This is a genomic window from Streptomyces sp. NPDC050085 (genome assembly GCF_044460595.1).
Lineage (GTDB): Bacteria > Actinomycetota > Actinomycetes > Streptomycetales > Streptomycetaceae > Streptomyces.
The window spans coordinates 1614638-1671442 of sequence record NZ_JBITJZ010000001.1; the positions used below are offsets into that span (position 1 = coordinate 1614638).

Consider the following 56805-nt stretch of genomic DNA (forward strand, 5'->3'; position numbering starts at 1 on the left):
TGCGGACGTGCCGGCGGGGTCAGTCCCTGGCCGGTTCCATGGCGGGAGCCGATTCGCGCTCGTGACGGCCGTCCAGCTTCGCCACCAGGCCCGTGACCTGGCGGGCGATGTCGGGGGCCGTCAGGCCGATCTCCGTCATGACCTCCTTGCGGGAGGCGTGGTCGAGGAAGCGCGGGGGGATGCCGAAGTCGCGCAGCGGGACGTCCACGCCCGCGTCGCGCAGGGCCTGGGCGACGGCCGAACCGACGCCGCCCACGCGGGAGTTGTCCTCGACGGTGACGACGACGCGGTGGCGCTCGGCCAGCGGGGCCATCGCCTCGTCGACCGGCTTGACCCAGCGCGGGTCGACGACCGTGGTCGTGATGCCCTGCTTGTCGAGGAGGTCGGCGATCTCCAGGCACATCGGGGCGAGGGCGCCGACCGAGACGAGGAGGACGTCGGGCCTGGCGGCCGCGTCGGGGCCCGGCTCGCGCAGGACGTCCATGCCGCCGACCTTGCCGACCGCCTCGACGGCCGGGCCGACCGCGCCCTTGGAGTAGCGCACGACCGTCGGGGCGTCGGAGACCTGCACGGCCTCGCGCAGCTGGGCGCGGACCTGGTCGGCGTCGCGCGGGGCGGCGATCCTGAGGCCCGGGACGACCTGGAGGATCGACATGTCCCACATGCCGTTGTGCGAGGCGCCGTCGGTGCCCGTGACGCCGGCCCGGTCCAGGACGAAGGTGACGCCGCACTTGTGCAGGGCCACGTCCATCAGGAGCTGGTCGAAGGCGCGGTTGAGGAAGGTCGCGTAGACGGCGAAGACCGGGTGCAGGCCGCCCGTCGCCAGGCCCGCCGCGCTGACCGCGCCGTGCTGCTCGGCGATGCCGACGTCGTAGACCCGCTCGGGGAACGCCTTGGCGAACTTGTCGAGGCCGACCGGCTGCAGCATGGCCGCGGTGATCGCGACGATGTCCTCGCGCTCCCGGCCGAGCCCGAGCATCTCGTCGCCGAAGACGGAGGTCCAGTCGGCGCCCGCGGCCTTGATCGGCAGGCCGGTGTCCGGGTGGATCGGGCCGATGCCGTGGAAGCGGTCGGCCTCGTCCTCCAGGGCGGGCCGGTAGCCGCGGCCCTTCTCGGTCAGGCAGTGCACGATGACCGGGCCGCCGAAGCGCTTGGCCCGGGTCAGCGCCGACTCCAGGGCCTCGATGTCGTGGCCGTCGATCGGGCCGACGTACTTCAGACCGAGGTCCTCGAACATGCCCTGCGGCGCGATGAAGTCCTTGAGGCCCTTCTTGGCGCCGTGCAGGGTCTCGTAGAGGGGGCGGCCGACGACGGGCGTGCGCTCCAGCAGGTCCTTGCCGCGCGCCAGGAAGCGCTCGTAGCCGTCGGTGGTGCGCAGGGTCGCCAGGTGGTTGGCGAGGCCGCCGATCGTGGGCGCGTACGAGCGCTCGTTGTCGTTGACCACGATGACGAGGGGGCGGTCCTTGGCGGCGGCGATGTTGTTCAGCGCCTCCCAGGCCATACCGCCCGTGAGCGCGCCGTCACCGATCACGGCGACGACGTGGTCGTCCTTCTTGCGCAGCTCGTTCGCCTTCGCCAGACCGTCCGCCCAGCCGAGGACCGTCGAGGCGTGGCTGTTCTCGATCACGTCGTGGTCGGACTCGGCCTGCGAGGGGTAGCCGGACAGGCCGCCCTTCATCTTCAGCTTGGAGAAGTCCTGGCGGCCGGTGAGCAGCTTGTGCACGTACGACTGGTGACCGGTGTCCCACAGGACCTTGTCCTTGGGGGACTCGAAGACCCGGTGCAGGGCGAGGGTCAGCTCGACGACGCCGAGGTTGGGGCCGAGGTGGCCGCCGGTCTTGGATACCGCGTCGACGAGGAAGGTCCGGATCTCTCCTGCCAGCTGGTCCAGCTGCTCCAGGCTGAGCCGGTCCAGATCGCGCGGTCCCGTGATGCGGGTCAGCAGCGGCACCCGTGCCTCCTTGCGATAGAGCTGTTAGAGCTGTGAGTAGCTGGTTGAGCTGTTCGAGCTTGCCGGGCTTGTCGAGTCTAATGTTCCGCCACCGGGAGCGGCGGTCGGGCTGTGCGTTCGGAGCATGACTGTGCCCGGCGTCACCGTTGACGCCGGGCACAGTCAGTCATGGCCAGAAGTCGTTACGCGCGACCTGCGGACTTCTGGGTCTTACGGGTGATCGAGTCGATGATGACGGTGGCGAGGAGCACAGCACCCGTGATCATCTGCTGGATCGCGGTCGCGATGCCCTCAAGGGCGAGGCCGGACTGGATCGAGGTGATGACCAGCACACCGATCAGGGCGTTCCAGCTGCGGCCCCGGCCGCCGAAGAGGCTCGTACCACCGATGACGGCTGCGGCGATGACGTTCATCAGCAGGTCACCGGCGCCGGCGCTCTGGTTCGCCGCCGCGATCTTGGAGGCGAAGAAGAGGCCGCCCAGCGCGGCGAAGAAGCCGGCGATGGCGAAGACCGAGACACGGATCGCGGCCACGTTGATACCGGCGCGACGGGATGCCTCGACGCTGCCGCCGAGTGCGAAGACCTTACGGCCGTACGAGGTCCGGCGCAGCAGGAAGTCGGTGGCGACGAGGGCGATCGCGAACAGCAGCACCGCCAGCGGCAGGCCCTTGTACTGGTTGAACACCGCGGCGGCGGCGAACATCGCGACCGCGAGGAGCACCGTGCGCAGCAGGATGTCGCTCAGCGGACGCGACGGGATGCCGGCGGCCTCGCGTCGGCGCGCACCGAAGAACGCGGACAGGAAGTAGCCCGCGACGACGACCACGGCGAGTCCGTAGGCGGCGGCCACGTCCGAGAAGAAGTAGCCGGTGAGGTGCCCCACCACGCCGCCGTCGTCCAGGTTGATCGTGCCGTTGTCGCCCAGGATCTGGAGCATGAAGCCGTTCCAGAACAGCAGGCCGGCCAGGGTCACGGCGAAGGCCGGAGCGCCGAGGCGCGCGAAGATGAAGCCGTGGAAGGCGCCGATCACCGCGCCGCCCGCGAGCGACACCAGGATGGCCAGCCATTCGTTCACGCCGTGCGTGACGCTGAGGACGGCCAGTGCGGCGGAGGAGACGCCCGAGACGGAGCCGACCGAGAGGTCGATCTCACCAAGCAGCAGCACGAAGATGATGCCGATCGACATCATGCCGGTGGCGACCATCTGGACGGAGAGGTTGGTGAGGTTCTGCGCGCCCAGGAACCGCGAGTCCATGCTCTGGAAGATCGCGCAGATGACGATCAGGCCGATGACGACCGGGACGGCGCCGAGGTCGCCGCCCTTCATCTTGCGCTTGAACTCGCCTATGTAGCCCGCGAATCCCTGCTCGCGCACGAGCAGTCGGGGGTCCACGGCGGACACGGAGGCACCGGCCGCGGCGGCGGGCGCCTCCACGGTGGTGTCCTTGGCCTTGTCGATGCTGCTCACTTCTGAGCCTCCGCGTTGGTGCGCGCCGCACGACGGGTCACGGCGTTGTCCGTGGCGCCGGTGATGGCGGAGATGATCTCTTCCTGCGAGGTCGTCTTGACCTCGAACACGCCGTTGTTGCGGCCGAGCCGGAGCACGGCGACCTTGTCGGCGACGGCCTTCACATCGGCCATGTTGTGGCTGATGAGGATGACCGCGTGGCCGCGCTGGCGCAGCCGCTCGACGAGGTCGAGGACCTGGGCGGTCTGCTCGACGCCGAGGGCCGCGGTGGGCTCGTCGAGGATGACCAGCTTGGGCTCGCCGAGCATGGAGCGGGCGATGGCCACGACCTGGCGCTGACCGCCGGAGAGCGAGGCGATCGGGATGCGCACGCTGGGGATGCGGATGGAGAGCGTGTCCAGCAGCTCGCGCGAGCGGCGCTCCATCTCGATCTCGTCGAGCACGCCACGGCGCTTGATCTCGCGGCCCAGGAACAGGTTGCCGACGACGTCGATGTTGTCGCACAGCGCGAGGTCCTGGTAGACCGTCGCGATGCCCAGGTTCTGGGCGTCGTGCGGCTTGTTGACCGTGACGGCCTTGCCGTTCCACTCGATGACGCCCTCATCGATGGGGTGCACGCCGGCGATCGTCTTGACAAGGGTTGACTTACCGGCGCCGTTGTCGCCGACCAGGGCGACCACCTCACCGGCGTGGACCTCAAGCTCTACGTCGGTGAGCGCCTGGACGGCACCGAACCGCTTGGAGACCCCGCGCAACGCCAGAACAGGCGTAGCGGACACGTGAACCATCTCCTTCGCCGCCAAAGGCCTGACCCGGCGGGAGGTTGAACAGAAGTGAAGACTGAGGGGGGTGACTTCCGTCCGGCGCCCCGCCGTTGAGCTTGCGGGGCTGTCGGCGGCGGGGCGCCGGACGTGCTTACACAGGAGCGCTACCGGAACGGGTGCGCAAGTCCCGTGCAGGACAAGGGATTTACTTCAGACCGATCTTGTCGCAGGCAGCCTTGAACTTGGCCGTGCAGATCTCGTCGAGGGTGTAGTAACCCTCCTTGATGACCGTGTCCTTGATGTTCGCCTGGGTCAGCGAGACGACCGGGACGATGACGGCCGGGATGCCCTTGTCGGTGTCGCTGTCGACGGTGCCGGTGGCAATCGAGCTGTCGAGCTTGCCGTCCTTGGCGATCGAGACGGCCATCTTGGCGACGGTCTCGGCCTCCTGCGGGTACGACTTGAAGACGCTCATGTACTGCTCGCCGGCGATGATGCGCTGCACACCGGCAAGCTCGGCGTCCTGGCCGGTGACCGGCGGGAGCTTGGTGACGCCGTTGGACTTGAGCGACTGGATGATGCCGCCGGCCATGCCGTCGTTGGCGGAGTAGACGCCCTTGATGTTGTCCTTGCCGATCGCGGAGACGGCGCCGTCCATGTTGGTGTTGGCGTTCTCCGGCTTCCACTCCTTGGTGTCGTAGGACTTGGCGATGTCCACCTTGCCCTTGAGCACCGAGAGCGCGCCGTCCTTGAAGTCCTTGGCGTTCGGGTCGGTGATCGCGCCGTTCATCATGACGATCTTGCTGCTGGGCTTGGCGTCCGCGCCCATGGCCTTCAGCAGGGCCTCGCCCTGGGTCTTGCCGACCTCCTTGTTGTCGAAGGAGGTGTACGCGGCGATCGGACCCTGCGCCAGACGGTCGTAGGCGACGACCGGGATGCCGGCGTCCTTGGCCTTCTTCACGCCGGAGGCGACGGCCTTGAAGTCGACCGCGTCGAGGATCAGCACGTCGACCTTCTTGGTGATCATCGTGTCGATCTGCTGGGCCTGCGTGTCGGCGTTCTGCTTGGCGTTGAGGTACTCGACCTTGCCCTTGCCATTGGTCAGCGTGGATATCTGCTTCTCAATGATCGGCTTGTCGAACTTCTCGTAGCGAGCGGTCTGGTTCTCCGGAAGGAGCAGACCGACGGTGATGTCGTCGCCCTTCTTACCGGCGGACTTCGAGCTGTCGGCCTTGTCGCCGGACTCCTTGGCGGAGCCACAGGCGGCCAGCGAGACCGCCATGGCGGTGGCACAGAAAGCAACGGCGGCACGACGCGTACGCGTGTTCACTTCAGAAACCTCCCTGACGAGGCCGCGACGTTGCGGCCGAGGTAGCTGGGAGTCAACTCGGCCGCAACACAAGCGTCAAGGAGTAAATACTTAACGAGATGGCAACGGTGTCATGCGTTCTCTAAGTGAAGGCAGGTGTCACCGTGGGGACGGAACCGTCCAAAAGGGTCGAATCGCCCATCTCGCTGAGGGCGAGGGCGAGGGCCCCGAGGACCTCCGCGCGGCCGCCCAACGCCCCTGGAAGGACGGAGAGTTGACGGGCTGCGCTGGGGATCGCGTAGCGGCTCACGGACTCCCTGATGGGCCCCAGGACCAGCTCACCGGCCTCCGCGAGGTCGCCGCCGAGGACGACCCTGCTGGGGTTGAGCAGGTTGCACAGGTTCGCGACGCCGGAGCCGATGTGACGGCCCACGTCGCCGATCACGCGGCGGCAGCCCGGGTCGCCGTCGCGCGCGAGGCGGACGACGCCCTCCATGGTCAGATCGGTGCCGTGGCTGGACTGGAGCAGCGGCAGCACGTACCGGGCGGCCGTGAACGTCTCGAGGCAGCCGCGGTTGCCGCAGCGGCAGACCGGGCCCGACTCGTCCAGCGTGATGTGCCCGATCTCCCCCGCGGTGCCGCCCGGGCCCCGGTAGATCTTGCCCTCGATCACGAGGCCCGCGCCGACGCCGCTCGCGACCTTGATGTACGCGAGGTCCTTGACGCCACGGCCGCTGCCCCACACCAGCTCGCCGAGGGCGCCCAGGTTGGCGTCGTTGTCGACGTGCACCGGCACGCCCAGGCGGCGGCTGAGCTCCTCCGCGGGCTTGGTGCCGGTCCAGCCCGGCAGGATCGCGGTGGAGCCGAGCGTGCCGCTCTCCACGTCGATGGGGCCCGGTACGCCGAGCCCGACGCCCGCCACCTTCGAGCGGTCCACGCCGGTCGCCGCGACCAGGCGCTCGACCAGCTCCTCCGCGCGGTCGAAGCCCTGCGCCGCGCTCGCGTCCACGTCCAGCGGCTCGGACTCCTCGGCGAGCACCTGGTGGGCCAGATTGCCGATGGCGACCCGCAGGTGGGTGTGCCCGAAGTCGACGCCGATCACGATGCCCGCGTCGCCGCTGAGCGACACGCTGCGGGCCCTGCGTCCCCCCGCCGAGGTGGGCGTGACCTCGACGGTTCCCCCGTCCTTGAGCTCCCGGACGATGTTGGAGACGGTGGCCGCGGACAGCCCCGTCGTCCGCGCGATCTCCGCCTGCGTGAGCGAACCGGCGAGGCGCACGGCGCGTACGACCCGCTCCAGATTGGCCCGGTGCAGCGACGACTGCGACCCCGGAGTCTCCATTGACTCACTCCACCCTTACCCCGATGACGAACGCCCCCGACCTGCCGAGCCGTCCGTGGCCCGCGTCACACAGAGAGTGACCGGGCCTTGTACAAGTTATGAACTCCAAGCTCCGCTGAAGTGGTCTCCGCCGTCAAGCCCTTGACGGAAATCGGTTCCAGCAAACGGGGCGGCGCTCCACTCTCCCGGGCATGAGCGGACCGGTGTTGGTGATCGAGCTGCCGAAAAGGCCCTCCCCCTCCGTCGTGGAGCAGCTTCGGGCGATCGCGGAGCGCGTGTCAACGCGGTGCGAGCAGACACGAATCGGCGCGTACGACTTGTGTGTGCGGGCCGGAAGTCTCGGGATCGTGGGCGCCGGGGACGGAAGCGGACCGCGGCCCGTGCTCGTCTCGCTCTTGGGGCCGGGTGTCGGCGACGAGGCCACCTTCGCCTCCGAACACGCGGACGTCCCCGGCCTGCGGGAGGTCATCGGCTTCCGCCCGACGCATGCGATCGACGTCATCGCCTTCTGCGGCAGGCCTGTCGATCACGTCGTCGTCGCCCTGCCGGCGGCCGCGCTCATGGATGTCACCGGCGGTGTGGCACACGCCGAGTTGGACGAGGCCCAGTGGCCGCTCGTGGCCGGCCTGCCCGGGCTGCGTGCGACCACCCTCGTGCCGTGGCCCGCCGTGTTCGGCTCCGCCGCGTTCCTCAGGGCCTGGGCGCAAGCGCCCGGGTTTCGGCTCCTGAAGTGAGGCGGCCGAACTCGGCGCATGAAGGTGGCCCACCCGGACCGGAGTCCGGGTGGGCCATCCTCGTACGCGCACGGGTGTTGCGGACGCTACTTGAGCGCCCCCGCCGTAAGACCCGCCTGGACCTGGCGCTGGAAGATGAAGTAGACGACCAGGACCGGGAGCATGGCGATCATCATGCCTGCCATCAGGGCGCCCCAGTCGTTCTCGTAGCCCTGTTGCAGGGCGATCATCGCGAGGCCCTGGGTGAGGACGTACTTCTTCTCGTCCTGGTTGAGCACCATCGGGAGCAGGTACTGGTTCCACTGCCCCAGGAAGTTGAAGATGCCGATGCTGATCAGGCCGGGCTTGGCCATCGGGAGCATCACCTGGAAGAAGGTGCGGGTGTGCGAGGCGCCGTCGATGAGGGCGGCCTCGGCGACCGAGGTCGGCAGCGTACGGAAGAACGCGGTCATGAAGAAGACCGTGAACGGGAGCGAGTACGCGATGTAGACCAGGATCAGGCCCTGGTACGTGGCGAGCAGCGAGGTGCCCGGGAAGTCCCGCAGGACGAAGAAGAGCGGGATCACCAGCATGAAGACCGGGAAGGACATGCCGGCCACGAACATGTAGTAGATGAGGCGGTTGCCCGGGAAGGTGAAGCGGGCGAGCACGTACGCGGCCATGGAGCCCAGCACCATCGTGCCGATCACCGAACCGCCCACCACGATGATGGTGTTGAGGAAGTACTGGCCCATGTTCGCGTTGTTCCACGCGTGGGACCAGTTCTCGAAGTGGAACGAGGTGGGCAGGCTCCACGGGTCGGTCAGGATCGCGTTGGTGTCCTTGAAGGAGCTCCACAGCACCCACAGGAGCGGTACGCCGACCATGAGTGCCCACACGATCAGCATGCCGTGCGAGAAGACGTTGAGGACGCTGCCCTCGGAGCTCTTGCCGTCGGTCGGGCCTAGCTTCTTGGTGATGCCTCCGCCGCCGTCACGCTGGCCGGGAACCTTGGAGGGCGCCTCGTCCGACTTGCTGACCTGGCCGGATCCACCGGTTTCGATCGTCATCTTCTGGTGCCCGCCCTTTAGAACTCGATGCGCTCACGGCGCGCGAAGCGCATCGTGAGAACGGCGAAAAGCATGGTGACGATGAGCATCGCGACGCCCATCGCGGAGGCATAGCCGAACTGGCTGTTGGTGAAGGCCGTGACGTACAGGCGCAGCGGCATGACGTCCGTCGCCCCGTTCGGACCGCCCATGTTGACCGACATGATCTGGACGAGTGCGAAGGCGTCCATCGCGATGATGCCCATATAGACCCAGCCGGTCTGCACCGTGTCCCACAGCAGCGGCAGGGTGATGCGGAAGAAGGTCTGGATGCGGTTGGTGCCGTCGAGCAGCGCCGCCTCGTAGATCTCGTTCGGGATCGAGGCCATGGCCGCGGAGAACAGGACGACGTAGAAGCCGACATTCGACCAGACCATGACGGCCATGATGCAGAGCAGGGCGATCGACTTCTCGCCCAGCCAGGCATTGGTCAGGTTGTCCAGACCCACGCCCGAGAGCAGCGCGTTGAGCATGCCGTCGCTGGGATCGGGGTTGTAGATGTTCCACCAGATCACCGCGATGATGGTGATCGAGATGACCTGCGGGAAGAAGAAGATGAAGCGGTACGCCTTCGATCCGCGGACACCGGTGATGACTTCGTTCTTGCGGCGCTTTCCGCCGACGTTCAGCATGAACGCGAAGAACAGGCCGAGCGCGAGCGTCACGATCGGAACGGCGATCAACATATAGATGTTGTGCTTCAGCGCGTTCCAGAACTCGTCGTCGTGCCAGAGGTCCTTGAAGTTGTCGAACCCGACGAACTTCGCGGTGCCCGCCAGGCCCGACCAGTCCGTCAGGGAAATCTGGAACGCCTGGACGAACGGCGAGATCACGAAGATCGCATAGACGATCACTGGTAGGGCCAGGAAGCCCACGATGAATCGGTACTTGCCGTGTTGCATGGAGCTCCCCGGCCCTTCCCCTTTTGTGAAGCAGCTTGTGAAGCAGCTTTGTGACGCGGCTTTGTGACGCGGCTTTGTGACGCGGCTATGTGACGCGGCTTTGTGACGCAGCGGTCTCACTGCGGTACCACGACCGGCCCGGCAGTCTGGTCAACTGCCGGGCCGTCCGGGTCACTTGGTGCGCTTGAACTTCTGGATCTTGGAGTCCTTGGCGACGTCGTCGGCGTACTTCTGGGCCTTCTTGATCCAGTCGGCCGCGGACAGGTCACCGGTGAGCAGGTCGCCGGTCAGACCGCCGAGCTTGGCGTCGGTGAGGTCCGGGTACCACTCCTGCAGCTGGCAGGAGATCAGGTTGTTGCCGGCGGCCTTGAAGACCTTGTCGGCCGAGGCGAGGCCCGGAGACAGCGTCATGCCGTCGGTGGCGCCCTGGACACAGGTCAGGGACTTCACCAACTTGGCGAAGTTCTGCGCCTGCTTCTTCGACGCCATGATGCGCAGCATCTCCATGCCGCCCGCGGAGTTCTTGCCCTTGCTGGCGACGATGTACGGCTCCGAGGGCTCGGCGCGCAGCGTGCCCGTGGGCATCTTGTCGCCGGAGCCGCCGTCGAAGAGCGGGCCGACGGACATCTGGAAGCCCTCGGGCGTGGTGGGCGCGGACTCGTTCTCCACCCACGAACCGTTCGGGATGAAGACGGCCTTGCCCTTGTTCCACTGGGTCTGCGACTGGATGTGGGTCAGGCCCTGGCTGCCCTTGAGGAAGTAGCCCTTCTTGGCCAGCTCCTCGTAGTGCTCGACGACCTGCTTGACGGCGTCGTTGCCGGTCCAGGCGTTGGGCTCGAGGTTGTCGATCTTGATCCAGTTGTCCATGCCGCCGATCTTGGCGATCTGGGCGAACATGTTGAAGTGCACGTAGTACGGGTACTTGCCCGCGTACGTCCAGGGCGCGATGCCCTTCTTCTTGATCTCGCCGCAGAGCTTGACCATGTCGTCGAGCGTCGTCGGGTACTTCCACCCGTTGTCGTCGAGGGTCTTCTGCGAGAACCAGGTGCCGTAGATCGTGAAGGCGTAGTACAGGACGTCGAAGGTGTCGCCGTGCAGACCCTTCTCGTACGTCATCGGGTGGATGGTGTCCTTGACCGTCTTGGACTTGTCGTCCAGGGACGGGGCGTCCATCAGGGCCTTGAGGTCCTGCAGCTGACCCTGGCTGGACAGGCGGTTCATGTCCAGGTGGTCGGCGCCGGAGTTGTCGATGATGTCCGGCGGGTTGCCGCCCGAGAAGCGCGGGGTCAGCTTCGGGCCGACCTGCTGCGTGCCCGTGTGCTTGACCGAGCCGCCCCACATCTTGGTGTACTCGGCCTCGGCGTCCTTGGCGTACTGGTCGCCCAGGCCGCCCTTGAAGATGAACGCCTCCAGCGCGGCGCCCTTCTTGACGCCCAGCGGGTTGGTCGCGGACGTCTTGCCCGTGGCCTTGTCGGTGGGTTTGTCGTCGCTGCCGCCGCCGGTGGCACACGCCGACAGGAAGCCCATCGACGGTACGGCGATCAGGCCGAGCGCCGCGGACCGCTTGATCAGGTCGCGGCGGTTCGTGCCCTCGCCGGTGTTCGCGCCCTCACCGGTGTTGTTCAGGTCGGAAGTCGATCCCATGCTCAAGTCCTCGCCTTCTCCAGGACTCAGGCGGTGAACCGGATCCTCCCCGGCACCGCGGTGATGTGCTGTGTTGTGCCGGGATCGAATCCCGGGTCCCGGGCCGGAAAGGCATGTCCGAAACGCTGTCCGGAAATGCTCCGTCCCGAGGGAACGCAGTTGGAGCTGGGTGGTGCTGGAAGTCCGGGATCGATAGAGAAGTACGGCCGTCGGTGCCCTTGCACGTCCCGCCGATTCCCCCTTGTCCCCCCGGGTCCGCCCGCGGCCTGAACACGGGCCGGGCCGGACGCCGACAGGTATAGTCCACTCCCTGTGAGCTGGGCAAGATCGAATGCAGGTTTGGGCGTCGGTCTTTTCCGAGTTGAGACCTCCCGGAAATAAGCCGCAGCGAGGACGATGCCGATCTTCCCAACTCCGTTGACTACAAAGGGTGTAGTGGAAGACCGCGGGAGAGAAGCCGCCGAGCCGTCCAGGTGGGGACGAGCGGCGTGAAGTCCGTGTTGTCGGACATCTCGGGGCAGTGCGCGTTCGGATGTTGAACGCGGGGTGGGGTGGCGAGGTATGCATTCCGGCCACGGAGTGCGGCTCGAACGGGCTCTTCTCCCGCTTGTTCGTCGCGGGCCACGGTGATAGCGGAGGTCTCGGTCCGGGCCGCCCGCGGCCCGACCGTCCAACTGGCGGTCGCCGCCGCCCGATTGGGGCTTCGGATCAGCTCCCGGTGGCCGTGCCGCGGCTGAACGCGCCGGTCTCCGCGTGACCGGGGATGCCAGCGGGCAGGGGGTGCCGTCCCGGGCGGCGAGGGCCGTACCGACGGTGGCATGCCGGCAGTGGCATGCCGGCAGTGGCATGCCGACGGGTGGCGTGCCGACGGGTGGCGTGCAGGGCGGCGCGGAAGAGCAGCGAGCCGGTACTGACCGCCGGGCAGGCGGCGCGGTCCAGCGTCGTGGCGACCGAGGCGTCGAGGTGTCGAGGCGACCAAGGCGTCGAGGCCCAACCAGTACGTATCCCTACGGGCGTTGAGGAAGACGGAACTGCTCAGCGAGGCGCGGCGTTCACTGCTCCGGGGAGGCCGGGGAGGCCATGGACGTACGCACCTCGGCGAGGGAGCGGCGCTGGATCCCCTGGGCGTCGAAGTTGTCCGGCGCGAGCCAGGCCTCGAATGCCTTCTCGACCGTGGGCCACTCGCCGTCGACGACGGAGAACCAGGCGGTGTCGCGACTGCGGTTCTTGTACACCACGGCCTGCCGGAAGACGCCCTCGAAGGTGAAGCCGAGGCGCTGGGCCGTCGTGCGCGAGGGCGAGTTGAGGCTGTCGCACTTCCACTCGTAGCGGCGGTAACCGAGGTCCTCGAAGACGTACCGCATGGCCAGGAACTGTGCCTCGGTCGAGATCGGGCTGCGCTTCATCAGTGGCGAGAACATCACGTTCCCGACCTCGACGACGCCGTTCGCAGGGTCCTGCCGCATCAGCGAGAGCGTGCCGACCGCGGTGCCCCGGCCGAGGTCGATCACCGCGTAGTGCCGGGGGTCGGTGCCGACCGCGGCCGCCTCGGCGAAGCGGCGGTACTCCTGCGCGTCGCCGAACGGGCCCACGGACAGGTACGTCCAGTCCCGGCCGTCCGCCCCCGAGCTGTACGCCGCGTAGAGGTCGGCGGCGTGCCGGGCCGCGTCCAGCGGTTCGAGGCGGCAGAAGGCACCGGTCAGCGTGACCGCGGCGGGCGGCTGCCGAGGCGACCAGTCGGGCAGCGGTTCACCCACGGGCTGGTCGTACTCGTTGAGGCGGAAAGGCATGTTTGCTCCAGGATTGTGCCGGGCCGGGTGCTGTTAGCGTACGAAGTGTGTGGACCCATGGAAAGGTCCACAAGGTGCGTCGTCGATGGGGCCACGAGGTAGGGCCACGAAACGAAGGCGACTTGGAGAGAGGGGCCGTGCGTCCATGAGCGCAGAGGACGGGCGGCCCGGGCCGCAGCTGGACTTCCTGCTCCAGGAGCCGCTGGACCGCGGCCGTGGCGCCGAACCGCTGCAGCGCCAGCTCGCCCGGCGGCTGCGCGAGGCCGTCCTGGACGGGCGGCTGCCCTCCGGGTGCCGGTTGCCGGGATCCCGGGCACTGGCCGCGGCGCTCGGGATCTCCCGCAACAGCGTCACCGCCGTGTACGACCTGCTCGGCGCCGAGGGCTACGTCGACCCGAGCAGGCAGGGCACCCGCGTGGCCGCCCTGGCCCGCGCCCCGCGACGCGGCGGGCCGACGGCCGCAGCGCATCCGGCGCCCGAACCGGCCCGGCGTGCCGGTCGCATCCCCGCGCGCCCCCGCGACGCCGGCGTCCGGCACGCGCTGAGCCCGGGGGTCCCCGCGCTGCCCCGGTTCCCGCACGACGCCTGGCGGCGCTGCGTCGACCTCGCCCACCGGCGGGCGGACACCGCGACGCTCGACTACGGGCCGCCGTGCGGCGAACCGGCCCTGCGTACGGCCATCGTGCGGCATCTGGCCCTGGCCCGGGGCGTGCACTGCGCACCGGAGCAAGTGGTCATCACCGAGGGCGCACAGGAGGCCCTCCGGCTGTGCGTGGGCCTGGTGACCGATCCCGGTGACACCGCGTGGATCGAGGACCCCGGTTATCGAGGGGCGCAGACGGCGATGGCGTACGGCGATCTGGACGTCGTGCCGATGCGCGTGGACGACGGCGGGCTGCGGGTGCCCGAGTCGGCCTGGCGCACGCACCCGCCGCGGCTGATCTACACCACCCCGTCGCACCAGTACCCGACCGGTGCGGTCATGACCGCGGGCCGGCGCCTCGAGCTGATCGAGAAGGCGCGCGCACACGGCGCCTGGATCGTCGAGGACGACTACGACAGCGAGTTCCGGCACACCGGCGCACCCATCGGCGCGATGCAGTCCCTCGTGCCGGATGCGCCCGTGCTGTACGTCGGCACCTTCAGCAAGACCCTCTTCCCCGCCCTGCGCATCGGCTTCCTGGTCCTGCCCGAGCCTCTCGTCGCACCGGCGCGGCCGCTGCTCGACCAGGTGCTGCGCGGAGGTCACCGGCACGAGCAGCTCGCCCTCGCGGAATTCATCGAGAGCGGCCGGTTCGGCCGGCACATCGGCCGCATGCGCCGCCTCTACCGTGCGCGCAAGGACGCCCTGACGGCGGCGCTGGCCGCCCAACTGACCGTGCCGCACACGATCACCGGTGCGGAGAGCGGCATGCACCTGGTCGTGCACCTGCCTCGGAAGTACCCCGATCACCTGGTCGCGGCGGCCGCGCACGAGCGCGGGATCGCACCGCTGCCGCTCTCCCGGTCCTGCCTCGCGCCCGACCCCGAACCCAACGGGCTCGTCCTCGGCTACGGCAACACACCCGCTTCGGCGTACCCGGCGCTCTGCCGCACGCTCGACGAAGTGATCGAGGCGACGGCAACCACTACGGCTACGACCACCGCCACGCCCACGCCCTAGACCCCCGAAAAACCGGTGGAACGGCCCCGCGACGGCCCTCTACGGTGCTGCCGAGCCGATCCCCCAGGCAAGGACGTGCCGTTGTACACCGTGTGAGACCTCCCGAGTGCTGATTCGTCGCGCGACGCGCCTGTGCGCCCGCGCTGCTTTTTGCTGCGGACTTCTCACCGAAAAACGGGTGTACTCCTGTGCTCGAAAACTGGGTGGTCATACCCACCTGCCTGCCGATCGTTCTCCGGCGCTGTCCCACGTGCGCGTCCGGCCGCTTCCGGCCGAACGGCAAGTTCCGTGTCAACGCCCACCACAAGCTCCTCGACGCCTGGCTCCTGATCCTCTGCACGACGTGCGGGGGCACCGCGAAGCTCACGGTCCTGGAGCGGACGAACGTACGCTCCGTCCGGCCTGACCTCCTCGACCGCATGCACGCCAACGACCCTTCCCTGGCAGGGGAGTTGCTCCAGGATCCGGTCCTGCGGCGCCGCAACCGCATCGCCCTCGACTGGGCCGGCGCCTGGCGCCTCGACACCGGCGTCTCGGACCACCACCGGAACCAGGAGGAGGCGCTCGACGTCACGGTCCGTTTCGCGGCGCGGATCCCGGTCCGGCCGGTGCGGCTGATCGCCGAGGGGTGCGATCTGTCGCGGGCCGAGGTCGAGCGGCTCATCACGGACGGCAAACTCGTCTCGTCGATCCGCCTGACCGGCAGACTCACGGGCGACTTCACCTTCACACTCAAACGCTGAGCGCCTCCGACGGGGGCCGGCCCGGACCTCGGGCCGGCCCTGACCCGGGGGCCCTATCTGTTTGGTCAAGCTGGGTGAGGATGGTCGGCATGACGGATCGGGATCGATTGGGTCGGACCGCGGTGCACTATGCCGCTGCCGACGGGGACGTGGATGCGCTGAGGGTGCTGCTGGCTGAGGGCGCGGACCCGGGGGCTGCCGATGCAGCGGGTTGGACTCCGCTGCATTTTGCCGCTCAGGCGCAAGCCCCCTCGGTCGTCGAAGTGTTGCTGGCCGAGGGGGCGGGGGTCGATGTCGTGGACCGTCATGGCAATACGCCGTTGTCGAGGGCGGTGTTCTGTTCGCGGGGCGAAGGCGGGACGATTCGCCTCCTTCTGGAATCCGGTGCTGACCCTGACCGGGACAACGCATATGGCGTGAGCCCGAGGGCGCTGGCGGGGCGGATTGCCAACTACGACGTGGCTGTTCACCTTCCAGCCGGGGACGGGTCTTCCTCCTAGACTCCGTCGGCCGTGGCCGGCCGGGGTTCGTGGAAGGTGCCGTCGCGGAGCATGGCGCAGAGCACGTCGGCCCGTCTTCGGGCGAGGCAGAGCAGTGCCTGGGCGTGGTGCTTGCCCTGGGCGATCTTCTTGTCGCAGTAGGCCCTGGAGACCGGGTCACCCAGAGCTGCGAATGCGGAGAGGAAGAAGGCCCGTTTGAGCTGCTGGCTTCCTCGTCTGGAGGGCTGTTCGCCGCAGATTGATGAGCCCGAGCTCCGGGTCGCCGGGGCGAGACCCGCATAGGCGGCGAGGGGGCCCGCGGCCGGGAAGGTACTGCCGTCGCCGACCTCGATCAGGATCCGGGCTCCGATCCTGAAGCCGACCCCCTGCATCGACGTCAAGACCTTCGAAAGAGGGTGGTCCTCCAGCAGTTCCTCGATCCGCCCGGCCGACAGCGTGCGCTGGTCAAGCACGGCCGTCAATGAGGCGGCCAGGCTGGGGACGATCAGCGCGGCTGCGTCGGTCCCGGAACAGTGAGGTCTGCTCGTCTGACGCGGCGAAGATCTCGTCGACGAGCCGTTCGGCCATCCTCGGTGCCTTCGGCCGCAGTAGGGTGACCGGCCGCCGACAGCCGGCCTTGCGAATCTGGTCCGGAGATCCGAACCGTTCCAGCAGCGTGCGTCGACGCCTCCGGACCCGCTGACACCCCCCGGATCATCAACAACAGGAGGGGGAATTCATGCCGGACCAGAAGGCCGGAGGCCCCATTGCGGAGTCACGAAGACGGTAATGGGGGACCGGCGATCGCCCCTCACCGGTCCGACGGCCGGTCCAACACCGTCAACCTCACTGACCGGTTGCGGACCAAGCCGGCCCCTTCCTCGCCGGAGGCCAGCCCAACACCAGGCCCGCCCCCACCAGGACCCAGCCTCACACCAAACCCCACCCCCACCGAATCCCAGCCCCGCTCAGACCGACCCCCGGCCCACCCCTCACCCCCACCCTCTCCCTCAATCCCCCGACACGCTCCAACACCCTTGACACCACTACCCACTTGCCTCCCTACTGGACCTTGCGCAGCGAACTGACAACGTTGTCGACATCGCCGGGAGGGTGCACACCGATGCGGGGCAGATCCACGTACAGCAGATCCGTCCGATCCAGCCGAGGCAGACGCGGGCCCATGGTCACGGCCGCTCTGGGGGCCGCCGCTCTGGTGCTCGCCGCCGCGGGGCAGGGAGCCGCGGCCACGGGGCAGGCCCAAAAGCCGCGACCCGCCCAGGAGTTCAGCTCCTCCTTCGAGGAGGGGCAGCCCGCGCCCGACTGGCTGAACACGGTCGACACGGCCGCCGACGGCAGCAAGCGGTCGAGCGGCGTCGACGGCGGCTACAGCGGCGGCATCCCGGGCAACGTGAACGGGCACGTCACCGACGTCCGCGCCAGCGACGAGAACAGCGGCGGCGGCGAGACCAAGGAGAACCTGCTCGACGGCGAATCGAGCACCAAGTGGCTGGCGTTCACGCCGACCGCCTGGGTCGAGTACGACCTCGACGCACCCGCCAAGGTCACCAAGTACGCGCTCACGTCCGCCAACGACCACGACGAGCGCGACCCGAAGGACTGGGTCCTCAAGGGTTCGACGGACGGCACGGCGTGGACGACGCTCGACACCCGCTCCGGCGAGACGTTCGGCGAGCGCTTCCAGACGAAGACGTACGAGATCCGGACCCCGGCCGAATACGCCCACTTCCGGATCGAGTTCACGGCGAACAACGGCGCGACCGACGCCACCCAGCTCGCCGACCTCCAGCTCTCGACCGGTGACGAGCAGTCCCCCACCCCCGAGGACATGCTCTCCCTCGTCGACAAGGGCCCGAACGGCTCGCCGACGGCCAAGGCGGGCGCCGGCTTCACCGGCAAGCGGGCGCTGCGCTACGCCGGTACGCACAAGACCGACGGGCGCGCGTACTCGTACAACAAGGTCTTCGACGTGAACGTGGCGGTGCGCAAGGACACCGAACTCGCGTACAAGATCTTCCCGTCGATGGCGGACGGCGACCGCGACTACGACGCCACGAACGTCTCCGTCGATCTCACCTTCACCGACGGGACCCACCTGAGCGACCTGAAGGCCGTCGACTCCAACGGCGGGCTGCTGACCCCGCAGGGCCAGGGCGACGCCAAGCGGCTGTACGTGAACCAGTGGAACGCCGTGAAGTCGGGGATCGGCTCGGTCGCCGCGGGCAAGACGGTCGACCGGATCCTCGTCGCGTACGACTCCGCGAAGGGCCCCGCGAAGTTCCGCGGCTGGCTCGACGACATCAGCATCGACAAGGCCCAACAGGCCCGCCCCAAGGCCCACTTGAGCGACTACGCGTCGACGACCCGCGGCACGAACTCCAGCGGCGGCTTCTCGCGCGGCAACACGTTCCCGGCGACGGCCGTCCCGCACGGCTTCAACTTCTGGACGCCGGTGACGAACGCGGGCTCGCTGAGCTGGCTCTACGACTACGCGCGCGACAACAACGCGGACAACCTGCCGACGATGGAGGCCCTGGCCGCGAGCCACGAGCCGAGCCCGTGGATGGGTGACCGCCAGACGTTCCAGATCATGCCGTCCGCCAAGTCCGGTACGGCGGTGGACACTTCACGCACCGGGCGCGCGCTCCCGTTCAAGCACGAGAACGAGACGGCCCGCCCGTATTACTACGGCGTGAAGTTCGAGAACGGCGTACGGGCCGAGATGACGCCCACCGATCACGCCGCCGCGCTGCGCTTCAGCTACCCCGGCGACGACGCGAGCGTGGTCTTCGACAACGTCTCCGAGCAGGGCGGCCTGACCCTCGACCAGGACAACGGGGTCGTGACCGGCTACTCCGACGTGAAGTCCGGGCTTTCGACCGGCGCCACGCGCCTCTTCGTCTACGGCGTCTTCGACAAGCCGGTCGAGGAGGCCCAATCGGCGGGCGTGAGGGGGCACTTCACGTTCGACGCGGGCAAGGACCGCACGGTGACCCTGCGGCTCGCGACCTCCCTCATCAGCATCGACCAGGCGAAGGACAACCTGCGCCAGGAGCTGCCGCAGTCCCGGTCCTTCGACTCGGTGAAGAACGCGGCGCGCGCGCAGTGGGACGCGCTGATGAACAAGGTGGAGGTCGAGGGCGCCACGGAGGACCAGCGCACGACGCTGTACTCGTCGCTGTACCGCCTGTACCTGTACCCCAACTCCGGTTTCGAGAAGGTCGGTTCGAAGAACCTGTACGCGTCGCCGTTCACGGCGATGACGGGTCCCGACACGCCGACGCACACCGGCGCGAAGATCGTCGAGGGCAGGCCGTACGTCAACAACGGCTTCTGGGACACGTACCGGACGACCTGGCCCGCGTACTCGCTGCTGACGCCCACCAAGGCCGGTGAACTGGTCGACGGTTTCGTGCAGCAGTACAAGGACGGCGGCTGGATCTCCCGCTGGTCCTCGCCGGGTTACGCGGACCTGATGACCGGTACGTCGTCGGACGTGGCGTTCGCCGACGCGTACGTGAAGGGCGTCGACTTCGACGCCGAGGACGCGTACAAGGCGGCCGTGAAGAACGCGACGGTCGTGCCGCCGCAGTCGGGCGTGGGCAGGAAGGGCATGGAGACGTCGCCCTTCCTCGGCTACACCTCGACGGACACGCACGAGGGCCTGTCGTGGGCGCTCGAGGGCTACCTCAACGACTACGGCATCGCACAGATGGGCCAGGCGCTCTACAAGAAGACGGGCAAGAAGCAGTACGAGGAGGAGTCGGAGTACTTCCTCAACCGCGCCCGTGACTACGTCAACATGTTCGACGACAAGGCGGCGGGTCCGGGTGGGACGGGCTTCTTCCAGGGCAAGGACGCGCAGGGCAACTGGCGTGTGAAGTCAGGGGACTTCAACCCTGCCATCTGGGGCTACGACTACACGGAGACCAACGCCTGGGGCTACGCCTTCACCGCCCCGCAGGACAGCAAGGGTCTCGCGAACCTGTACGGCGGCCGGGACGGTCTGGCGAAGAAGCTCGACACGTTCTTCTCGACGCCGGAGACCGCGACGAACGACGTGGCGGGCTCGTACGGCGGTGTCATCCACGAGATGACCGAGGCGCGCGACGTCCGGATGGGCATGTACGGCCACTCGAACCAGGTGGCGCACCACATCACGTACATGTACGACGCGGCGGGCCGGCCGTACAAGACGCAGGAGAAGGTCCGCGAGGTGCTCTCCCGCCTCTACACCGGCAGCGAGATCGGCCAGGGCTACCACGGCGACGAGGACAACGGCGAGCAGTCCGCCTGGTACCTCTTCTCCTCGATGGGCTTCTACCCGCTGGTCATGGGCAGCGGTGAATACGCCATCGGCTCCCCGCAGTTCACGAAGATGACGCTGCACCTGGAGAACGGCAAGGACCTCGTCATCAAGGCGCCGAAGAACAGCGCGAAGAACATCTACGTGCAGGGCGTGAAGGTCAACGGCCGTACGTGGTCGAAGACTTCGCTGCCGCACTCGGTGGTCGCCAAGGGCGGCGTCATCGAGTTCGCGATGGGCTCGAAGCCGTCGGCGTGGGGCACGGGCGAGTCCGCGGCGCCCACGTCCCTCACGAAGGACGACAAGGTGCCGTCGCCGCGGTCCGACGCGATCACCGGATCGGGCCCGCTGTTCGACAACTCCTCGGCGACGTCGGCGAGTTCGGAGTCGACGGACCTGCCGGTCGGCGCGGACGGGACGAAGGCGGTGCAGTACACGCTGACGTCGGCCCAGGCGGCCAAGGCCCCGACGGGCTGGAAGCTGGAGGCGTCCACCGACGGCACGTCCTGGAAGACGCTCGACGAACGCTCCGGCGAGTCCTTCACGTGGGACAAGCAGACCCGGGCGTTCACGGTGCCGAAGCCGGGGACGTACCAGCACTATCGCCTGGTGTTCACGGGCGGGGCGGCGACGGTGGCGGAGGTGGAGCTGCTGTCGTGACCTCCGGCTGTTGTACGTGAAGTGACGGGCGGGCGTGGAGAGTTCACGCCCGCCCGTTGTCCGGTGGGTTCCTTTCCATCCACTGCCTCAGCTCCACGTGGCGGATCTGGTAGCGACCGGCCGCGTACCGGAGCAGGCCCGCGTGGTACGCCCAGACGAGGAAGGCCGCGCGACGCAGGGGCAGGCGTCCGCGCAGGAATCCGGCGAGCCGGAGGATCCGCTCGATCGCGAGCACCAGCAGGACGCACAGCGGCCACAACGCGGCGACCGCGACGGCGCCCGCGAAACCCAGCAGCCGTCCGGCGCCCAGGCCGAGGCCGCACATCCCCACGAGGAACACCGGGTCGGCCGCCCCGCCCGGCACGCGGCGCCCCAGTGCGGCGGCCCCGCTCCGCAGCCGCGCCAGACCGTGCCGGGTACGGTCCGCCGTCCGCGCCCCGAGCAGCACACACCCGAGCGCGTAGAACAGCAGCCCGCCCTCCAGGGCTCCGCCCCAGAAACCCGTCGACGGACCGACACCGGCGAAGAAGACCACGTGCCACAGGGCGAACGCGGTCCCCGCCATGGCGAACCCCGAGAACAGCCCGCGCCTGCGGCAGAGTTCGAGGACGCCCACGAGGAGCGCACCGCCCACGAGGCCGAGCAGCAGAGTGAGCACCGTCTGCTCGCCCAGCAGCGGAACGGAGACGGTCGGTGCACGAGTCGGCCCGGCCGGGGGCGGCTCCGGCAGCAGCTCGACCATGGCCCGGACGATCACCAGGAGGGGCGCCCCCAGACAGGCCACCGCCTGTCCCCGGCCGGTGTGCGCCACCAGGGTGCCGCCCTCCGCCCGCCCACCGGCACAGATGACGAGCCAGCCCAGGAACCCGATGACGAGGCCCGCCGGCCAGCCGGCGGCGGGCACGGCGGGCAGCCACCCCGCCTCGGCGGCGGCCGCGCCGAGAACGACAAGGCCCGCGGGCCACAGGCCGAAGCCCAAGGCGGCCAGGATCACCAGCCATACCGACAGCGGGGTGCGGCGCACGACTTCCGTAAACCGCCTGCGGCGCTGAGGGTCCTGGTCGGGCATCCAGGCCAGGCCCTCGTCGTCGGCCATCGCCCCCAGCACCCCGCCCAGAGGGGCGGCCAGCGCCGCCACGGCGACCGCCGACAGGGCCACGCCCCGGCGGTGCTCCCACCAGTGCGCGGGCACCAGCCCCGGGCCGAGCCACTCAAGGAGTGCCCATACGCCCAGGCCTGCGGTCGACAGGCTCAACGCACCCGCGCACGCCGCCCATCGGCGTCCGACCACGCTCCCGGTCGGCGCGAGGCCCCCTTCCGGATCCGTCAGGTGGTACAGCCATCGGTAGACGGTGTCGGGGTGGTACCAGCGGCGGCGGCTCCTGGACACCGGTTCGCCCGCGAGGCTCCACGCCGCCTTCAGCGCCGTCATGTTCGCCGTCTCGGTGGCGACCGGGACGAAGCGGGCGAGCAGGTACTCCCTCAGTTCGTCGGCCGAGGCGAAGTCCAGCTCGGGCCGCGCCCCGCCCCGCTCCCCGAACAGGGTGAAGGCGAGCCCCAGGTAGAACGGTGAACTCAGGGCCAGGGCCAGCGGGCTGTCCTGCGGAGCCGCGGCCAGGGCGTCCAGCATGTCGTCGAGTCCGCTGCCCCGCCCGTCGGTCCGCACGGCGACGTAGGCACGCGCCTGTCCGGCGTCCACGCCCCGCAGCCGGACCTGGGCCGCTTCGCTCAACCAGTAGAGCTCCTCGGACAGTTCGCTGTAGCGGCGTGTCCGGCACATGAGCACGAGCGGGGCGCTGCCGTCGACGGACTGGTACGTGTTCAGGGCCCACAGCGCCCAGGCCGCGCGGCCTTCGTCGACGCTGCTGTCCATCTCGTCGAGGCCGTCGAGGACGGGGATGACGCGTCGCCGTGCGACCAGTTCGGCGGCGGCCGCCGGGTCGGTGCCGTAGGCGGCGGCGAGCCGGTCCGCGAGCCAGCGCTCAAGTCCGTACGACCCGTTCCGTCCGCCCCGTCCCCACCACGTCTGGGGCGACAGGGACAGATCGCGGATCGACAACCGTACGGGAACCGGGTCGGTGGCGCCCCGGGTGGCCAGCAGCCGCACCACGAGGTGGACGGCCAGCACGCTCTTGCCCGCCCCCGGCTCGCCGGTGACGACGAGCCTGCCGGGCTTCGCGCAGTACCACTCCACGATGCGGGACAGGCTCTCCCGCCCCGCGGGGTGCTCCTCACCGTGCCGGGGCACCGCGTCGACGGCGAGGTCGATCAGATGCGACCCCGATCCCAACAGGTGCCCGCGTTCGGCAAGTTCGGCCCGCAGCACGTTCTCGGCGAGCCGGTCGAGCGCCACTCCGAGACCGTCGCTCGCCCTCTGCAACCGCAGCGCCTTCAGGCTCAGGGACGTCCCGATCAGCATGCCGAGGATCCCCAGAGGCACCCCCAACAGCCCTGCGGTGTCCTGCGGTTCGAGATCACCCCGCGCCACGGCGAGGACGGCCCACCCCGTTCCGAGAAGAAGGCTCAGCACACCACCGACGAAAAGCAGCCTCGGGATCGCCAGGCCCCCGTTTCCCGACCTCATGAACATCAGGATGCCCGCATCACTCCACCGGTGCCACGCAACTTCCGTTCCCCGCCGTCGAGTTCACCCCGAAGGGACCGTCGAGCGCGGCCCATTGAAGGAGCATCACCGTCTTCGCGTCGGCGATGCGCCCGTCGCGGCACATGGCCCGGGCCTCGGCGAAGGGGAGTTCGAGCACCTCGATGTCCTCGCCCTCCTCCTCGACCCCGCCGCCGGGTCCCGTGCGGTCGGCCGGGGTGTACGGGGCCGCGAAGAAGTGCAGGCGTTCGGTGACGGAACCCGGGCTCATGTAGGCGTCGAGGACGTGCGTGAGCGGCCCGAGGGTGACGCCCAGTTCCTCGGCGCTCTCGCGGCGGATCGCGGTGTACGGGTCGTCCGCGTCGAGCAGCCCGGCAGCGGCTTCGACGAGCATGCCGTCGGGGTGGCCGTTGACGTAGGCGGGGTAGCGGAACTGGCGGGTGAGCAGCACGCGGCCGCGCTCGATGTCGTAGGGCAGGACGACCGCGCCGTTGCCCCGGTCGTAGGTCTCGCGCTGCTGGGTCTCCCAACGCCCGTCGCGGCGCCGGTAGTCGAAGGTCGTCCGGCGCAGCACGTGCCAGCCCTGCGAGGTGAGTTCGACGTCGCGCACCACGACGTCCGGGTTGCGGTCCAGGTCGCGCCCGGCCCGGTCGAGGCCGGTGCGCCCTCGGTGGTCGGGGGTGTCCACGCCGGGGACGTTCGTCATGCGGTCTCCAGGGTCGTGCGGCGGGGGATCTCGGCCACGTCGCGGTAGACGGGCAGGCCGCGGCGGAGTGCGGTGACCACGTCCTGGTCGGCGCCGGTGGAGGCGCCGGGCAGGCGGAGCACGGCGTCGCAGTGGGTGAGCAGCCGGTCGGCGGCCGGGTAGAGCACCTGGTCCGCGAGGGGGTCGGTGGGCCCGGCGCCGGCCGCGCGCAGCACGGGCAGGGCTATCCATTCGCCGATCACGGGCAGGTGCCCTGCGGCGAAGACGGGCCAGGCGGCGGATTCGAGGCGGGCGAGGTTGGCGGCCATGGCCTGCGGGTCGCCGTCGGTGCCGGAGCGGTAGGGCCCGGCGATCAGGATCAGCATCGGTTTGTCGCTCGGTTCACCGCTCGGTTCGCCGCTCGCGTTTTCGCTCTGTACGTCGATCACGTTGTCGCTCACGTTGTCGCTCACGTTGTCGCTCATGGCGCGCTACGATACATGCAGAAACGTGCAACAACGTGAAGGAGCGTGCATGCTGGCAGCGCAACGGCGGGAGCACCTGCTCGGCCTCCTGGCCCGCGAGGGCAAGGTCGTCGCCAAGGACGTCGCCGCCGAACTGGGCATCTCCGAGGACAGCGTCCGCCGGGACCTGCGCGACCTCGCGGCCGAAGGACTGTGCCAGCGGGTCTACGGCGGCGCGCTCCCGGCGTCACCTGCCGTGGTCGACTACGCGGCCCGGCAGACCGTGTCACCGGACGGCAAACAACAGGTCGCCGCCGCGGCCGCGCAACTCGTGCGGCCGGGCGGGACAGTGATCCTCGACGGCGGGACCACGGCCCTCGCCGTCGCCCAGGCGCTGCCGCACGACCTCTCCTGCACCGTGATCACCCACAGCCCGACCGTCGCCGCGGCCCTGCTCGCACACCCGGGGGCGGACCTCTTCCTGCTGGGCGGCCGCGTCTTCAAGCACTCGGCGGTCACGTGCGGTGCCGCGGCGGTCGAGGCGGCGCAGAACGTCTCGGCGGACCTGTTCCTGCTGGGCGTCACGGGCGTGCACCCGGAAGCGGGCCTGACCACCGGCGACGCCGAGGAGGCCGCGATGAAGCGCGCCTTGGCGGCCCGTGCCGCGGACACCTACGTCCTCGCCTCGTCCGAGAAGATCGGCACGGCCTCGCCCTTCCGCGTCCTGCCCTGGGAGCAGATCAGCGGGGTGATCACGGACGCCGCTCCGGACGACCCGGTCGTCACGGAAATCGCCGCGCTCGGCATCACGATCCTGAGCGGATCCTGACCGGCTGACGTTAATCGAGTGGACGGGACACCGGCACGGCATCTACTGTCCGGAACGAACCGTGCAGCAACCCGAGGAGGCGAGACCCATGACCGCAGTACGCAGGTGGGTGCTCCCCTCTTCCCCACGGTCAGGCGATTGACATAGGTCGCCAGGAGCGCCTGGAGCAGGCACTCCTGAAAGGCAGAGACCTATGGAACCCAAAAAACCCTTGAGCACGGCCGTGGTCACGCGCGTCGACGACTACGAGTGGCATGCGGTGCAGGACGACCAGGTCGTCGGCCGCGGCGAGGTGTGGAGCCGCCACGACGGACGGCTCTTCGTGAGCGTCGATTCCTGGCACGAAGCGGTCTTCGACCAGTTGGCGACCGCCATGCTGACGGACGCACCGGACCTGCCGAGGCCGCTGTACACGCTGGTCGACGCGTCCGATCCCGTCGAGAAGTCGCAGTGGGAGCGGTTCGGTTTCACGGCCGGGCGGCGCGAGTGGGTGTGCCTCGTGCCCACCGACCCGGGCGTCACGGGGCTCGACGCGGCGCAACCGCCGTCGGGCGTGCGCGTCCTTCCCCTCGGCGCGGCGGAGAAGAACCCGCTGCGCGAGCTCGACCGTGTGATCAGGGCGGAGGTCGAGGCCTCCGTCGGCTGGCAGGAGATGCCCGCCGAGGTCCTGCCGCGCCTCGACGACGCCACCGTGGTCGACCCGACGAAGTACGCGGTGGCCGTGGACACGGCGACGAGCGACTACGTAGGACTGCTGCGGGTGGCGCCGGTCCCCCGGCAGCCACGGATCGGGCTCATCGCCGTACGGGCCGGTCACCAGCGTCGCGGCATCGCCCGGGCGCTCCTCGCCGAGGTGCTGGAACCCCTGCACCGCTCCGGCGTCCGGCGGGTGTCCGCCGAGATCAATCAGACCAACACAGCGGCCGCGGCCCTGTTCGACGACATCGGCGCCGAGCGCGCCGGAACCAACTTGGAGGTCGTACTTCACTGATGCCGAAGACAAACCCGGGAATCGAGATCGAGGGCACCGTCACGGAGTGCCTGCGCAACGCCACGTTCCAGGTGGAACTCACCAACGGGCACAAGGTGCTCGCGCACATCAGCGGGAAGATCCGCAAGAACTACATCAAGATCCTGCCCTTCGACCGCGTGCTCGTGGAGCTCAGCCCGTACGACCTGACGCGCGGCCGGATCCTCTACCGGTACCGCAACTGACAATTGGCCACTAGCAACTAGCAACTAGCAACGGGGCCTGTCGCCGGGCCTGCGCTTATGCTGATCGCCCGTTCGAAGGGCGAGGGGCGAAGGGCGTGGGGGAAGCATGATCGACGTCGACAGGTATCTGGCCGTGCTGGGGATGGAGCGGCCCGCAGCGCCGAGTGCCGAGGCGCTGTGGGCACTGCACCGGGCGCAGGTGGAGCGGATCCCCTACGAGACGCTCGACAACCAGCTGGGGCGGCCGTCCGGCATCGGCGCCGACGAGTCCGTGGCCCGGATCCTGCGCGGGCGCGGCGGCTACTGCTTCCACCTCAACGGCGCGTTCAGCGCACTCCTCACCGCCCTCGGCTACGACGTCTCCCTGCACGTGGCCGGGGTGCAGGACGAGGTGGAGGATCCCGCGGGCCCGGGCGGCGACCACCTCGCGCTGACCGTGCTGCTCGACGGCGAGCGCTGGCTGGTCGACACCGGGCTCGCCGGTGGCATGTACGAGCCGCTGCCGCTGCGCGAAGGGACGTACACCCAGGGGCCGTTCACGTACGGGATGACCCCGTCGACGGTGGTGCCCGGCGGCTGGCGGTTCCTGCACGACCCCCATGGCGCGTTCGTCTCGATGGCCTTCGCGCCCGAGCCCGTGGACCTGTCCGCCTTCGAGGCGAAGCACGCCTTCCTGTCCACCTCCCCCGAGTCCGGCTTCGTCCGCGTCTGCCAGGCGCAGCTCCGCGACGCCAAGGGCGTGGACATGCTGCGCGGCTGTGTGCTGCGCCGGATCGACGCCGAGGGCACGGACGAGCGGATCGTCGACTCGGCCGACGACTGGTACGACGTACTCGCCGACGTGTTCCATCTGGACCTGGGTGATGTCGCCGCCGACGCGCGAGCCGAGCTGTGGCGCGGTGTCCGTGCCACGCACCTGGAGTGGGAGGCCGCACAGCAGTAGTCGCGCCGTAGCGGTCACGCAGAAGCGGTCGCGCAGCAGTAGCCATTCAGGGGCGGTCCCGCAGCAGCCACGCCACCACCGCGCCGAGTACCAGGCACACCCCCGCGAGGCCCCAAAGCAGCCCGTGGAAGGCCGAGTTGTAGGTGTGCCCGCCCGCGAGCAGCGTCGTGAGCACCGATCCGTAGACCGCCACGGCGATCGCCTCGCTGCCCAGGCGCAGGGTGTTCACGAAACCGGCCGCCATTCCGGCGCGCTCCGGGGCGACCAGGGCGAGCGCCTGACCGTCGACGAGGCCTGCCGACAGGCCCATCCCCGCGCCGGTGGCGACCATGGGCAGCGCGACCGCGGCGATCGCGGCGTGCGGGGAGAAGAGGAGCAGGCCGAGGTCGCCGACGACCAGGCAGCCGAGGCTCACGAGGATCAACACCCTTGCGGCGACGCCCCGTTCGACCAGTTTCGCGGCGAGCAGGGGCGAGACGAGGACCGGCACGGTGAGCAGCAGCATCAGCCATCCGGCCGCCGAACCGTCGCGCCCGGTCACGGCCGTCAGATAGCTCGGCAGGTACGTGAGCAGGGTGACGAAGCCGAAGGACGCCGCGACCGGGACCAGCGCGAGACCGACGAAGCGGCGTTCGCGCAGCAGCCCGAGGTCGAGCACGGGGTGCGCGCTGTGCCGCTCCACGCGGACGAAGACGGTCAGTGCCACGACCGCCCCCGCGAACAGCGCGAGCACGCCCGCACTCCCCCACCCCCACTGTGAGCCCTGCACGATCCCGGTGGTGAGCAGCACCATGGCGGCGACGAAGACGAGCGCGCCGGAGACGTCGAGGCGGCGCCCTGGCATGCGTACGGAGGCGTCGGGCACCGATCGTGCGATCACCGGCACCGCGAGCAGCGCCACGGCGAGCGCGGCGGCGTGCAGGGCGAACACCCAGCGCCAGCCCACGGACGTCACGAGCTGCCCGGCGAAGGTCGGTCCGAGCGAGACGCCGATGCCCGCGACGGTGCCGAACAGCGCGAACGCCCGTGCCCTGGCGGGTCCTTCGTACGCCGTGGAGAGGATCGCGGCGCCCGCCGAGAAGATCGCGGCGCCGGCGATTCCGGCGAGGGCGCGGGCCGCGTCCAGCACGTACGCGTTCCCGGCGAGGGCGCTCGCGGTCGCCGCGACGGCGAAGAGCGCGGCGCCGGTCGCGAAGACGCGGACGCGTCCGACGAGGTCGGCGACCGAGCCCCAGACGAGGGTGCAGCAGGCGAAGGCGACGTTGAAGGCGTTCACGACCCACTGGAGTGCGGCGTCGGAGGCGGCCAGGTCGGCGCCGATGCCGGGCAGGGCGACGGCCGTGCCCGAGATCGACATGGGGACGACGAAGACGGCGAGGAGGACGGCGGCGAGGGTCAGGCCCTGGCCTCGGGCGCCCTCAACGGGCTGTGCCTGGACGGCAGTTGTTCCGGACATGCGTGAGAGCCCCCGACGGAGGTAGAGGTTCGGAATTGATCGAACCTGACTCTGGCACGCCCTGGAGGTACGATGCAAGTAGAACCTGTGACGAGAGCGGACGAGAGCGAGAGGCGGCACGCCATGCCGGACGAGGAAGGCCACCCCACCCCGGCCGAGATGGACCTGCGCACGGTCCTGCACGCGCTCGCGGACCCGCTGAGATTCGGCGTGATCGCACGTTTCCTGCGGGAACCCGCCGGCACCGAACGCACCTGCGCCTCCTTCGAGTTGCCCGTCTCGAAGTCGACCACGTCCCATCACTTCAAGGTGATGCGCGAGGCGGGCCTGCTGCGCATGGTCGACCACGGCAACAGCCGCACGGCGGTACTGCGCCGTGCCGAGCTGGAGGAGCGCTTCCCCGGCCTGCTGGATCTCGTCGCCGCGGGCTGAAGCCTGTATCGAGTTCGAGATGGACGACAAGCCGTCGAAGTGCCGAAGTGGGGTACGGATGCGGACGCGGCGCCCACGTCGGCGAGTTCGGAGTCGGTGGACCTGCCGGTCGGGGCGGATGGCGCCACGACGGTGCAGTACACGCTGACGTCGGACGACGGGTCGTCGTGGAAGACGGTGGACGAACGCTCCGGCGAGTCACGGGCGGGCATGGGAAGTTCACGCCCGCCCGAGGCGTACCGGACCGGCGCGAACGCCTCGACCAGGACTAGAATGCCGTCCTCATCGCGTGCGCGCCATGCACGGATCCAGGAGCGGCACATGCCGGAGAACCCCACCCCACCGCCGCGCGGCCCCGATCCGCGATCCGCGCCCTGGCCGGCGATTCCGCCGCGCCCTCCGCTACCCCCCGCGGTGCCGCCCCCGTACCAGCCGCCACCGCCGGCACCCCCGGCGACACCATCGCCTCCGCCGTCTCCGCCCCCGGCCGCTGCCCCTTCTCCTGTGGTCGGAGTGATCGACAGCCGTCTGCCCGGGTTCGCCGGTGCCGACCGGCAGGGCCGCTGGAAGATCATCGCCATCACTCTGGCACTGGCCCTGACGACCGCCGCCCTGACCAGCTACTTCCAGTTCGGTTTCAACCTCCTGACCATGCGGTCCACCGTCGGGGCGGAACAGGCCGCCGGTGACGCGATCGAAGCGGGGAAGGAACCGTTCACGACGACGGTGACCCCGTCGAACGACGTGGAGTCCGCCTTCCGGGACAACTGGGTGGACGCGCAGTGGATCATCTTCGACGAGCCGCTCACCGCGCAGGAACAAGCGGCCGTGGTCGCCCACCCGCTGGGCATCGACTTCACCGTGCCGGAGTTCCTCACCCTGCTGAACGGGTTCACCCACAAACCCACCCTCGTCTACCCCGGTTCCGGTCCCGGGGTCGGGGGCCGTTACGGTCGCGCGTCCTTCCCGTACAAGATGACGTTGCAGAGCGACCGCTCCCACGCCGTGTCGATCAGGGCGATGGAGGCGACGGACCTGCGCTGCTCGAAGTCGCGGGTGACAACGGTCATCCACCTTCCGCCGGAGGGGGGAGAGGAACTCGACGACGTGGCGGTGGACCTGCTCGGCGGTACCCCCGCGCCCCTCCTGCGCGAAGTCACCGGGCAGAAGCTCCACCCCTACTTCTCCCGCAAGTACATCGAGCTGGGAAACGGCCAGACGTCCTGGGCCGCGAACCTGAACACCCTGACCGGGAACGGCGCGTGCAGCTGGTCCTTCCAGGTCTCGTACGTCAATGACGGCGCCCAGCACACCACGAAGATCACCTCCCCGAACTTCTGGACACCCGGTCTCCCCGACCGGCCGCCACAGCTCCTTGAGTTCCGGCCCGACGGCAGGGGCTGGCGGTGCTGGGGCGACCGGATCGCGCCGACCACCCCCTGCGCGGAGCGGCCTCCGGCCGACGCCCCGAGCGCGAGCACCCCCTCGCTCAGCTACTGGGAGTACCTGCCCGAGGCGCCCTGAGACGCGAACCGCCAACCGTCAGAGCCACTGGCCCTGCCTGTGCCGACCACGGCGGACACCGCTCCACGGAGCCCGCCCTCGCGACCGAGGAGCGCCGTCACGACGGTAGGCGCACCTCACACCACACCACCTTGCCCGGATCCCGCTCCCCCACCCCCCACTTGTCCGCCACCGCCTGTACGAGCATCAGCCCACGGCCGCCCTCGCAGTCACCGTCCGCACACGGCACGGCCGGAACGCCGCCGCCGCTGTCGTGGACCTCGACGCGGGCCCGGCCCTCATCTCCGTACGGCAGCAGGCGCAGCAGGAATCCGCGGCCGGGCGGGACGCCGTGCACGAGGGCGTTCGTGGCGAGTTCGCTGACGCAGAGCAGGATGTCGTCCGCGCACTCGCCGTCCACGCCCCAGTCACCCAGCGCCGCGCGGGTGAACTCCCGTGCGGCGGGGACCGATTGGCGCTCGCGACGGTAGAAGCGCTCGCGGAATTCCTCGTTCATGAGCACAAATGTTGCTCAGAGTGATGAGATGGGGACAGCGCGTCGACCCCGACAGATTTTTTGTCGGGGTTCAAGTCCGGTCAAGTCAGAGCGGGGGTGGGGACATTGACCATCATGAGCCCCGGAAATCGTCCACCGAGGAATCCGTCGGCGTTGCGGCTGGTCGGTGATCTGCTCGCCCTGTTCCGCAAGGCGGCCGGACACACCCAGGCGACACTCGCCGACAGGCTGGTGATCGCCGAGTCCACGATCGCCGCGTACGAGCAGGGCAGACGGCCGCTGCCGCTGGACACGGCCAAGAAGCTGGACCAACTCCTGGAAACCAAGGGTGCGTTGGAGACGGCGGTGCGGGCCATGCCGGAGATCGACCAGTTCCCGATGTTCGCCGAGCAGTACATGGCGCATGAGCGCGAGGCCATCGCACTGTCCTGGTACGACGCCCTGACCGTGCCCGGAATCCTCCAGACCGAGGAGTGTGCCCGCACGGTGCTGCGCAACCGTGTGCCCGCGTACGACGAGGACGAGATCGCCACCAAGACGGCGGGCCGCGTCGAGCGCCAGGAGATCCTGCACCGCAAGTGCCCGCCGACGCTGAGCTTCATCGTGTGGGAGGCGGCGCTGAAGCTGGCTTATCTGGAACCGCTCGCCCGCGCCGATCAGCTGCGCCATCTGCGCGCCTGTGCCGAACTCCCCGGCCTGACACTCCAGTTCATGCCGTTGGATGCACCGACGCACGCCGGTCTCGACGGCCCCTTCATCCTCCTGGAGACCCCGGACCACCAGCACCTCGCGTACACCGAGTCCCAGCGCGGCAGCCAGTGGGTATCCGACCCGGACGAGGTGTCCATCCTGGCGCGCAAATATGCGATGCTGCGATCACAGGCCCTCACGCCCGAGCAGTCCAAGGGCCTGCTGGACCGGCTGCTAGGAGAGCAATGAACACCGCATCGCTGAACTGGTTCAAGTCGAGCTACAGCGGCGACGAAGGCGGCGCCTGCCTCGAAGTCGCCTACAACTGGCGGAAGTCGAGCTACAGCGGCAGCGAGGGCGGCGCCTGCGTCGAGGTCGCCGCCCACGCCACCGCCGTCCACATCCGCGACTCCAAGAACCCCGAGGGCCCGCATTTCAGCGTGGCCCCCGAGGCCTGGACCGCGTTCGTGCGACAGGGAGCCTAGACCGCCGTACCGCCCGCGTAGTCGGAGGCGAACTGCGTCTCGATGACGCCCGCTACCGACGAGTTGGTCAGCACGATGCCCAACTCCCTGTTGTTGTCGAGGGAGTTGGCCGTGACGTTCATCGAGCCGACCTGGACCTTCTGGGTCGACAGGCCGTAGTCGGCGACCATCGCCTTGGCGTGGATGAACAGAGTGCTGCTGTTCTGGTACGTGACGACCTTGCCTCCGGCCGCCTTCACCTTGGCGATCTGGGTGGAGTAGCTGGAGGCGTACTGCACGATCACGCGCACCGTGACGCCCGCCTTGGCGCGGGCCACGATCGCGTTGACGACCGTGGAGTCGCCGAACTCCAGCTCGTCCACGTCGAGGGTCTTCGTGGCGCCGTTGATGACGGACACGAGCTTGGAGCGGGCGCTGGTCGGCGACCACATCAGGTTCGTGCCGTCGCTCGGGGTGATGGAGGTGTGCGCGTAGTCGGCGTCGAAGACGGCCTCGATGGCCGCGACATCGGCTGCGGCGTCGTCGAAGACGCCGAAGTCGCGGCCCGTGTCGTAGTACTGCGAGGTCAGATTCCCGGTGAGGATCAGGGACTTGGCGCCGTCCACGGTGATCGTCTTCTGGTGGGTGTAGACGAACGACGAGGACGAGTAGACGACGCCGACACCGGCCGCGGTCAACTCGCTGTAGGCGGCGGCGTTGTCGGACTTGTTGGCGAGGTCGAGGACGACGCGGACGTCGACGCCGGACGCCTCCTCGCTGACCAGCAGATCGACGACCGAGTCGTCCTCCAGCTCGTACATCGTCATGTCGAGGGTGGACGTGGCCGACGCGATGAAGTCCTCGACGACGGGCTGGGTGGTGCCCGACTGCGAGAAGGCGAAGGCCGAGTAGGTCGCTGCGTCTGCGGGGGTGGCGACGGCGCTGAGCAGCGCCGCCGCGGACGCGACGACCAGGCCTATGCGACGCAGCGGCCTGCGTCTGGGGATAACCATGAAGTACGCCTCCTGTGAGGGGAGTTGAAGGAGCGTCAGGTGTACTGGCCGGCCGACCGCGGGACAGAATTCCACGCGCGTAGACGGGTGCGGTAGAGGGCTGCGGTTAATTCGCGGAGGCGGGGAGGCTACGCCTGTGAGCCGGTCATGAGCGGGCTGTGCGCGCCCTGAGCCCGCGCGTGTGTGCGTCACGGGGCTTGCGGCCAACTCCCCTTGGTGCAACGGTGATTACATGCTTACAGCCGAACAGCACGAGAAGTTGCGCGGCTGGTTCACCGGCCGTCTGTCCGCGGATCTCTTCGAGGGAGCCGCCGACATCGCCGTGGACCGCGAGGAGATCACCGTCGTCGGGCGCATCGCCGAGCCGCAGCTCGCGAAGGACGCCTCCGACGCGGAGAAGGCGGCCGCCGTCGAGGGCCGCATCCAGGAATTCAGGGAGCGTACGCGCGAGGAGCGGATCGGGGTGGCCCGGGAGGCCGAGCACCGGTTCCGCAGGAAGGTGTCGTGGGGCGTGCGCTGCGGGGACGAACAGGCCCTGTTCACGCATGTGTCGGCGCCCGTCATGACCCGCCTTCGCCAGCCCGAGCGGCAGGTGCTCGACACGCTCGTCGCGGGCGGCGTGGCACGCAGCCGCAGCGACGCCCTTGCGTGGTGCGTGCGGCTCGTGCAGCGCAACGCGGACGACTGGCTGAGCGAGTTGAGCGCGTCCCTTGAGGAGGTGCGGCGGGTGCGGGCGCAGGGGCCGGACGCGTAGCCCTGCGGCCGTGGTCCGTCCGCCTCGCCGGTGACCCGGATCACGCCGGGAGTTGTCACGGATCCACCCCCCTGCCCGGTCCTCTTCATGACAAGCCACACCGGCACGGAACGAGGACCCTCCCCATGATCGAACCCTGGTGGCCGCTCGCCGCCCTCGCCGTCGTCCAGCTCGGCGATGCGGTGATGTGCCTGAAGCCGATGGCCTTCATCGCGTCCTGCCTGTCGGACGTCGGACTGCCCCGGCGCTACTGGCCCCTGCTGCCTCCCCTGAAGACGGCGGCCGCGGCGGGACTCGTCGGCGGCATCTGGCTGCCCCCGCTGGCCGTGCTGACCTGTGCCGCGCTGGTCCTGTACTTCCTGATCGCGATCACGATGCACGTCCGGGCGCGGGACTTCGGCCGCAATCTGTTCCTCAACGCGAGCGGATCGCTGGCGCTCTGCGTGGCAACCCTGGTGTTCGCCCTGACCGGGTGATGAGGTTCCGGACACGCGGAAGGGCCGCACCCCGGGCGAACCCGGGATGCGGCCCTCAACTCGCGTACTGAACCGGCTAGTTGCGGATCAGGTTGCGCAGCACGTACTGCATGATGCCGCCGTTGCGGTAGTAGTCCGCCTCGCCGGGGGTGTCGATGCGGACGACCGCGTCGAACTCCACACCGGTGTCGGTGGTGACCTTCACCGTGCGCGGCGTGGTGCCGTTGTTGAGCTCCTCGACGCCGGTGAAGGAGAAGGTCTCCTCGCCGGTCAGGCCGAGGGACTCGGCGTTCTGGCCCTCCGGGAACTGCAGCGGCAGGACGCCCATGCCGATGAGGTTCGAGCGGTGGATGCGCTCGTACGACTCGGTGATGACGGCCTTGACGCCGAGGAGCGCGGTGCCCTTGGCGGCCCAGTCGCGGGACGAACCGGAGCCGTACTCCTTGCCGCCCAGGATGACGAGCGGGGTGCCCTGCTCGATGTAGTTGCGCGAGGCGTCGTAGATGAACGACACCGGGCCGTCGGCCTGCGTGAAGTCGCGGGTGTAGCCGCCCTCGGTGCCCGGCGCGAGCTGGTTGCGCAGGCGGATGTTGGCGAACGTGCCGCGGATCATGACCTCGTGGTTGCCACGGCGCGAGCCGTAGGAGTTGAAGTCGCGGCGCTCGACGCCGTGCTCCGTGAGGTACTTGCCGGCCGGGGTGTCGGCCTTGATCGCACCGGCGGGCGAGATGTGGTCGGTGGTGACCGAGTCGCCGAGCTTGGCGAGGACGCGGGCGCCCGTGATGTCGGAGACCGGGGTGGTCTCCATCGTCATGCCCTCGAAGTACGGGGGCTTGCGGACGTACGTCGACTCGGCGTCCCACTCGAAGGTGTTGCCGGTCGGGATCGGCAGCGACTGCCACTGGGCGTCACCGGCGAAGACGTCGGCGTAGGACTTGTTGAACATGTCCTCGCCGATGGAGTTGGCGACGACGTCGTTGACCTCGGCCTCGGTCGGCCAGATGTCCGCGAGGTGGACCGGCTTGCCGTCCTGGTCGACGCCGAGGGCGTCCTTCGTGATGTCCACCTTCATCGAACCGGCGATGGCGTACGCGACGACCAGCGGCGGGGAGGCGAGGTAGTTCATCTTGACGTCGGGGTTGATGCGGCCCTCGAAGTTCCGGTTGCCGGAGAGGACCGAAGTGACCGCCAGGTCATGGTCGTTGACGGCCTTGGAGACCTCCTCGGGCAGCGGGCCCGAGTTGCCGATGCAGGTGGTGCAGCCGTAGCCGACGAGGTTGAAGCCGACCTTGTCGAGGTAGGGGGTGAGCCCCGCCTTGTCGAAGTAGTCGGTGACGACCTTGGAGCCCGGGGCGAGGGTGGTCTTGACCCACGGCTTGCGGGTCAGGCCCTTCTCGACGGCCTTCTTCGCGACGAGCGCGGCGGCGACCATCACGTACGGGTTCGAGGTGTTGGTGCAGGAGGTGATGGCCGCGACCGTCACCGCGCCGTGGTCCAGCTCGTACGTCGAGCCGTCGGGGGCGGTCACGGTGACCGGGTTCGACGGGACGCCGTTGGAGACGGCCGGGGCGTCGGAGGCCGGGAAGGACTCCTTGCCCGCCTCGGAGTCGTCCGAGACGTAGTTGCGCACGTCCTGGGCGAACTGCTGCGAGGCGTTCGCGAGGACGATGCGGTCCTGCGGGCGCTTCGGACCGGCGATCGACGGGACGACGGTGGAGAGGTCCAGCTCGAGCTTCTCGGAGAAGTCGGGCTCGGCGGCCGGGTCGAGCCAGAGGCCCTGCTCCTTGGCGTACGCCTCGACGAGCGCGACCTGCTGCTCGTCACGGCCGGTCAGGCGCAGGTACTTCAGCGTCTCGTCGTCGATCGGGAAGATCGCGGCGGTGGAGCCGAACTCCGGCGACATGTTGCCGATGGTGGCGCGGTTCGCGAGGGAGGTGGCGGCGACGCCCTCACCGTAGAACTCGACGAACTTGCCGACGACGCCGTGCTTGCGCAGCATCTCGGTGATCGTCAGCACGAGGTCGGTGGCGGTGGTGCCGGCGGGCAGCTCACCGGTCAGCTTGAAGCCGACGACGCGCGGGATGAGCATGGAGACCGGCTGGCCGAGCATCGCGGCCTCGGCCTCGATGCCGCCGACGCCCCAGCCCAGGACGCCCAGGCCGTTGACCATCGTGGTGTGCGAGTCGGTGCCGACGAGGGTGTCGGGGTAGGCCTGGCCGTTCCGCACCATGACCGTGCGGGCCAGCTTCTCGATGTTGACCTGGTGCACGATGCCGGTGCCCGGCGGGACGACCTTGAAGTCGTCGAACGCGGTCTGGCCCCAGCGCAGGAACTGGTAGCGCTCCTTGTTGCGGCCGTACTCCAGCTCGACGTTCTGGCCGAAGGCGTCCGCCGTACCGAACTTGTCGGCGATGACGGAGTGGTCGATGACCAGCTCGGCCGGGGAGAGCGGGTTGACCTTGTCGGCGTCGCCGCCGAGCTCCTTGACGGCCTCACGCATGGTGGCGAGGTCGACGACACAGGGCACGCCGGTGAAGTCCTGCATGATCACGCGGGCCGGCGTGAACTGGATCTCCTGCGAGGGCTGCGCCTGGGAGTCCCAGTTGCCGAGCGCACGGATGTGGTCGGCGGTGATGTTCGCGCCGTCCTCGGTGCGGAGCAGGTTCTCCAGAAGGACCTTGAGGCTGTAGGGAAGGCGTGCGGAGCCCTCGACCTTGTCCAGCCTGAAGATCTCGTACGACTCGTCGCCCACGCTCAGCGTGCTACGGGCGTCGAAGCTGTTCGCCGACACGACAGTCTCCTTCATATATGTGCGCGTTCCACCACATCCTGCCGCCACGACGGGTCGCCGATCCGCTAAGGTAAGGCTAAGTTAGGTAACCCTTACCGCCAGACTGACGATGGGCGCGGCGATTGCGGTGCGCCTCGGCAGATATCTCGATGTCGAGATAACTCTAGTACATCACCGGATGGTGCCATCAAGCGGTGCCGTGCCCCTTCATGGTCGTACGAGGCCGGGCGCCGCACCAGCGCTAGGCTTCGGCGGCACGAGGGGGGTGCCATGGGCGTGCTGACCGAAGTGATGGTGGTGGCCCTGGCCGGGGCCTTTGTCGTGCTGCTGTCCCTGGCCTCGCGCGGGCGGGCGACGCGGCCCTGGAACCGGCGGCGGGCCGCGGCGGTGGAGCGGCGGCGGTATCCGGTGGCGTTGCGGCGGGCCTCCGACATGGCCATCGCCGAGGCGCGGCGGCAGGCGCGGCCCGGGGAGCCGGCCATCGTGACCGTCGGGGCGGTGCTCGATCTGATGGTGGAGCACTTCGACATTCCGTACGCGTCCAGGGACGATGCGGCCGCGGCGCTGCGCGAGCGGTTCGTGGAGCGGGGCTGTGCCGTGGACTGCGTGACGGACGCGTAGCCCCGGCGGCAAGGCGCGGAGCCTCGTTCGATAGCGTCCGGCAATGGACCGTGACCTTCGTCTCACCGTGCTCGGCAGTGCCACTCCGTACCCCGCCGCCGACAATCCGTGCTCGGGATATCTCGTCACCGCGGGCGGCACCCGGCTGTGGGTGGATGCCGGGAGCGGGACGCTCGGGGCGTTGCAGCGGCACGTGGGGCTCGGGGAACTCGACGCGGTCTGGGTGTCGCACCTGCACGCCGATCACTGCGCCGATCTCCTCACCGCGTACTACGGGTTGCTGTACGCGGACGTGCGTCGCCAGGCGCCGCTTCCGCTGTACGGGCCGCCCGGGATCGCCGACCGGCTCGCCGGGTTCCTCACCAACGGGGACAGTCGCAGTCCGGTGGAACGTGCCTTTGATGTACGGGAGTTGAGGGACGGGGAGCGGGCTCGGGTCGGTGTGCTGGAGTTGACCTCGCGTCAAGTGGCCCACGGGTTGCCCGCGTTCGCGCTGCGCGTCGAGCACGCGGGGCGGTCGCTCGTGTACTCCGGGGACAGCGCGCCGTGCTCCGCTCTCGCCGAACTCGCCCACGGGTGCGGGACGTTGCTGTGCGAGGCCGACGGGAACGAGGGCGGCGGAGTGCACCACACGCCCGAGGAGGCCGGGGAGGCGGCCGCTGCCGCTGGTGCGCGGCGGCTGATCGTGACGCATGTGGGGCGGGCCGTGACGCCCGGGGACGCCGTGACGCGGGCCGCCGCACGGTTCGACGGGCCGGTGGCGTACGCGGCGCCGGGGGCCGTGTTCCCCGTCGACTGAAGGGGACGGGGGCGGGTACGCGTACCGCACCGCATGGAGGGAGACGCCGTCATGCCGCTCACGTTCCGCAAGAGCTTCCGGATCCTGCCGGGAGTCCGCCTCAACATCAACCGGAAGTCGTGGTCGATCACGACGCACGGACCGCACGGCACGCGCCACACGCGCAGCAGCACCGGACGCCGGACGACGTCCAGGGACCTGCCGGGCCCCTTCGGCTGGCGTCGGACCCGTACGGGCAAGCGCCACTGACGCCTTGTCAGGGGGCGCTCAGGGGGCGTCACCCTGATGGGCCCCCCGAAATGCGTCATCTCATATCTGAGATAGCCTGCCGCTATGGCAGACGACTACCTCGTACGCATCGGCAAGCTCATCCGCGACGCCCGCCAGCACCGGGGCTGGACGCAGACGCAGCTTGCCGAGGCGCTCGGCACCAGCCAGAGCGCCGTGAACCGGATCGAGCGCGGCAACCAAAACATCAGCCTTGAGATGATCGCCCGAATTGGCGAAGCCCTCGACAGTGAAATCGTCTCGTTGGGGTACGCGGGGCCGATGCATCTGCGCGTGGTGGGGGGTCGCCGTCTTTCCGGCGCGATCGACGTCAAGACGAGCAAGAACGCGTGCGTGGCGCTGCTGTGCGCGTCGCTGCTCAACAGGGGCCGCACGGTGCTGCGCCGCGTGGCCCGCATCGAAGAGGTGTACCGCCTTCTGGAGGTACTGAACTCCATCGGCGTGCGCACGCGGTGGATCAACGACGGCGTGGACCTGGAGATCGTGCCGCCCGCCCAGCTGGACATGGGTGCCATCGACGCGGACGCGGCCCGCCGCACCCGCTCGATCATCATGTTCCTCGGCCCGCTGCTGCACCGCCTGGACCGCTTCAAGCTGCCCTACGCGGGCGGCTGCGACCTCGGCACCCGCACGATCGAGCCGCACATGATCGCGCTGCGCCGCTTCGGCCTGGACATCACGGCGACCGAGGGCCTGTACCACGCCGAGGTGCACCCGGACATCGCGCCCGACCGGCCGATCGTGCTGACCGAGCGCGGCGACACCGTGACGGAGAACGCGCTGCTGGCCGCGGCCCGCGCCGCCGGCACCACCGTCATCCGCAACGCCTCGTCGAACTACATGGTCCAGGACCTGTGCTTCTTCCTGGAGGCCCTCGGCGTACGGGTCGACGGCATCGGCACGACGACGCTGACCGTGCACGGCGTGCCGCACATCGACGTCGACGTGGACTACTCGCCGTCCGAGGACCCGGTCGAGGCGATGAGCCTGCTGGCCGCGGCCGTGGTCACCGAGTCCGAACTGACCGTGCGGCGCGTGCCGATCGAGTTCCTGGAGATCGAGCTGGCCGTCCTCGAGGAGATGGGGCTCGACCACGACCGCTCGGCCGAGTACGTCGCCGACAACGGGCGCACCCGGCTCGTGGACCTGACCGTACGGCCCTCCAAACTTGAGGCGCCGATCGACAAGATCCACCCGATGCCGTTCCCGGGTCTGAACATCGACAACGTGCCGTTCTTCGCGGCGATCGCGGCGGCCGCCCAGGGCAAGACGCTCATCCACGACTGGGTGTACGACAACCGCGCCATCTATCTGACGGACCTGAACCGCCTCGGCGGCAGGCTCCAACTCCTCGACCCGCACCGGGTGTTGGTGGAGGGGCCGACCCGCTGGCGGGCCGCCGAGATGATGTGCCCGCCCGCGCTGCGCCCGGCCGTGGTCGTGCTCCTCGCGATGATGGCGGCCGACGGCACCTCCGTGCTGCGCAACGTGTACGTCATCAACCGCGGGTACGAGGATCTGGCGGAGCGGCTCAACTCCGTGGGCGCGCAGATCGAGACGTTCCGCGACATCTGAGGGTCGCCCGCTGCCCTCCCCTGCCCCTTGCCCGACTGCCCCGTTCCCCGTGCACCCGCGCGGGGAACGGGGCAGGCGGGTTCTCGGGCCCCGCGCACGGCACGTCAGGCGACGAGCAGGCGCAGGCCCAGGTCCGCCGCGTCGTGGGCGACCAGGTCGCGGTTGCGTTCGGCCCAGCGGCCCGAGGCGAGGTCGTCGCGGAGTTCGCCGACGGCCCGCCGCTCGGCGCGCGGCCCGACCCGGGTCCACACCGACACCGCGCGGCGCACCTCCTCGTCCAGGTACGCCTCGGGGCGGCGCCAGTGCGCCTCGAAGAAACCGTCGGCGCAGTCCCACGGGACGAGCACCGGCTCGGCCCGGCCCCCTATGGCACCGGTCAGATCGGCCAACGAGGGCCAGTCGGCGAGGAGTTCGCCGAACTCCGGCAGATAGTCGCGGGTCAGCCAGAACCTCTGCAGCCAGCCGGTGCTACTGGCGTCGTACGTGAACACCACCACACGGCGGGCCACGCGCCGCATCTCGCGCAGCCCCGCGATCGGGTCCTGCCAGTGGTGCACGGTGCTGACCGCCATCGCCGCGTCGAAGGAACCGTCCTCGAACGGCAGGCTCTCCGCGCCGGCGGCCACGCACGGCGCCGCGCCCGCGGGACGCTGCGCCCGCATCACCGCGGACGGCTCCACCGCGGTGACGTCGCGGTCGGTGGGCTCGTACGAGCCGGTGCCCGCCCCGACGTTCAGGACGGTCCGCGCGTCCCCCAGCGCCGCCCAGATCCGTTCGGCGATCCGCGGCTCGGTGCGCCGCGTCGCCGGATAGGCGGTCCCGATGGTCTCGTACAACTGCGCGCCGAACGCCTTGAGTTGCTCCTCCGGCGTCGTTCTGATCCCCATGGCCCGCGCCTCCAGTTCTGTGTCGATGGCCGTCACCATGAGGGCGGCGCGGTCGCGCTGACCCGCCAACAGGCCGCGCAGCCGCCGCAGATGTGCGACCGCGTCGGTGTCCGGGTCGTCCACGAGGTCCGCGATCTCGCGCAGTCCGAAGCCGAGGCGCCGATAGGCCAGCACCTCTCGCAGGCGCTCCACGTCGTCCGCGGAGTACGCCCGGTACCCGGCCGCGGTCCGCGCGGACGACCGTACGAGGCCGATCTCGTCATAGTGATGCAGCGTGCGGACGCTGACGTCGGCCAGTTCGGCCACGCGCCCCACGGTCAGGTGCTCTTCCACGGCACCGACTATGCGGCCTCACGCCACGGGAGGGTCAAGCGACGGCCGCGGCGGCTCCCCCGTTCACCGGCAGGGGGAGCCGCCGCTCGTCTCAGGTGACTAGTGAGGGACCGGGCAGACGCCGGACGCCGCGGCGACCGTGTTGTAGGTCGGGGCGGACAGGGTCGTCACCGTGTTGCTGCCGATCTGCTTGAGGATCTCGTCGGAGAGCAGGTCCTGCTGGCCCTTGAGGGCGTCGGCGACCACCGTGTCCTTCGGGAAGACCATCTCGGCGGCGATGTTGTCCTGCACGATGCGGGCGAGGTTGTCGAGTGCGGTGAAGATCGGGTCGGCCGGCGGCTCGAGGCCGGGCAGGTCGATGAGGTGGGTGGCGACCTTCGCCGCGTTCATGCAGTCCTTGATGATGATGGTGTTCTGGTTGAGGACGCTGGTCGTCCACTGCGAGAGCACCACGCAGTACAGGTCGGCCCAGGCTGCCTCGCCGACCTTGGCGCGCCAGGTCTTCATGATCTCGCGCACGCCGCTGATCTGGGCCTGCGAGGCGTGCTCCATGTTGGTGCGGATGTCGGGGTAGACGCTGCCGGAGAAGTCCTCGAAGGACTTCATGTCGAAGTGCTTGGCGGCGATCGACGTGTTGATGAAGGCCACACCGGCGTCGAGGATGTGCCCGCAGGACGTGGCCAGCGCGGCGGGCAGGCCCGCTGCGGCGAGGTTGGCGCGGGCGGTGGTCAGCTTGGCGGCGTAGGCCTTGAGGGGTTCGATCCAGGCGGTGGACGTGTCGTCGTTGAAGGCGACCATCACCAGGTCGTGCGGGTCGATGCGGTTCGCGTTGGGCAGGTTCGGGATCTTGTCCGCGAGGTAGGACGCGATCACCGAGAAGATCCCGAGCGGGACGTGAGCGATGGACTTGGCCAGCTCGAACGTCTGCGGGACGGGGTTGCTGGACTCCTGACCGTCCTTGGTCACGAGGGTGAACCGGCCGCCCTTGGCGTCGTTCTGGACGACGACCACCGGGGCCAGGTGCTTGATCAACTCTGCTTTGAGGGTGGCGTAGTTGGCGCGCATCCCGGCATTGACGGCGAACAGGGATTCCCGCGCCTGTTGCTGGGTGACGGCCGCGGCCGCTTCCGTACCCGTAGAGGTGTCCGCGGCACTCGGGGTCGCCGAGTAGCCGAGCAGGGCGGCCGTGCTGATGCCGGTAGCGCCGCCTATAAATCCTCTGCGCGTAGCCATCTTCGTTCTCTCCATGGGGATTTCGGGTTCGGTTTTCCGTGCATGGGGGGGATCTCATTCATGGGGGGAAGCCTTTGTCTGGGGGGAATGGGGGGAGAAGGGGTGAGAAGGGGTGAGAAGGGGGAAGCCGAGCGGGAACAGGCGCCCGGGCCCTGGGCGCCTTTCCTCAGCAGTCGTACGTGGTGATGCGCGGTGATGCGCTACTTGATGTCGCGCTGCTTCGGCACCACGACGCCGAAGCGGTCCTGGATCGTGGCGAGCGCCGCCTCGTGGACCTGCTTGGCCGGGATGCCGCGGGGGTTGCCGTTCACCGGCAGCGGCCGGGTGGCGGAGGCGTCGCCGACGACGGTCGGGTTGTAGCCGTGGTAGACGGCGCCCTCGGTGGTGAACAGGGTGCACATGTGCGTCATGAAGCCGGAGATGATGACGTTCTTGCGGCCGGTCTTCTTGAGCTCGGCGTCGAGGTTCGTCTCGTGGAAGCCGTTGGGGACGGCCTTCTCGACGACGGCCTCGCCCTTGGCGGGCTTGAGGTCCGGGATGATCTGCCCGGCCTTCGACTTGAGGTCGTAGCCCTTCTCCACGATGTGGATGACCGGCGTGTGCGCCTTGCGGGCCCGCTCGAGGAGGGCCTTGGTGTTCTTGACCGCCTCGCGCCAGCCGGTGAGTTCCATCGTGCCGTCGGTGTAGACGTTCTGGTAGTCGACGAGGACCAGCGTGGCGTCGGACAGCTTGGCCGGGGTCTCGTCCAGCTTCATCAGCTGGCGCAGCGTCGTCGTGTCCTTGGCGTAGTTCTTCTCGTGGTTCTTCTCTTGGCGCTGGTCACGGCTGTCGGTGCGCGTGGCGGCCTCGGAGCTGCCTCCGCACGCGGACACGGTGGCCGCGAGAACGGCGGCGGCACCCAGCGCGGCGGCGGAACGGAGCAGCTTCATCAGACGATCTCCTTCTGGGACAGGGCGACGACCCCGTACAGGTCGGCGATGGTGGCGAGGGCACCCTGGTGCACGTGCTCGGCGGGTACGTCGGTGCCCGCGACCGGGAGCGAGCGGGTGGCGGTGGCCTCGGCGACGACGGTGGGACGGTTGCCGTTGAGGAACGCGCCCTGGGCGGTGAACGCCACGCACATGTGCGTCATCCAGCCCGCGATGACGACGTCCTGACCCTCGGTGAGGTGCGTGGCGAGGTCGGTGCCGACGAATGCGTTCGGGACCTGCTTGACGACGACCGGCTCCCCGTCGACGGGCGCGACCTTGGGGTGGATCTGCCCGATCTCGGCCCGGATGTCGTACGGGGTGCCCTCGCCGCCGTCGTTGATGACGTGGACGACCTTGGTGCCCGCCTCCCGGGCCCGCGCCAGGAGCTGCGCGGCGGCGTCGAGCGACGCCTCCCAGCCGTCGAGCTCCATCACGCCCTGCGTGTAGGTGTTCTGGAAGTCGATGAGGATCAGCGTCGAGCCGGCCAGCTTCGCGGGCGTCTCGTCGAAGCCGTTGAGCTCGCGCAGCGTGGTTCGGGACATGGTTCTACCGCCTTTGGATCACGGGTGGGAGGCGCGGTCCGGAGCGTTCACCGGGCCACGTCTGTAACGCTATGACCCAGCCGTGACGTCGGCAATGACGTCTAACATGCAGATACCGACATGCCGATTCCGGCATCCTGATTCCGACATGCTGATTCCGACATGCTGATTCCGGCATGCCGAGAACTGTGAACGCAGGGGGTTCCGTGCCGAAGACCGGTAACGCCGTCAGACGACTCATCGTGATCGTGCTCTTCGAGGGCGTCGACCTGCTCGACGTCACCGGGCCGCCGGAGGTGTTCTCGCTCGCGCTGCGCGAGACCGAGGAGGCGGCGGGCTACCAGGTGCTGCTCGCCGCCGAGACCATGGACCCCGTCACCACCGGCGCCGGGGTGCGCATCCTGCCGGACCTCACCTTCGCACAGGCCGCCGCGGGCACCATCGACACGCTCCTCGTGCCCGGGGCGGTGACGGTGGACGACGAGCGCCGTGTCCACCCGCTCGTCGACCCCGCGCTCGTCGCCTGGGTGAAGAAGCTCGCCGTCCGCACGCACCGGATCACCTCCGTGTGCGTGGGGGCGCATCTGCTGGCCGCCGCGGGGCTGCTCGACGGCAAGCGCGCCACGACCCACTGGTCCACCGCGCAGCAGCTGGCCGCTGACCACCCGGCGGTGCGGGTCGACGCCGACCCGATCTTCATCCGCGAGGGCAACGTGTGGACGGGCGCCGGGATCAGCGCCTGCCTCGACCTCTCGCTCGCGCTGATCGCCGACGACCTCGGCGAGGCGGTGGCCCTGCGGGTCGCGCGGCAGCTGGTGATGTATCTGAAGCGGCCCAGCGGACAGAGCCAGTTCAGCGTTCCGCTGGAGCAGGTCTCCACGACGCGGCGCATCGAGGACCTGCGCCACCACATCCTGCGGCACATCGGCGAGCCGCTGACCGTGATGGACCTCGCGGAGTACGCGCACGTCAGCGACCGGCATCTGACGCGCCTGTTCAAGACCGACCTCGGGACGACCCCGCACGCGTACATCGAGTCGGTGCGCGTGGAGAAGGCCCGCCATGAGCTGGAGTCGTCCGACGACACCCTGGAGCGCATCGCGACGACGTGCGGGTTCGGTACGACGGACACGCTGGTGCGGGCCTTCCGGCGGCGCCTGAACACGACGCCGACGGAGTACCGGCGCCGGTTCCGCGTACCCCAAGCCCCTTGACTGGTAAGGGAGTTCAGGAGGTCGCGAACTCCCTGATCGCCTCCGCGAGGGCGCGTGGCCGGTCCAGCGGGATCAGCGTGCCGCACTCGTCCAGCTCCACCAGGCGCCCCTGCGGCAGCAGTTCGGCCAGGCGGCGGCCGTGCGCGAGCGGCATCATCCTGTCCTGCCTGCCCCACACGACGAGCGCCGGACGGTCGTACGTGCGCAGGGCGTCGGCCGCCTCCATCATCTCCGTCCGAACGGTGGCGCGGAGGTAGTGCTGCAGGACGGCGCGGGCCACCGGGTCCGTGCGCAGGGGCTCGACCCAGCGGTCGATCAGGTCGTGCGGGACGGGGCGGTGCGCCATCACGGCGTATCCGGTGCCGGGCACCCGGCGCAGGGCGCGTACGGACAGCACGCGCGCGAGGGCGGTGATGCCGCCGGGCACGCGCGAGGCCAGGTCGAGCAGCTTGCCGCTCGGTCCCGGCGGGTAGTTGTCGAAGGCCTCGCACCCGGCGATGACCATGCGGCCCACCCTCTCGGGCCGCTCGGCGGCGAGCTGTTGCAGGCGTCCCGCGTCGTTCTCCACGAACACGGTGTCGTCGCCGAGCTTCAGCGTGTCGGCGAACTCGCCGATGAGCAACGCCATGGTGCGCGGGGAGAGTTCGGCGCCGGGGCGCAGTGGCGTGCGGTGGCTGCCGTACGGGAGGGTGGGGACGATGCAGCGCACGGAGGCGCCCAGCTCGTCCACGACGTGGCGCCACACCGTGCCGTCCTGGGCGAGCCCGTGGAGGAGGACGACGGGGGTGCCGTCGCCGCCGGTGTCGTCGTACGCGATCGGACCTGCGGAGAGTTCGGCCTGTTGCGTCATGGCCACGAGCCTAGGCCGAGCCTGCTTCCGGGGCGGGGTTTCCGGGGCAGGGCTTCTAGGGCAGGACCGCGGTGCCGTCCAGTTCGACCAGGGCCTGCTCGTCCCAGAGGCGGCTGACGCCGATCACCGCCATCGCGGGGTAGTCGCGCCCCGCCAACTCCCGCCAGATAGCGCCGAGTTCACGGGCGTGGGCGCGGTAGTCCGGTACGTCCGTCGCGTAGACCGTGACGCGGCCGAGGTCGGCGGGGGTGCCGCCGGCGTGCCGCAGGGCCGTCAGCAGGTTCGTCAGGGCCTGCCGGAACTGCTGGGGCAGGGTGTCGCCGACGATCTTGCCGTCGGCGTCGAGGGAGGTCTGGCCCGCGAGCAGCACGAGGCGGGTGCCGGTGGCGACGACGGCGTGCGAGAAGCCGGTCGGCGGGGAGAGTTCGGGCGGGTTCACCCGCTGCACGTCGGGGTTCATTCGGCCGCCTCCTTGTACAACTCGCGGGCGATGATGGCGCGTTGGACCTCCGACGCGCCTTCGTAGATACGGGGTGCGCGCACTTCCCGGTACAGGTGCTCGAGCAGGTGGCCGCGGCGCAGCGCCCGCGCGCCGTGCAACTGGACGGCCTGGTCGATGACGTGCTGGGCGGTCTCCGTCGCGAGGAGTTTCGCCATGGCCGCCCTGCGGGGCACCGCCGTGTCCCCTTCGTCGTACGCGGATGCCGCCGCGTACACCGTGAGGCGGGCCGCCTCGACGCGCAGCGCCATGTCGGCGACCTGGTGGGCGACGGTCTGCAGATCCTTCAACGGGCCGCCGAACGCCTGCCGTTGAGAGGTGTGGGCGATGCTCGCGTCGAGGGCGGCCTGGGCCATGCCGACGGCGAACGCGCCGACGCTGGGCCGGAACAGGTCGAGGGTGGTCATCGCGACGCGGAAGCCGGCCCCGGTCTCGCCGAGCACGTCGGCGGCGGTGACCGGGACCCCGTCGAAGGTGAGGGTGCCGATGGGGTGCGGGGAGAGCATGTCGAGGGGTTCGCCGGTCAGGCCCGGGCGGTCCGCCGGGACCAGGAAGGCGGTGACGCCCTTCGCCCCGCTTCCGGGGGTGCCGGTGCGGGCGAAGACCGTGTAGAAGTCGGCCTCGGGGGCGTTGGAGATCCAGGTCTTTTCGCCGGTGAGGCGCCAGCCGGGCCCGTCCGCCGCGTCCGTCCCGTCCGCCGCGTCGGCCGCGTCGACCGCGTCGGCCCGGAGCGCGAGCGCCGCCGCGTCCGAGCCCGCCCCCGGCTCGCTCAGCGCGAACGCCGCCACCGCCCGGCCCGCGCTCACCTCCGGCAGCCAGCGCTCGCGCTGCTCCCGGGTGCCGTACGCGTGCACGGGGTGGGCGCCCAGGCCCTGGAGGGCGAGGGCCGTCTCCGCCTCGGTGCAGACGCGGGCCAGGGACTCGCGCATCAGGCACAGGTCGAGCGCCGTGGAGGTGAACAGCCGCTCCAGCAGCCCGAGTTGGCCGAGCTCGGCGACGAGCGGGCGGTTGACGCGGCCCGGTTCGCCCTTCTCGGCGAGGGGGGCCAGGCGGCGCTCGGCGAGGTCGCGCAGTTCGGCGCACCGGGCGAGCTGGTCGGGTGCGAGCGAGAAGTTGCCCATGCCGACCACCGTATCGCGCTCTGTTGACTGTCGTCACCATCACGATACGCTCGATGCGCGACCATGCCGCTCCGGCAGCCACGCCGGTCCGGCCGCACGGCAAGGGGGCACCTGCCATGACCCTGCACCCGTCCGCCCACACCGACACGTTCGCGCGCGACCGTCTGCCGCCCGCCGAGCTGTGGCCGGGGCTCGCCTTCACGCTGCCCGAACTGGCGTATCCGAGCCGGCTCAACTGTGGCGAGGAGCTGCTCGACGCGACCGTGGCACGCCTTGGCGCGGACCGCCCCGCCTTCCACTCCCCCGGCCGACCCACCTGGTCGTACGGGGAGTTGAAGGCGGTCGTCGACCGGATCGCACACGTCCTGACCGACGACCTCGGCGTCGTCCCCGGCAACCGGGTGCTGCTGCGCGGGCCCACCACGCCGCACCTCGCGGCCTGCTGGCTGGCCGTGATGAAGGCGGGCGGCGTCGCGGTGACCGTGCTCGCGCAGGCGCGGTCCACCGAGCTGGCCACGATGTGCGAGATCGCCGAGGTGCGGCACGCGCTGTGCGACGTACGGTCCGTGGACGATCTGGTGAAGGCGGAGGCGCCAAAGCTGCGGATCACCACGTTCGGCGGGGACGGGCCCGACGACCTGCTGCACCGGGCCGCATCGAAACCGGCGTCGTACGAGGCCGTGGCGACCGCGTCCGACGACGTCGCGCTCATCGCGTTCACCTCGGGCACGACGGGCCGGCCCAAGGGGTGCATGCACTTCCACCGGGACGTGCTCGCGATCGCCGACACGTTCGCGCGGCACGTCCTGAAGGCGGCGCCGGACGACGTGTTCGCGGGCAGTCCCCCGCTGGGCTTCACGTTCGGGCTCGGCGGGCTCGTGATCTTTCCGCTGCGCGTCGGGGCCTCGTCGCTGCTGCTCGAACAGGCGGGCCCGCAAAGGCTGTTGCCCGCGCTCGCCGAGCACCGGGTGTCCGTCCTGTTCACCGCGCCGACGGCGTACCGGGCGATGCTCCTCGACCCGTCCTGGGGCGCGTACGACGTGCGGAGTCTGCGCCGCTGCGTCTCCGCCGGGGAGAACCTGCCCGCCGCCACCTGGCACGCCTGGCACGAGGCGACCGGGGTCCGCATCATCAACGGCATCGGCGCCACGGAGCTGCTGCACATCTTCATTTCCGCGGCCGACGACGCGATCCGGCCCGGCACGACGGGGGTGCCCGTGCCCGGCTGGGAGGCGCGCGTCGTGGACGCCGAGGGGGCCGAACTCCCGGACGGGGAACCGGGGTTGCTCGCCGTGCGCGGCCCGGTCGGCTGCCGCTACCTCGCCGACGAGCGGCAGACCGCGTACGTACGCCACGGCTGGAACGTCACCGGCGACACCTACGTCCGCGAACCCGACGGCTACTTCCGCTACGTCGCCCGCGCCGACGACATGATCATTTCCGCCGGGTACAACATCGCGGGCCCGGAGGTGGAGGACGCGCTGCTGCGGCACCCGGACGTGACGGAGGCGGCGGTCGTCGGGCGGCCCGACGAGGACCGCGGGCAGATCGCGGTCGCGTACGTGGTGCTGCGGCCCGGGGCGCGGCGGGAGGCGCAGGCGCTGCGGGAGTTCGTGAAGGCCGAGCTGGTGCCGTACAAGTGCCCGCGCGAGATCGTGTTCCTGGACGCGCTGCCGCGGACGGCGACGGGGAAGCTGCAGCGGTTCCGGCTGCGCGAGCCGGTGGCCGGGGGGCCCACGCTCGACGGTTGCGCGACGGACGGACCCGCCGCGCCCGGAACCGTACAGTGATCACGTGTCCGAGCAGCCCGCACCCCCGTCCAGCAGTCACACGCCCCGCTCCCTGATCGTCACGCTCTACGGCGCCTACGGCCGCGGGTTTCCCGGGCCCGTGCCGGTCGCCGAGCTGATCCGGCTGCTCGGCGCGGCCGGGGTCGACGCGCCCTCGGTGCGCTCGGCGGTGTCCCGGCTCAAGCGGCGCGGCCTGCTGCTGCCCGCGCGCAGCGCGTCGGGGGCGGCCGGGTACGCGCTGTCGGACGGCGCGCGCCAGCTCCTGGACGACGGCGACCGTCGCATCTACGGCAGCGCGGCGACGAGCGACGGCTGGGTGCTCGCCGTGTTCTCGGTGCCGGAGTCCGAGCGGGCCAAGCGGCACGTGCTGCGCTCCACGCTCGCCGGCCTCGGCTTCGGCACGGCCGCGCCCGGGGTGTGGCTCGCACCGGCCGGGCTCTACGAGGAGACGCGGCACACGCTGGAGCGGGCCGGCTGCTCCGCGTACGTCGAGCTGTTCCGGGGCGAGCACCTGGGGTTCGCGGCGACGGCGGAGGCGGTGGCCCGCTGGTGGGACCTGGCGGCCCTCGCCAAGCTGCACGAGGCGTTCCTCGACGAGCACGCGCCGGTGCTGCGGGCCTGGGAGCAGCGCTCCGACACCCCGCCGCAGGACGCCTACCGGGACTATCTGGCGGCCCTCGACTCCTGGCGGCACCTGCCGTACGCGGATCCGGGCCTGCCGCCCGCGCTGCTGCCGCAGGGGTGGCCTGGGCTGCGCTCCGCCCAGGTGTTCCGGGCGCTGCACGAGCGGCTGCACGACGCGGGGCGCGGTTTCGTGAACGCGGGCTGACGAGGCCTGACGCCCCCGCCGGCCAGAAGGCGCTACCCGGGGAGGGACAACCGCGGCTTGGGCGCATCGAGGCGGCCGGTCTGCGGGCGACGGCTCCCCGCACGGTACGGCTCGGGCCAGGTGACGCCCGGCCCCGTGTACCCCTGTTCCGCGGCAGCGTGCAGCGTCCAGTTCGGGTCGTACAGGTGCGGCCTGGCCAAGGCGCACAGGTCCGTACGGCCCGCGAGGACAAGGGAGTTGACGTCGTCCCACGACGAGATCGCGCCGACGGAGATCACCGGGATCCCGGCCTCGGCGCGGATCCGGTCCGCGTACGGCACCTGGTAGGAGCGCCCGAAGGCCGGTCGCTCCTCGGCCACGACCTGGCCGGTGGACACGTCGATCGCGTCGGCCCCGTGCGCGGCGAAGGCCCGGGCGATCGCGACGGCGTCCTCGGCGGTGGTGCCGCCCTCGGCCCAGTCGGTCGCGGAGATGCGCACGGTCAGGGGCCGGTCGTCCGGCCACACCCCGCGCACCGCCTCGCACACCTCCAGCGGGAACGTCAACCGCCGCTCCAGAGAACCCCCGTACGCGTCCGTGCGCCGGTTCGTCAGCGGCGACAGGAACCCGGAGAGGAGATAGCCGTGCGCGCAGTGGAGCTCCAGCAGGTCGAATCCGGCCCGCGCCGCCCGCCACGCGGCGGACGTGAACTGCTCGCGGATTTCCGCCAGTTCGGTGACCGTCAGTTCCTTCGGGGTCTGACTGGCGGGCTTGTAGGGGAGCGCGGACGCGGCCACGAGCGGCCAGTTGTCCTCCGGTTCGGGCAGCGGCTCGTCCATCCCCTCCCACATCAGCCGGGTCGACCCCTTGCGCCCGGAGTGCCCGAGCTGGACGCCGATGGCCGTGCCGGGGGCCCGCGTGTGCACGAACTCGGTGATGCGGCGCCAGGCCGCGGCCTGTTCGGGCGTGTAGAGACCGGCGCAGCCCGGGGTGATGCGGCCCTCGGGGCTGACGCACACCATCTCCGTCATGACCAGGCCCGCCCCGCCGAGCGCCCGCGCCCCCAGATGGACGAGGTGGAAGTCGCCGGGCACGCCGTCGACCGCCGAGTACATGTCCATGGGCGAGACGACGACCCGGTTCCGCAGCGTGAGACCCCGCAGCGCGAACGGCGTGAACATCGGCGGCGTGCCCTCGGGGCAGCCGAATTCGCGCTCCACCGCCTCGGTGAAGTGGGCGTCGCGCAGCCGCAGATTGTCGTGCGTGACGCGGCGGCTGCGCGTGAGCAGGTTGAACGTGAACTGCCGCGGCGGCTGGTCGAGATGGCGCGCGAGGTCCTCGAACCACTCCAGGCTGGCCCGCGCCGCGCGCTGTGTGCTTTCGACCACCGGCCGCCGCTCGGCCTCGTACGCCTTGAGCGCCGCGCCCGTCGTGGGGTGTTCGTGCAGGCACGCGGCGAGCGCGAGGGCGTCCTCGACGGCGAGCTTGGTGCCGGAGCCGATGGAGAAGTGCGCGGTGTGCGCGGCGTCTCCGATGAGCACGCAATTGCCGTGCGACCAGCGGTCGTTGACGACGGTGCGGAACGTGAGCCACGACGAGTTGTTGGACTTCAGGGCCCGCCCGCCGAGCGCGTCCGCGAAGACCTTGGCGCTGCGCTCGATCGACTCGCGCACGTCCGTCTCGCCGAACCCGGCGGCCCGCCACACCTCTTCCCGCATCTCGACGATGACCGTCGACTCGTGGTCGCTGAACGGGTATCCGTGCAGCTGCATCACGCCGTGCTCGGTCTCGGCGATCTCGAAGCGGAACGCCTCGAAGGCGAAGTCGGCGGCGAGCCAGATGTAGCGGTTGCGGTGCTCCTCGATGTGCGGGCGGAACGCGTCGGCGTACGTCTCGCGCGTACGGCTGCGCACGCCGTCGGCGGCGATCACCAGGTCGTACGACGCGGAGAGCTCGGCGGTCGGCGGCGCCTCCGTGCGGAAGCGGAGGTCGACGCCGAGCTGGCGGCAGCGGCCCTGGAGTATTTCCAGCAGGCGCCTGCGGCCGAGCGCGGCGAAGCCGTGGCCGCCTGAGGTGTGGCGCACGCCCCGGTGCACGACGTCGATGTCGTCCCAGCGCACGAACTCGTCGCGCAGCGACGCGTAGACGACGGGGTCGGCGTGCTCGATGCCGCCGAGGGTCTCGTCGGACAGGACGACGCCGAAGCCGAACGTGTCGTGCGGGGCGTTCCGCTCCCAGACCGTGATCTCCCGGGCGGGGTCGAGGCGTTTGAGGAGCGCGGCGGCGTACAGGCCGCCGGGTCCGCCGCCGATCACGGCGATCCGCTGGGGGCGCACCGGGCTCATCGGGCGCTCACCTCCCCTGCCACTTCGGCGGGCGCTTCTCGGTGAAGGCCGCGTGGAACTCGGCGTAGTCCTCGCCGTTCATGAGCAGCGCCTGCGTCGCGGCGTCCATCTCGACGGCGGCGGAGAGGGGCATGTCGAGCTCGGCGGTGAGCAGGGCCTTGGTCTGCGCGTGGGCGAGGGCGGGCCCGTCGGCGAGCCGCGCCGCGAGGGCGAGCGCCGCCTCGTCGGCCTTGCCCTCGTCGGTCAACTGGCTGAGCAGGCCGATCCGTTCGGCCTCCGGCGCGCGCACCGGCTCGCCGAGCATGAGGAGCCGGGTGGCGTGTCCGAGGCCGACGACGCGCGGCAGCAGATAGGCGGCGCCCATGTCGCCGCCGGACAGGCCGACCTTGGTGAACAGGAACGCGAAGCGGGCGCTCGGGTCGGCGACGCGGAAGTCCGCGGCGAGCGCGAGGACGGCACCGGCGCCCGCGGCGACCCCGTGCACGGCGGCGATCACCGGGAACGGCGCCTCGCGCAGGGCCCGCACCACCTGTCCCGTCATCCGGTTGAAGTCGAGCAGCTGGGCGGTGTCCATGGACAGGGTCGCGCCGATGATCTCGTCGACGTCGCCGCCGGAGCAGAAGCCGCGGCCCTCGCCGGTCAGGACGAGGGCGCGGACGGACCGCTCGCGGGACAGCTCGGCGAGCAGGTCGCGCAGATCCGCGTACGCGCCGAAGGTGAGCGCGTTGAGCTTCTCGGGGCGGGCGAGCGTGACCGTCGCGACACCGCGCCCGTCCACGGCGTAGGACAGATGGCGCCAGGTCTCGGTGCGGGGGGCGGAGCCGGTGAAGGGACTCATGCGCGTGCGGCCTCCTGCGCTCTTCTCGAAGCGAAGCGTGCCCAGGCGTTCCAAGCGGGCCCGGCGTGCCAAGCGTGCCCTTCGAAGCTATCACCGGTTTGTGACTGTCGTCAGCAGTACGCGATAAGCGGCCGGGAGATCCGGCATAGGGGCCGGGCCCGCCCATAGAGACCAATGTCCCGAGGAAGACCACCGGGAGGCTCTATCGGCACACGCCGTACCATTCGTAAGGTTGAAAACAGGACGGCACCGACGACGTCCTCACGACCGTCCCCGAGCCGCCCCCTCAGGACCCGCCTTGCCCTCTGGTTCCAGCCCCTCGTCCTCGCCCGCCTCGTGGCGCATAGCCCTGCCGCACACGGCCGCTGCCGTGCCGGTCGCGCGCGCCCTCGTGCGCACCGCCCTGGCCGAGATCGAGTCACCGGCGGCCGACACGGACACCGCCGAGCTGCTGACGGCGGAGCTGGTGGCGAACGCGGTGGAGCACACGACGGGCGACGCCCCCATCGAGCTGGTCGTCGAACTGCTCGAGACCGGCTGCCAGGTCGAGGTGCACGACCCGGACCCGGCACCGCCCGCGGACCTCACCAACCCGGACGACGCCGCGGAGCCCGACCCCTGGCAGGAGCACGGCCGCGGCCTGCTCCTGATCCGCACGCTCAGCGCGTCCTGCGGGCACCGCCCCACCGAGTCCGGCAAGGCGGTCTGGTTCACCCTCCCCGCTCTTCCGGCCCAGCGCCCCGCCGCGGAACGCTAGGGCCTGTCCGCCCCGAGCCGCGAGTGCTTGCGGCCGTACAACGCGTAGACCAGCGCACCCACGACGAGGAACACCGCGAACTGCACCCACGTCGACCAGCCCGTGCCCCAGATCAGATACAGGCACATCGCGATGCCGAGCACCGGGCTGAGCGGGTACAGCGGCACCCGGAACGAGCGCTGCAGCTCGGGGTGCGAGCGGCGCAGGGCGACGACCGCGACATTGACGACGGCCATGATGGCGAGCGTGCCGATGGTCGTCAGGTTCACCACGACGTCGAGCGACGAGAAGGCCGCCGGGACCGCGAAGACGAGCGCCACGATCCACGTGTTGGCGACGGGCGTCGACGTCTTCGGGGAGATCCGCTCGAAGACCCGCGGGATCAGCCCGTCCCGGGACATCGACATCAGGATGCGCGTCTGCCCGTACATCACCGCGAGCACGACCGACGCGATGGCGACGACCGCGCCGAAGGCGATGATGCCGCCGCCGACGGTGGAGTGCGTGACCTGGTCGACGACGAGGGAGAGCGCGGCCGGCTTGTTGCCGACCTCGTCCGCGCCGAGCGCGCCGATGGCGGCCACGGCCACGGCGACGTACAGCAGCGTGACGAGTCCGATGCAGATCATGATCGCGATCGGAATGTTCCGCCGCGGGTTCTTGACCTCTTCGCCGGCCGTGGTGATCGCGTCGAAGCCGATGTACGAGAAGAAGGCGAGGGAGGCGCCGGAGGTGACGCCGCCGATGCCCGCCTCCATGAACGGCGCGAGGTTGCCCGCCTCGAAGGCGCTGAAGCCGATCGCGCAGAACGCGATCAGAATGCCGATCTTGAGGATCGCCATCGCGGCGGTGGCCCGCGCGCTCTCGCGGATGCCGCGCACGAGCAGCGTCGCGGCCATCAGCATCACGACGACGGCGGGCAGGTTGACGACGCCGCCGTCGGCGGGCCCGGCGGACAGCGCCTGCGGGAGCTGCCGGCCGAAGATGCTGTCGAGCAGCTCGTTCAGGTACTGGCTCCAGCCGACGGCGACGGCCGAGACCGAGATGCCGTACTCCAGGAGCAGGCACCAGCCGACGAGGAACGCGACGCGCTCGCCGAGCGTCGCGTAGGCGAAGGAGTACGAGGATCCGGAGACCGGGATCGCGCCGCCCAGTTCGGCGAACGAGAACGCCGTGAAGATGCAGGTGATCGCGGCGAGGACGAACGAGATGATGACGGCGGGCCCGGCCTCGCCGACCGTGTCGGACAGGCCGACGAAGATGCCGGTGCCGACGATCGCGCCGACGCCGAAGCACACGAGCTGGAACAGCCCCATGGTGCGCTTGAGCCCGTGTCCCTCCAGGTCGGCGCCGGACTCGGCGATGAGGGACTCGGGGGACTTGATCCGCAGGCCGGTGGGGGACGGCGACGGCGACATGGGGTGGTGCTCTTTTCTGGTGGTGCGGTGCGGCGCAGGGTGGTGCCGCATGCCGGTGGGGCCGGAGCGGATGGTCCGGCCCCACCAGTTTGAACGGGTATGGGTTGTTCGAGCTGTTTCTTACGGCCGACCGAGCGTGGCGACCATGATGGCCTTGATGGTGTGCATCCGGTTCTCCGCCTCGTCGAAGACGACGGAGTGCGCCGACTCGAAGACC

At 70.0% G+C, this 56805-nt stretch carries 50 protein-coding genes and 1 pseudogene (1 of these 51 running past the window's edge); 23 read left to right on the forward strand and 28 right to left on the reverse strand.

The annotated features are described in order from the left end of the window. Positions 1-19: 19 nt before the first annotated feature. From dxs to ACIBUY_RS07030, 5 genes are all read right to left on the reverse strand, one after another. Positions 20-1951 (reverse strand): 1-deoxy-D-xylulose-5-phosphate synthase, encoded by a 1932-nt coding sequence (dxs, locus tag ACIBUY_RS07010; protein WP_399152016.1) that lies wholly within the window; start codon positions 1949-1951, stop codon positions 20-22. 182 nt (positions 1952-2133) lie between these two features. Next, positions 2134-3420: a sugar ABC transporter permease gene (locus ACIBUY_RS07015; protein WP_399152017.1), complete on the reverse strand. Its 1287-nt coding sequence runs from the start codon at positions 3418-3420 to the stop codon at positions 2134-2136. Next, entirely contained in the window at positions 3417-4208 is a 792-nt protein-coding gene (locus ACIBUY_RS07020) for an ATP-binding cassette domain-containing protein (RefSeq protein WP_399152018.1), read from the reverse strand. Before ACIBUY_RS07020 ends, ACIBUY_RS07015 begins: the two co-directional genes overlap by 4 nt. Positions 4209-4389: 181 nt before the next feature. Next, positions 4390-5514: a sugar ABC transporter substrate-binding protein gene (locus ACIBUY_RS07025; protein ID WP_399152019.1), complete on the reverse strand. Its 1125-nt coding sequence runs from the start codon at positions 5512-5514 to the stop codon at positions 4390-4392. Between the two features lie 121 nt (positions 5515-5635). Continuing rightward, the gene (locus ACIBUY_RS07030; protein ID WP_365569352.1) at positions 5636-6835 is read right to left on the reverse strand and encodes an ROK family transcriptional regulator; all 1200 of its coding nucleotides are present in this window, start codon (positions 6833-6835) and stop codon (positions 5636-5638) included. Positions 6836-7026: 191 nt separating this feature from the next. Here ACIBUY_RS07030 and ACIBUY_RS07035 point away from each other — a divergent pair, with 191 nt between their 5' ends. After that, positions 7027-7569: a DUF6368 family protein gene (locus ACIBUY_RS07035; RefSeq protein ID WP_399152020.1), complete on the forward strand. Its 543-nt coding sequence runs from the start codon at positions 7027-7029 to the stop codon at positions 7567-7569. A gap of 86 nt (positions 7570-7655) precedes the next feature. Here the strand turns inward: ACIBUY_RS07035 and ACIBUY_RS07040 are convergent, their stop codons facing one another. From ACIBUY_RS07040 to ACIBUY_RS07055, 4 genes are all read right to left on the reverse strand, one after another. Continuing rightward, positions 7656-8618 (reverse strand): carbohydrate ABC transporter permease, encoded by a 963-nt coding sequence (locus ACIBUY_RS07040; protein ID WP_365569346.1) that lies wholly within the window; start codon positions 8616-8618, stop codon positions 7656-7658. A gap of 17 nt (positions 8619-8635) precedes the next feature. Further along, positions 8636-9559, reverse strand: a complete 924-nt coding sequence (locus tag ACIBUY_RS07045; RefSeq protein WP_365569343.1) for a sugar ABC transporter permease — start codon at positions 9557-9559, stop codon at positions 8636-8638. A 171-nt stretch (positions 9560-9730) separates the two neighbouring features. Beyond that, the gene (gene ngcE, locus ACIBUY_RS07050; RefSeq protein WP_365569340.1) at positions 9731-11203 is read right to left on the reverse strand and encodes an N-acetylglucosamine/diacetylchitobiose ABC transporter substrate-binding protein; all 1473 of its coding nucleotides are present in this window, start codon (positions 11201-11203) and stop codon (positions 9731-9733) included. 1052 nt (positions 11204-12255) lie between these two features. Then, the gene (locus tag ACIBUY_RS07055) at positions 12256-12993 is read right to left on the reverse strand and encodes a GNAT family N-acetyltransferase (protein WP_399152021.1); all 738 of its coding nucleotides are present in this window, start codon (positions 12991-12993) and stop codon (positions 12256-12258) included. A gap of 145 nt (positions 12994-13138) precedes the next feature. Here ACIBUY_RS07055 and ACIBUY_RS07060 point away from each other — a divergent pair, with 145 nt between their 5' ends. The 3 genes from ACIBUY_RS07060 to ACIBUY_RS07070 all read left to right on the forward strand — a co-directional run bounded on the left by ACIBUY_RS07060 (position 13139) and on the right by ACIBUY_RS07070 (position 15899). Next, positions 13139-14656, forward strand: a complete 1518-nt coding sequence (locus ACIBUY_RS07060; RefSeq protein ID WP_365569332.1) for a PLP-dependent aminotransferase family protein — start codon at positions 13139-13141, stop codon at positions 14654-14656. A gap of 188 nt (positions 14657-14844) precedes the next feature. After that, positions 14845-15399 carry a DUF1062 domain-containing protein gene (locus ACIBUY_RS07065; protein WP_365569329.1) on the forward strand — a complete coding sequence of 185 codons (555 nt, stop codon included), beginning with the start codon at positions 14845-14847 and terminating at the stop codon, positions 15397-15399. 89 nt (positions 15400-15488) lie between these two features. Beyond that, positions 15489-15899 carry an ankyrin repeat domain-containing protein gene (locus ACIBUY_RS07070; protein WP_399152022.1) on the forward strand — a complete coding sequence of 137 codons (411 nt, stop codon included), beginning with the start codon at positions 15489-15491 and terminating at the stop codon, positions 15897-15899. Here the strand turns inward: ACIBUY_RS07070 and ACIBUY_RS07075 are convergent. Continuing rightward, a pseudogene (locus ACIBUY_RS07075) lies at positions 15896-16553 on the reverse strand (transposase); the annotation flags it as partial. The gene ACIBUY_RS07070 and the pseudogene ACIBUY_RS07075 overlap by 4 nt on opposite strands. Before the next feature lie 508 nt (positions 16554-17061). On the opposite strand from ACIBUY_RS07075, the gene ACIBUY_RS07080 reads away from it, so the two are divergent. Beyond that, positions 17062-20865, forward strand: coding sequence for a GH92 family glycosyl hydrolase (locus tag ACIBUY_RS07080; protein WP_399152023.1), 3804 nt, complete (start codon positions 17062-17064; stop codon positions 20863-20865). A gap of 43 nt (positions 20866-20908) precedes the next feature. On the opposite strand, the gene ACIBUY_RS07085 is transcribed toward ACIBUY_RS07080, so the two are convergent. The 3 genes from ACIBUY_RS07085 to ACIBUY_RS07095 form a co-directional block, all read right to left on the reverse strand. Further along, entirely contained in the window at positions 20909-23395 is a 2487-nt protein-coding gene (locus ACIBUY_RS07085; protein ID WP_399152024.1) for an NACHT domain-containing protein, read from the reverse strand. A 73-nt stretch (positions 23396-23468) separates the two neighbouring features. Further along, positions 23469-24173 (reverse strand): NUDIX domain-containing protein, encoded by a 705-nt coding sequence (locus ACIBUY_RS07090; protein ID WP_399152025.1) that lies wholly within the window; start codon positions 24171-24173, stop codon positions 23469-23471. Further along, positions 24170-24538 (reverse strand): DUF4406 domain-containing protein, encoded by a 369-nt coding sequence (locus ACIBUY_RS07095; RefSeq protein WP_365569446.1) that lies wholly within the window; start codon positions 24536-24538, stop codon positions 24170-24172. The genes ACIBUY_RS07090 and ACIBUY_RS07095 overlap by 4 nt, the downstream gene beginning before the upstream one ends. 148 nt (positions 24539-24686) lie before the next feature. On the opposite strand from ACIBUY_RS07095, the gene ACIBUY_RS07100 reads away from it, so the two are divergent. The 4 genes from ACIBUY_RS07100 (at position 24687) to ACIBUY_RS07115 (ending at position 27603) form a co-directional block, all read left to right on the forward strand. Beyond that, positions 24687-25445 (forward strand): DeoR/GlpR family DNA-binding transcription regulator, encoded by a 759-nt coding sequence (locus ACIBUY_RS07100; RefSeq protein WP_365569314.1) that lies wholly within the window; start codon positions 24687-24689, stop codon positions 25443-25445. Positions 25446-25656: 211 nt separating this feature from the next. Next, positions 25657-26436 carry a GNAT family N-acetyltransferase gene (locus ACIBUY_RS07105; protein ID WP_399152026.1) on the forward strand — a complete coding sequence of 260 codons (780 nt, stop codon included), beginning with the start codon at positions 25657-25659 and terminating at the stop codon, positions 26434-26436. Next, positions 26436-26660 (forward strand): translation initiation factor IF-1, encoded by a 225-nt coding sequence (gene infA / locus ACIBUY_RS07110; RefSeq protein ID WP_365569308.1) that lies wholly within the window; start codon positions 26436-26438, stop codon positions 26658-26660. The genes ACIBUY_RS07105 and infA overlap by 1 nt, the downstream gene beginning before the upstream one ends. Positions 26661-26766: 106 nt before the next feature. Next, entirely contained in the window at positions 26767-27603 is an 837-nt protein-coding gene (locus ACIBUY_RS07115) for an arylamine N-acetyltransferase (RefSeq protein WP_399152027.1), read from the forward strand. A gap of 46 nt (positions 27604-27649) precedes the next feature. Here the strand turns inward: ACIBUY_RS07115 and ACIBUY_RS07120 are convergent, their stop codons facing one another. After that, positions 27650-29059 carry an MFS transporter gene (locus ACIBUY_RS07120; RefSeq protein WP_399152028.1) on the reverse strand — a complete coding sequence of 470 codons (1410 nt, stop codon included), beginning with the start codon at positions 29057-29059 and terminating at the stop codon, positions 27650-27652. A 123-nt stretch (positions 29060-29182) separates the two neighbouring features. Here ACIBUY_RS07120 and ACIBUY_RS07125 point away from each other — a divergent pair, with 123 nt between their 5' ends. Together ACIBUY_RS07125 and ACIBUY_RS07130 are read left to right on the forward strand one after the other, a co-directional pair. Continuing rightward, the gene (locus ACIBUY_RS07125; RefSeq protein ID WP_399152029.1) at positions 29183-29491 is read left to right on the forward strand and encodes an ArsR/SmtB family transcription factor; all 309 of its coding nucleotides are present in this window, start codon (positions 29183-29185) and stop codon (positions 29489-29491) included. Between the two features lie 513 nt (positions 29492-30004). After that, entirely contained in the window at positions 30005-31015 is a 1011-nt protein-coding gene (locus ACIBUY_RS07130) for a hypothetical protein (RefSeq protein ID WP_399152030.1), read from the forward strand. 97 nt (positions 31016-31112) lie between these two features. Here ACIBUY_RS07130 and ACIBUY_RS07135 read toward each other — a convergent pair whose 3' ends face one another. Then, a complete protein-coding gene (locus ACIBUY_RS07135; protein ID WP_399152031.1) occupies positions 31113-31511 on the reverse strand; it encodes an ATP-binding protein in 399 nt (132 codons plus the stop codon). A gap of 114 nt (positions 31512-31625) precedes the next feature. On the opposite strand from ACIBUY_RS07135, the gene ACIBUY_RS07140 reads away from it, so the two are divergent. Together ACIBUY_RS07140 and ACIBUY_RS07145 are read left to right on the forward strand one after the other, a co-directional pair. Next, a complete protein-coding gene (locus tag ACIBUY_RS07140; RefSeq protein WP_399152032.1) occupies positions 31626-32450 on the forward strand; it encodes a helix-turn-helix domain-containing protein in 825 nt (274 codons plus the stop codon). Beyond that, entirely contained in the window at positions 32447-32686 is a 240-nt protein-coding gene (locus ACIBUY_RS07145) for a DUF397 domain-containing protein (protein ID WP_365569287.1), read from the forward strand. The genes ACIBUY_RS07140 and ACIBUY_RS07145 overlap by 4 nt, the downstream gene beginning before the upstream one ends. Here ACIBUY_RS07145 and ACIBUY_RS07150 read toward each other — a convergent pair. Further along, complete coding sequence (locus tag ACIBUY_RS07150) at positions 32683-33678, reverse strand: phosphatidylserine/phosphatidylglycerophosphate/cardiolipin synthase family protein (protein WP_399152033.1); 996 nt, start codon at positions 33676-33678, stop codon at positions 32683-32685. The two genes, ACIBUY_RS07145 and ACIBUY_RS07150, sit on opposite strands and share 4 nt — an antisense overlap. Before the next feature lie 232 nt (positions 33679-33910). Between ACIBUY_RS07150 and ACIBUY_RS07155 the strand changes: the two genes are divergently transcribed. After that, complete coding sequence (locus ACIBUY_RS07155) at positions 33911-34432, forward strand: hypothetical protein (protein ID WP_399152034.1); 522 nt, start codon at positions 33911-33913, stop codon at positions 34430-34432. 125 nt (positions 34433-34557) lie between these two features. Next, the gene (locus tag ACIBUY_RS07160; RefSeq protein ID WP_365569278.1) at positions 34558-34908 is read left to right on the forward strand and encodes a DoxX family protein; all 351 of its coding nucleotides are present in this window, start codon (positions 34558-34560) and stop codon (positions 34906-34908) included. A 76-nt stretch (positions 34909-34984) separates the two neighbouring features. On the opposite strand, the gene acnA is transcribed toward ACIBUY_RS07160, so the two are convergent. After that, positions 34985-37699, reverse strand: coding sequence for an aconitate hydratase AcnA (gene acnA / locus ACIBUY_RS07165; RefSeq protein ID WP_365569275.1), 2715 nt, complete (start codon positions 37697-37699; stop codon positions 34985-34987). A 270-nt stretch (positions 37700-37969) separates the two neighbouring features. Between acnA and ACIBUY_RS07170 the strand changes: the two genes are divergently transcribed. The 4 genes from ACIBUY_RS07170 (at position 37970) to ACIBUY_RS07185 (ending at position 40982) form a co-directional block, all read left to right on the forward strand. After that, positions 37970-38320, forward strand: a complete 351-nt coding sequence (locus ACIBUY_RS07170; protein ID WP_365569272.1) for a hypothetical protein — start codon at positions 37970-37972, stop codon at positions 38318-38320. A 43-nt stretch (positions 38321-38363) separates the two neighbouring features. Beyond that, positions 38364-39119: an MBL fold metallo-hydrolase gene (locus ACIBUY_RS07175; protein WP_399152035.1), complete on the forward strand. Its 756-nt coding sequence runs from the start codon at positions 38364-38366 to the stop codon at positions 39117-39119. A gap of 51 nt (positions 39120-39170) precedes the next feature. Further along, entirely contained in the window at positions 39171-39368 is a 198-nt protein-coding gene (locus ACIBUY_RS07180; RefSeq protein WP_365569266.1) for a DUF4236 domain-containing protein, read from the forward strand. A gap of 84 nt (positions 39369-39452) precedes the next feature. Next, positions 39453-40982, forward strand: a complete 1530-nt coding sequence (locus ACIBUY_RS07185) for a helix-turn-helix domain-containing protein (protein WP_399152036.1) — start codon at positions 39453-39455, stop codon at positions 40980-40982. A 104-nt stretch (positions 40983-41086) separates the two neighbouring features. On the opposite strand, the gene ACIBUY_RS07190 is transcribed toward ACIBUY_RS07185, so the two are convergent. The 4 genes from ACIBUY_RS07190 to ACIBUY_RS07205 form a co-directional block, all read right to left on the reverse strand. After that, positions 41087-42202 carry a MerR family transcriptional regulator gene (locus ACIBUY_RS07190; protein WP_365569260.1) on the reverse strand — a complete coding sequence of 372 codons (1116 nt, stop codon included), beginning with the start codon at positions 42200-42202 and terminating at the stop codon, positions 41087-41089. Between the two features lie 99 nt (positions 42203-42301). Continuing rightward, a complete protein-coding gene (locus ACIBUY_RS07195; protein WP_365569257.1) occupies positions 42302-43435 on the reverse strand; it encodes a hypothetical protein in 1134 nt (377 codons plus the stop codon). A gap of 200 nt (positions 43436-43635) precedes the next feature. Beyond that, positions 43636-44364: an isochorismatase family protein gene (locus tag ACIBUY_RS07200; protein WP_365569254.1), complete on the reverse strand. Its 729-nt coding sequence runs from the start codon at positions 44362-44364 to the stop codon at positions 43636-43638. Continuing rightward, positions 44364-44948, reverse strand: a complete 585-nt coding sequence (locus tag ACIBUY_RS07205) for an isochorismatase family protein (protein ID WP_365569252.1) — start codon at positions 44946-44948, stop codon at positions 44364-44366. The genes ACIBUY_RS07200 and ACIBUY_RS07205 overlap by 1 nt, the downstream gene beginning before the upstream one ends. 206 nt (positions 44949-45154) lie before the next feature. On the opposite strand from ACIBUY_RS07205, the gene ACIBUY_RS07210 reads away from it, so the two are divergent. Further along, a complete protein-coding gene (locus ACIBUY_RS07210) occupies positions 45155-46162 on the forward strand; it encodes a helix-turn-helix domain-containing protein (RefSeq protein WP_365569249.1) in 1008 nt (335 codons plus the stop codon). A 13-nt stretch (positions 46163-46175) separates the two neighbouring features. Here the strand turns inward: ACIBUY_RS07210 and ACIBUY_RS07215 are convergent, their stop codons facing one another. From ACIBUY_RS07215 to ACIBUY_RS07225, 3 genes are read right to left on the reverse strand one after another with little or no spacing between them, the layout of a single operon-like run. Continuing rightward, positions 46176-47012: an alpha/beta hydrolase gene (locus tag ACIBUY_RS07215; RefSeq protein ID WP_365569246.1), complete on the reverse strand. Its 837-nt coding sequence runs from the start codon at positions 47010-47012 to the stop codon at positions 46176-46178. Positions 47013-47067: 55 nt separating this feature from the next. Then, a complete protein-coding gene (locus tag ACIBUY_RS07220) occupies positions 47068-47472 on the reverse strand; it encodes a RidA family protein (protein ID WP_399152037.1) in 405 nt (134 codons plus the stop codon). Further along, positions 47469-48632 (reverse strand): acyl-CoA dehydrogenase family protein, encoded by a 1164-nt coding sequence (locus tag ACIBUY_RS07225; RefSeq protein WP_399152038.1) that lies wholly within the window; start codon positions 48630-48632, stop codon positions 47469-47471. The genes ACIBUY_RS07220 and ACIBUY_RS07225 overlap by 4 nt, the downstream gene beginning before the upstream one ends. A 116-nt stretch (positions 48633-48748) precedes the next feature. Here ACIBUY_RS07225 and ACIBUY_RS07230 point away from each other — a divergent pair, with 116 nt between their 5' ends. Then, positions 48749-50422, forward strand: coding sequence for an AMP-binding protein (locus ACIBUY_RS07230; protein WP_399152039.1), 1674 nt, complete (start codon positions 48749-48751; stop codon positions 50420-50422). A gap of 4 nt (positions 50423-50426) precedes the next feature. Continuing rightward, a complete protein-coding gene (locus ACIBUY_RS07235) occupies positions 50427-51251 on the forward strand; it encodes a PaaX family transcriptional regulator C-terminal domain-containing protein (protein WP_399152040.1) in 825 nt (274 codons plus the stop codon). A gap of 32 nt (positions 51252-51283) precedes the next feature. Here the strand turns inward: ACIBUY_RS07235 and ACIBUY_RS07240 are convergent, their stop codons facing one another. Both ACIBUY_RS07240 and ACIBUY_RS07245 read right to left on the reverse strand, forming a co-directional pair. Then, on the reverse strand, positions 51284-53575 hold the full coding sequence (locus ACIBUY_RS07240) for a bifunctional salicylyl-CoA 5-hydroxylase/oxidoreductase (RefSeq protein ID WP_365569231.1): 2292 nt from the start codon (positions 53573-53575) through the stop codon (positions 51284-51286). 7 nt (positions 53576-53582) lie between these two features. Next, positions 53583-54413, reverse strand: coding sequence for an enoyl-CoA hydratase family protein (locus tag ACIBUY_RS07245; RefSeq protein WP_399152041.1), 831 nt, complete (start codon positions 54411-54413; stop codon positions 53583-53585). A gap of 298 nt (positions 54414-54711) precedes the next feature. Between ACIBUY_RS07245 and ACIBUY_RS07250 the strand changes: the two genes are divergently transcribed. Further along, on the forward strand, positions 54712-55170 hold the full coding sequence (locus ACIBUY_RS07250) for an ATP-binding protein (protein WP_365569226.1): 459 nt from the start codon (positions 54712-54714) through the stop codon (positions 55168-55170). Here ACIBUY_RS07250 and ACIBUY_RS07255 read toward each other — a convergent pair. Both ACIBUY_RS07255 and argF read right to left on the reverse strand, forming a co-directional pair. Then, positions 55167-56588 (reverse strand): amino acid permease, encoded by a 1422-nt coding sequence (locus ACIBUY_RS07255; protein WP_365569223.1) that lies wholly within the window; start codon positions 56586-56588, stop codon positions 55167-55169. The two genes, ACIBUY_RS07250 and ACIBUY_RS07255, sit on opposite strands and share 4 nt — an antisense overlap. Positions 56589-56708: 120 nt before the next feature. Further along, positions 56709-56805: the 3' end of an ornithine carbamoyltransferase gene (argF, locus tag ACIBUY_RS07260; RefSeq protein ID WP_365569220.1), read on the reverse strand. The gene runs 920 nt beyond the window's last position; the window shows 97 of its 1017 coding nt (coding positions 921-1017); its start codon lies off the right edge, out of view; the stop codon is at positions 56709-56711.

Coding starts and splice junctions, on each gene's coding strand:
- ACIBUY_RS07020 (WP_399152018.1), bottom strand. CDS start 4,208: ATGGTTCACGTGTCCGCTACGCCTGTTCTGGCGTTGCGCGGGGTCTCC.
- ACIBUY_RS07030 (WP_365569352.1), bottom strand. CDS start 6,835: ATGGAGACTCCGGGGTCGCAGTCGTCGCTGCACCGGGCCAATCTGGAG.
- ACIBUY_RS07035 (WP_399152020.1), top strand. CDS start 7,027: ATGAGCGGACCGGTGTTGGTGATCGAGCTGCCGAAAAGGCCCTCCCCC.
- ACIBUY_RS07040 (WP_365569346.1), bottom strand. CDS start 8,618: ATGACGATCGAAACCGGTGGATCCGGCCAGGTCAGCAAGTCGGACGAG.
- ACIBUY_RS07045 (WP_365569343.1), bottom strand. CDS start 9,559: ATGCAACACGGCAAGTACCGATTCATCGTGGGCTTCCTGGCCCTACCA.
- ngcE (WP_365569340.1), bottom strand. CDS start 11,203: ATGGGATCGACTTCCGACCTGAACAACACCGGTGAGGGCGCGAACACC.
- ACIBUY_RS07055 (WP_399152021.1), bottom strand. CDS start 12,993: ATGCCTTTCCGCCTCAACGAGTACGACCAGCCCGTGGGTGAACCGCTG.
- ACIBUY_RS07060 (WP_365569332.1), top strand. CDS start 13,139: ATGAGCGCAGAGGACGGGCGGCCCGGGCCGCAGCTGGACTTCCTGCTC.
- ACIBUY_RS07070 (WP_399152022.1), top strand. CDS start 15,489: ATGACGGATCGGGATCGATTGGGTCGGACCGCGGTGCACTATGCCGCT.
- ACIBUY_RS07080 (WP_399152023.1), top strand. CDS start 17,062: ATGGTCACGGCCGCTCTGGGGGCCGCCGCTCTGGTGCTCGCCGCCGCG.
- ACIBUY_RS07090 (WP_399152025.1), bottom strand. CDS start 24,173: ATGACGAACGTCCCCGGCGTGGACACCCCCGACCACCGAGGGCGCACC.
- ACIBUY_RS07095 (WP_365569446.1), bottom strand. CDS start 24,538: ATGCTGATCCTGATCGCCGGGCCCTACCGCTCCGGCACCGACGGCGAC.
- ACIBUY_RS07100 (WP_365569314.1), top strand. CDS start 24,687: ATGCTGGCAGCGCAACGGCGGGAGCACCTGCTCGGCCTCCTGGCCCGC.
- infA (WP_365569308.1), top strand. CDS start 26,436: ATGCCGAAGACAAACCCGGGAATCGAGATCGAGGGCACCGTCACGGAG.
- ACIBUY_RS07115 (WP_399152027.1), top strand. CDS start 26,767: ATGATCGACGTCGACAGGTATCTGGCCGTGCTGGGGATGGAGCGGCCC.
- ACIBUY_RS07120 (WP_399152028.1), bottom strand. CDS start 29,059: ATGTCCGGAACAACTGCCGTCCAGGCACAGCCCGTTGAGGGCGCCCGA.
- ACIBUY_RS07125 (WP_399152029.1), top strand. CDS start 29,183: ATGCCGGACGAGGAAGGCCACCCCACCCCGGCCGAGATGGACCTGCGC.
- ACIBUY_RS07135 (WP_399152031.1), bottom strand. CDS start 31,511: ATGAACGAGGAATTCCGCGAGCGCTTCTACCGTCGCGAGCGCCAATCG.
- ACIBUY_RS07140 (WP_399152032.1), top strand. CDS start 31,626: ATGAGCCCCGGAAATCGTCCACCGAGGAATCCGTCGGCGTTGCGGCTG.
- ACIBUY_RS07145 (WP_365569287.1), top strand. CDS start 32,447: ATGAACACCGCATCGCTGAACTGGTTCAAGTCGAGCTACAGCGGCGAC.
- ACIBUY_RS07150 (WP_399152033.1), bottom strand. CDS start 33,678: ATGGTTATCCCCAGACGCAGGCCGCTGCGTCGCATAGGCCTGGTCGTC.
- ACIBUY_RS07155 (WP_399152034.1), top strand. CDS start 33,911: ATGCTTACAGCCGAACAGCACGAGAAGTTGCGCGGCTGGTTCACCGGC.
- ACIBUY_RS07160 (WP_365569278.1), top strand. CDS start 34,558: ATGATCGAACCCTGGTGGCCGCTCGCCGCCCTCGCCGTCGTCCAGCTC.
- ACIBUY_RS07170 (WP_365569272.1), top strand. CDS start 37,970: ATGGGCGTGCTGACCGAAGTGATGGTGGTGGCCCTGGCCGGGGCCTTT.
- ACIBUY_RS07175 (WP_399152035.1), top strand. CDS start 38,364: ATGGACCGTGACCTTCGTCTCACCGTGCTCGGCAGTGCCACTCCGTAC.
- ACIBUY_RS07180 (WP_365569266.1), top strand. CDS start 39,171: ATGCCGCTCACGTTCCGCAAGAGCTTCCGGATCCTGCCGGGAGTCCGC.
- ACIBUY_RS07185 (WP_399152036.1), top strand. CDS start 39,453: ATGGCAGACGACTACCTCGTACGCATCGGCAAGCTCATCCGCGACGCC.
- ACIBUY_RS07195 (WP_365569257.1), bottom strand. CDS start 43,435: ATGGCTACGCGCAGAGGATTTATAGGCGGCGCTACCGGCATCAGCACG.
- ACIBUY_RS07200 (WP_365569254.1), bottom strand. CDS start 44,364: ATGAAGCTGCTCCGTTCCGCCGCCGCGCTGGGTGCCGCCGCCGTTCTC.
- ACIBUY_RS07205 (WP_365569252.1), bottom strand. CDS start 44,948: ATGTCCCGAACCACGCTGCGCGAGCTCAACGGCTTCGACGAGACGCCC.
- ACIBUY_RS07215 (WP_365569246.1), bottom strand. CDS start 47,012: ATGACGCAACAGGCCGAACTCTCCGCAGGTCCGATCGCGTACGACGAC.
- ACIBUY_RS07220 (WP_399152037.1), bottom strand. CDS start 47,472: ATGAACCCCGACGTGCAGCGGGTGAACCCGCCCGAACTCTCCCCGCCG.
- ACIBUY_RS07225 (WP_399152038.1), bottom strand. CDS start 48,632: ATGGGCAACTTCTCGCTCGCACCCGACCAGCTCGCCCGGTGCGCCGAA.
- ACIBUY_RS07230 (WP_399152039.1), top strand. CDS start 48,749: ATGACCCTGCACCCGTCCGCCCACACCGACACGTTCGCGCGCGACCGT.
- ACIBUY_RS07240 (WP_365569231.1), bottom strand. CDS start 53,575: ATGAGCCCGGTGCGCCCCCAGCGGATCGCCGTGATCGGCGGCGGACCC.
- ACIBUY_RS07245 (WP_399152041.1), bottom strand. CDS start 54,413: ATGAGTCCCTTCACCGGCTCCGCCCCCCGCACCGAGACCTGGCGCCAT.
- ACIBUY_RS07255 (WP_365569223.1), bottom strand. CDS start 56,588: ATGTCGCCGTCGCCGTCCCCCACCGGCCTGCGGATCAAGTCCCCCGAG.